The sequence below is a fragment of the Dyella sp. C9 genome, assembly GCF_003332825.1.
In the GTDB taxonomy this organism is placed as follows: domain Bacteria; phylum Pseudomonadota; class Gammaproteobacteria; order Xanthomonadales; family Rhodanobacteraceae; genus Dyella.
Genome location: NZ_QIRF01000011.1, coordinates 57,488 through 115,158, shown reverse-complemented (window position 1 = coordinate 115,158; position 57,671 = coordinate 57,488). Strand labels below are relative to the sequence as shown.

Annotated in this window: 47 protein-coding genes and 1 riboswitch (2 of these 48 running past the window's edge); of the genes, 15 read left to right on the top strand and 32 right to left on the bottom strand. The window is 62.8% G+C overall.

What is annotated here, in order from left to right:
- The 5 genes from DVU99_RS13615 to DVU99_RS13595 form a co-directional block, all read right to left on the bottom strand.
- Positions 1 to 325 carry the start of a hypothetical protein gene (locus tag DVU99_RS13615; protein WP_114240768.1) on the bottom strand. Its footprint begins 656 nt before the window's first position, so 325 of the gene's 981 nt are visible here — the first part of the coding sequence; it begins with the start codon at positions 323 to 325; the stop codon falls past the left edge of the window.
- Positions 326 to 379: 54 nt separating this feature from the next.
- Positions 380 to 1,270: a DUF692 domain-containing protein gene (locus DVU99_RS13610; RefSeq protein WP_114240767.1), complete on the bottom strand. Its 891-nt coding sequence runs from the start codon at positions 1,268 to 1,270 to the stop codon at positions 380 to 382.
- A gap of 151 nt (positions 1,271 to 1,421) precedes the next feature.
- The gene (locus DVU99_RS13605; RefSeq protein ID WP_114240766.1) at positions 1,422 to 1,754 is read right to left on the bottom strand and encodes a DUF2282 domain-containing protein; all 333 of its coding nucleotides are present in this window, start codon (positions 1,752 to 1,754) and stop codon (positions 1,422 to 1,424) included.
- Between the two features lie 443 nt (positions 1,755 to 2,197).
- The gene (locus DVU99_RS13600) at positions 2,198 to 3,154 is read right to left on the bottom strand and encodes an AraC family transcriptional regulator (protein WP_114240765.1); all 957 of its coding nucleotides are present in this window, start codon (positions 3,152 to 3,154) and stop codon (positions 2,198 to 2,200) included.
- Between the two features lie 209 nt (positions 3,155 to 3,363).
- On the bottom strand, positions 3,364 to 4,332 hold the full coding sequence (locus DVU99_RS13595; protein ID WP_232823609.1) for an AraC family transcriptional regulator: 969 nt from the start codon (positions 4,330 to 4,332) through the stop codon (positions 3,364 to 3,366).
- A gap of 160 nt (positions 4,333 to 4,492) precedes the next feature.
- Between DVU99_RS13595 and DVU99_RS13590 the strand changes: the two genes are divergently transcribed.
- Complete coding sequence (locus DVU99_RS13590; RefSeq protein WP_114240763.1) at positions 4,493 to 5,464, top strand: alpha/beta hydrolase; 972 nt, start codon at positions 4,493 to 4,495, stop codon at positions 5,462 to 5,464.
- A gap of 120 nt (positions 5,465 to 5,584) precedes the next feature.
- Here DVU99_RS13590 and DVU99_RS13585 read toward each other — a convergent pair whose 3' ends face one another.
- A complete protein-coding gene (locus DVU99_RS13585; protein ID WP_114240762.1) occupies positions 5,585 to 6,040 on the bottom strand; it encodes a MerR family transcriptional regulator in 456 nt (151 codons plus the stop codon).
- Between the two features lie 80 nt (positions 6,041 to 6,120).
- Between DVU99_RS13585 and DVU99_RS13580 the strand changes: the two genes are divergently transcribed.
- Positions 6,121 to 7,398: an NADH:flavin oxidoreductase/NADH oxidase family protein gene (locus DVU99_RS13580; RefSeq protein WP_114240761.1), complete on the top strand. Its 1,278-nt coding sequence runs from the start codon at positions 6,121 to 6,123 to the stop codon at positions 7,396 to 7,398.
- Between the two features lie 112 nt (positions 7,399 to 7,510).
- On the opposite strand, the gene DVU99_RS13575 is transcribed toward DVU99_RS13580, so the two are convergent.
- The 7 genes from DVU99_RS13575 to DVU99_RS13545 all read right to left on the bottom strand — a co-directional run bounded on the left by DVU99_RS13575 (position 7,511) and on the right by DVU99_RS13545 (position 13,568).
- Complete coding sequence (locus tag DVU99_RS13575; RefSeq protein WP_157971444.1) at positions 7,511 to 7,861, bottom strand: DUF190 domain-containing protein; 351 nt, start codon at positions 7,859 to 7,861, stop codon at positions 7,511 to 7,513.
- Positions 7,862 to 7,881: 20 nt separating this feature from the next.
- Positions 7,882 to 9,189: a voltage-gated chloride channel family protein gene (locus tag DVU99_RS13570; protein WP_114240759.1), complete on the bottom strand. Its 1,308-nt coding sequence runs from the start codon at positions 9,187 to 9,189 to the stop codon at positions 7,882 to 7,884.
- An 81-nt stretch (positions 9,190 to 9,270) separates the two neighbouring features.
- A riboswitch (Fluoride riboswitch) is annotated at positions 9,271 to 9,337 on the bottom strand.
- 213 nt (positions 9,338 to 9,550) lie between these two features.
- Positions 9,551 to 10,189, bottom strand: coding sequence for an isochorismatase family cysteine hydrolase (locus DVU99_RS13565; protein WP_114240758.1), 639 nt, complete (start codon positions 10,187 to 10,189; stop codon positions 9,551 to 9,553).
- A gap of 43 nt (positions 10,190 to 10,232) precedes the next feature.
- Positions 10,233 to 10,928, bottom strand: a complete 696-nt coding sequence (locus DVU99_RS13560) for a dienelactone hydrolase family protein (protein ID WP_114240757.1) — start codon at positions 10,926 to 10,928, stop codon at positions 10,233 to 10,235.
- Positions 10,929 to 10,967: 39 nt separating this feature from the next.
- Entirely contained in the window at positions 10,968 to 11,450 is a 483-nt protein-coding gene (locus tag DVU99_RS13555) for an SgcJ/EcaC family oxidoreductase (RefSeq protein WP_157971443.1), read from the bottom strand.
- Positions 11,451 to 11,566: 116 nt separating this feature from the next.
- Entirely contained in the window at positions 11,567 to 12,220 is a 654-nt protein-coding gene (locus DVU99_RS13550; protein WP_114240755.1) for a DUF998 domain-containing protein, read from the bottom strand.
- A gap of 529 nt (positions 12,221 to 12,749) precedes the next feature.
- Positions 12,750 to 13,568 (bottom strand): SDR family oxidoreductase, encoded by an 819-nt coding sequence (locus DVU99_RS13545; RefSeq protein ID WP_198670320.1) that lies wholly within the window; start codon positions 13,566 to 13,568, stop codon positions 12,750 to 12,752.
- A gap of 763 nt (positions 13,569 to 14,331) precedes the next feature.
- Here DVU99_RS13545 and DVU99_RS13535 point away from each other — a divergent pair.
- Together DVU99_RS13535 and DVU99_RS13530 are read left to right on the top strand one after the other, a co-directional pair.
- On the top strand, positions 14,332 to 17,139 hold the full coding sequence (locus tag DVU99_RS13535) for an autotransporter outer membrane beta-barrel domain-containing protein (RefSeq protein ID WP_157971442.1): 2,808 nt from the start codon (positions 14,332 to 14,334) through the stop codon (positions 17,137 to 17,139).
- Between the two features lie 15 nt (positions 17,140 to 17,154).
- Entirely contained in the window at positions 17,155 to 17,364 is a 210-nt protein-coding gene (locus tag DVU99_RS13530) for a hypothetical protein (protein ID WP_114240752.1), read from the top strand.
- On the opposite strand, the gene DVU99_RS13525 is transcribed toward DVU99_RS13530, so the two are convergent.
- From DVU99_RS13525 to DVU99_RS13490, 8 genes are all read right to left on the bottom strand, one after another.
- Positions 17,361 to 18,677, bottom strand: a complete 1,317-nt coding sequence (locus tag DVU99_RS13525) for a cytochrome P450 (RefSeq protein WP_114240751.1) — start codon at positions 18,675 to 18,677, stop codon at positions 17,361 to 17,363. The two genes, DVU99_RS13530 and DVU99_RS13525, sit on opposite strands and share 4 nt — an antisense overlap.
- Positions 18,674 to 18,904 (bottom strand): acyl carrier protein, encoded by a 231-nt coding sequence (locus DVU99_RS13520; protein WP_114240750.1) that lies wholly within the window; start codon positions 18,902 to 18,904, stop codon positions 18,674 to 18,676. The genes DVU99_RS13525 and DVU99_RS13520 overlap by 4 nt, the downstream gene beginning before the upstream one ends.
- A 39-nt stretch (positions 18,905 to 18,943) precedes the next feature.
- Positions 18,944 to 20,638: an AMP-binding protein gene (locus tag DVU99_RS13515; RefSeq protein WP_114240749.1), complete on the bottom strand. Its 1,695-nt coding sequence runs from the start codon at positions 20,636 to 20,638 to the stop codon at positions 18,944 to 18,946.
- Positions 20,635 to 21,183, bottom strand: a complete 549-nt coding sequence (locus DVU99_RS13510; RefSeq protein WP_198670319.1) for a GNAT family N-acetyltransferase — start codon at positions 21,181 to 21,183, stop codon at positions 20,635 to 20,637. The genes DVU99_RS13515 and DVU99_RS13510 overlap by 4 nt, the downstream gene beginning before the upstream one ends.
- Before the next feature lie 96 nt (positions 21,184 to 21,279).
- Entirely contained in the window at positions 21,280 to 26,037 is a 4,758-nt protein-coding gene (locus DVU99_RS13505) for an autotransporter domain-containing protein (protein WP_198670318.1), read from the bottom strand.
- 568 nt (positions 26,038 to 26,605) lie between these two features.
- Positions 26,606 to 28,192, bottom strand: a complete 1,587-nt coding sequence (locus tag DVU99_RS13500) for a DHA2 family efflux MFS transporter permease subunit (RefSeq protein WP_114240746.1) — start codon at positions 28,190 to 28,192, stop codon at positions 26,606 to 26,608.
- 14 nt (positions 28,193 to 28,206) lie between these two features.
- A complete protein-coding gene (locus DVU99_RS13495; protein WP_114240745.1) occupies positions 28,207 to 29,469 on the bottom strand; it encodes an efflux RND transporter periplasmic adaptor subunit in 1,263 nt (420 codons plus the stop codon).
- A 35-nt stretch (positions 29,470 to 29,504) separates the two neighbouring features.
- A complete protein-coding gene (locus tag DVU99_RS13490; RefSeq protein ID WP_198670317.1) occupies positions 29,505 to 30,944 on the bottom strand; it encodes an efflux transporter outer membrane subunit in 1,440 nt (479 codons plus the stop codon).
- A 174-nt stretch (positions 30,945 to 31,118) separates the two neighbouring features.
- Here DVU99_RS13490 and DVU99_RS13485 point away from each other — a divergent pair, with 174 nt between their 5' ends.
- Positions 31,119 to 31,712: a TetR/AcrR family transcriptional regulator gene (locus DVU99_RS13485; RefSeq protein WP_114240743.1), complete on the top strand. Its 594-nt coding sequence runs from the start codon at positions 31,119 to 31,121 to the stop codon at positions 31,710 to 31,712.
- A gap of 75 nt (positions 31,713 to 31,787) precedes the next feature.
- Here the strand turns inward: DVU99_RS13485 and DVU99_RS13480 are convergent, their stop codons facing one another.
- On the bottom strand, positions 31,788 to 32,714 hold the full coding sequence (locus DVU99_RS13480) for a LysR family transcriptional regulator (RefSeq protein WP_114240742.1): 927 nt from the start codon (positions 32,712 to 32,714) through the stop codon (positions 31,788 to 31,790).
- An 86-nt stretch (positions 32,715 to 32,800) separates the two neighbouring features.
- On the opposite strand from DVU99_RS13480, the gene DVU99_RS13475 reads away from it, so the two are divergent.
- The 4 genes from DVU99_RS13475 (at position 32,801) to DVU99_RS13460 (ending at position 35,305) form a co-directional block, all read left to right on the top strand.
- A complete protein-coding gene (locus DVU99_RS13475) occupies positions 32,801 to 33,520 on the top strand; it encodes an SDR family oxidoreductase (RefSeq protein ID WP_114240741.1) in 720 nt (239 codons plus the stop codon).
- A 213-nt stretch (positions 33,521 to 33,733) separates the two neighbouring features.
- Positions 33,734 to 34,165, top strand: coding sequence for a phosphate-starvation-inducible protein PsiE (locus DVU99_RS13470; RefSeq protein ID WP_114240787.1), 432 nt, complete (start codon positions 33,734 to 33,736; stop codon positions 34,163 to 34,165).
- 44 nt (positions 34,166 to 34,209) lie between these two features.
- The gene (locus DVU99_RS13465; RefSeq protein WP_114240740.1) at positions 34,210 to 34,446 is read left to right on the top strand and encodes a hypothetical protein; all 237 of its coding nucleotides are present in this window, start codon (positions 34,210 to 34,212) and stop codon (positions 34,444 to 34,446) included.
- Positions 34,447 to 34,546: 100 nt separating this feature from the next.
- Positions 34,547 to 35,305 carry an EAL domain-containing protein gene (locus DVU99_RS13460; RefSeq protein WP_157971440.1) on the top strand — a complete coding sequence of 253 codons (759 nt, stop codon included), beginning with the start codon at positions 34,547 to 34,549 and terminating at the stop codon, positions 35,303 to 35,305.
- Between the two features lie 183 nt (positions 35,306 to 35,488).
- Here DVU99_RS13460 and DVU99_RS20305 read toward each other — a convergent pair whose 3' ends face one another.
- The 4 genes from DVU99_RS20305 to DVU99_RS13440 all read right to left on the bottom strand — a co-directional run bounded on the left by DVU99_RS20305 (position 35,489) and on the right by DVU99_RS13440 (position 40,894).
- Complete coding sequence (locus DVU99_RS20305; protein ID WP_343126329.1) at positions 35,489 to 35,674, bottom strand: methylamine utilization protein; 186 nt, start codon at positions 35,672 to 35,674, stop codon at positions 35,489 to 35,491.
- Positions 35,675 to 36,270: 596 nt separating this feature from the next.
- Complete coding sequence (locus DVU99_RS13450) at positions 36,271 to 36,984, bottom strand: AraC family transcriptional regulator (RefSeq protein WP_114240785.1); 714 nt, start codon at positions 36,982 to 36,984, stop codon at positions 36,271 to 36,273.
- A gap of 264 nt (positions 36,985 to 37,248) precedes the next feature.
- Positions 37,249 to 40,212, bottom strand: coding sequence for a TonB-dependent receptor (locus tag DVU99_RS13445; RefSeq protein WP_114240738.1), 2,964 nt, complete (start codon positions 40,210 to 40,212; stop codon positions 37,249 to 37,251).
- Between the two features lie 169 nt (positions 40,213 to 40,381).
- Positions 40,382 to 40,894, bottom strand: coding sequence for a helix-turn-helix domain-containing protein (locus DVU99_RS13440; protein WP_198670316.1), 513 nt, complete (start codon positions 40,892 to 40,894; stop codon positions 40,382 to 40,384).
- 141 nt (positions 40,895 to 41,035) lie between these two features.
- Here DVU99_RS13440 and DVU99_RS19960 point away from each other — a divergent pair, with 141 nt between their 5' ends.
- Both DVU99_RS19960 and DVU99_RS13430 read left to right on the top strand, forming a co-directional pair.
- Positions 41,036 to 41,206, top strand: a complete 171-nt coding sequence (locus DVU99_RS19960) for a hypothetical protein (RefSeq protein ID WP_198670315.1) — start codon at positions 41,036 to 41,038, stop codon at positions 41,204 to 41,206.
- 202 nt (positions 41,207 to 41,408) lie between these two features.
- Positions 41,409 to 41,879, top strand: coding sequence for a hypothetical protein (locus tag DVU99_RS13430; protein WP_157971439.1), 471 nt, complete (start codon positions 41,409 to 41,411; stop codon positions 41,877 to 41,879).
- A 410-nt stretch (positions 41,880 to 42,289) separates the two neighbouring features.
- Here the strand turns inward: DVU99_RS13430 and DVU99_RS20290 are convergent, their stop codons facing one another.
- Both DVU99_RS20290 and DVU99_RS13420 read right to left on the bottom strand, forming a co-directional pair.
- Entirely contained in the window at positions 42,290 to 48,718 is a 6,429-nt protein-coding gene (locus DVU99_RS20290; protein ID WP_198670314.1) for an autotransporter-associated beta strand repeat-containing protein, read from the bottom strand.
- Between the two features lie 879 nt (positions 48,719 to 49,597).
- A complete protein-coding gene (locus DVU99_RS13420; RefSeq protein WP_114240734.1) occupies positions 49,598 to 51,040 on the bottom strand; it encodes a PLP-dependent aminotransferase family protein in 1,443 nt (480 codons plus the stop codon).
- A gap of 90 nt (positions 51,041 to 51,130) precedes the next feature.
- Here DVU99_RS13420 and DVU99_RS13415 point away from each other — a divergent pair, with 90 nt between their 5' ends.
- From DVU99_RS13415 to DVU99_RS13395, 4 genes are all read left to right on the top strand, one after another.
- Complete coding sequence (locus tag DVU99_RS13415; RefSeq protein WP_114240733.1) at positions 51,131 to 51,790, top strand: GNAT family N-acetyltransferase; 660 nt, start codon at positions 51,131 to 51,133, stop codon at positions 51,788 to 51,790.
- Positions 51,791 to 52,243: 453 nt separating this feature from the next.
- The gene (locus DVU99_RS13405) at positions 52,244 to 52,549 is read left to right on the top strand and encodes an ArsR family transcriptional regulator (protein ID WP_114240731.1); all 306 of its coding nucleotides are present in this window, start codon (positions 52,244 to 52,246) and stop codon (positions 52,547 to 52,549) included.
- A gap of 12 nt (positions 52,550 to 52,561) precedes the next feature.
- Positions 52,562 to 52,801 (top strand): hypothetical protein, encoded by a 240-nt coding sequence (locus DVU99_RS13400; protein ID WP_114240730.1) that lies wholly within the window; start codon positions 52,562 to 52,564, stop codon positions 52,799 to 52,801.
- Between the two features lie 969 nt (positions 52,802 to 53,770).
- The gene (locus DVU99_RS13395) at positions 53,771 to 54,643 is read left to right on the top strand and encodes a fumarylacetoacetate hydrolase family protein (RefSeq protein ID WP_114240729.1); all 873 of its coding nucleotides are present in this window, start codon (positions 53,771 to 53,773) and stop codon (positions 54,641 to 54,643) included.
- A 42-nt stretch (positions 54,644 to 54,685) separates the two neighbouring features.
- On the opposite strand, the gene DVU99_RS13390 is transcribed toward DVU99_RS13395, so the two are convergent.
- The 4 genes in view from DVU99_RS13390 to DVU99_RS13375 are tightly spaced (each overlapping or abutting the next) and all read right to left on the bottom strand, a layout consistent with a single transcriptional unit that may run on beyond the window.
- Entirely contained in the window at positions 54,686 to 54,910 is a 225-nt protein-coding gene (locus tag DVU99_RS13390) for a hypothetical protein (protein ID WP_114240728.1), read from the bottom strand.
- The gene (locus DVU99_RS13385) at positions 54,907 to 55,611 is read right to left on the bottom strand and encodes an epoxyqueuosine reductase QueH (protein WP_114240727.1); all 705 of its coding nucleotides are present in this window, start codon (positions 55,609 to 55,611) and stop codon (positions 54,907 to 54,909) included. The genes DVU99_RS13390 and DVU99_RS13385 overlap by 4 nt, the downstream gene beginning before the upstream one ends.
- Entirely contained in the window at positions 55,608 to 56,498 is an 891-nt protein-coding gene (mmsB, locus tag DVU99_RS13380) for a 3-hydroxyisobutyrate dehydrogenase (RefSeq protein ID WP_114240726.1), read from the bottom strand. The genes DVU99_RS13385 and mmsB overlap by 4 nt, the downstream gene beginning before the upstream one ends.
- A protein-coding gene (locus tag DVU99_RS13375; RefSeq protein ID WP_114240725.1) for an enoyl-CoA hydratase/isomerase family protein crosses the window boundary here: on the bottom strand, positions 56,495 to 57,671 show its 3' portion. Its footprint extends 5 nt past the window's final position; 1,177 of the gene's 1,182 nt are visible here — the last part of the coding sequence; its start codon lies beyond the right edge, outside the window; its stop codon occupies positions 56,495 to 56,497. Before DVU99_RS13375 ends, mmsB begins: the two co-directional genes overlap by 4 nt.

The following is a 57,671-nucleotide window of genomic DNA, read 5'->3' as shown; positions in this document are numbered from 1 at the left end:
GCGTGTCGACGTCGCGCAGCAGCTCATCGTTGATCTCCTGCGCCAGCCCATCGTCGCCCATGCGCTCGATGACCGGTACCGGGTGCTGCGTGATGGCTTCGGCATGCTCGGCGAAGGCTGTGAAGTTGGGTTTCTGGATGTGGTCGAGAAACCCGCCGATGCCCTGGTCGTACAGGTCGATGTGCGAGAACGCCTCATACCTGGGATAAAGCATGCGACGGCTCTCGAACAGCGCCGGGAAGCGGTTGTTGATGTTGGTGAGCGGCGCATCGACCTCGTCGGGCCGGCTCCAGGAGAAGTACAGGACGACTTGCCGCTCGGACATGGACATACTCCGGCCTACCTCGGGGTGCGTGAATGTTGAAGGTCGCCATGCACATCAGCAGACCGCCGCCTGAGCAACGGCATCCGCCAGCTGGGCTTCCGCAAGTAGCGTGTCGAGCCCGGGAATTTCCGCATCCCACTCGATCAGGGTGGAGACCGCCCCCGTCCTTCGCACGGCATGCGCGTAAAGCGACCAGACGGCATCGTCGACCGGTTTGTCGTGCGTGTCTATCAGGAGCGGCGAACCATCGATGTCGCATTCGCGTGTGTGGCCGGCGAGATGGATTTCACCGACAGCCGCCAGGTTGATCTGTGCGATATACGCATACGGATCGAAACCGTGATTGGTAGCCGAGACAAACACATTGTTGACGTCCAGCAGCAGTCCGCAACCGGTACGCCGAACGACCTCGTTGATGAAGTCGGGCTCGCTGTAGCAGCTCTCGGCGAACTGGACGTAGGTGGAGGGGTTCTCCAGCAGTATCTGTCGGCCGAGAAAGGACTGGGTGGTATCGATGTGCTCGACCACGCGGCGCAAGGTGGCAGAGGTGTAAGGCAAGGGCAGCAGGTCGTTGAGGAATCCCGCCGAATGCGTGGACCACGCCAGGTGCTCGGAAAACAACGCCGGCTGATAGCGCTCGATGAGCCTCTTGAGCCGCTGCAGGTGGGCCTGGTCCAGCGCATGGCAGGCCCCGATGGACAGGCCCACGCCGTGCAGCGAGATGGCGTAGCACTCGCGGATGGCCGTGAGGTAACGATGAGGTGGCCCGCCGGCGCCCATGTAGTTCTCCGCGTGAATCTCGAAGAAGCCAAAGGGCGGCCGCTGCTCGAGAATGGCCCGGTAATGCATGGGCTTGAGTCCGGCGCCAGCCCGAAACGACGTCGATTTCGCTGGTCGCAGGGGGAGGGTGCCGCCATGGCTGCACACGTCGCTGATGATCTTCATGTCGAGACTCGGGATGCCATGTCGATACTCGTCGGTGCCAGGGCGGCGAGCCCGCGGGCAGTCATGGGTTGACCGCGGCAGCACATGGGAGGGCGCCCGGCGTCATGACGGTTGGCGGGTCGGGCATCGTGGCGCCCGACCCGCCTGATCGTCAGACCTTGGGCTTCAGGCTGCCATAGCCATTCGGCGTCTTGATCGACTCGCAGGTGCCCTTCGGCACGAGCTTGAACGAGTTGCCCTGGTAGTCCGCCGTGCTGGTGCCTGCGCAAGTGGTACCCGCGCCTGCATAGCAGTCGTTCTGGCCCTTGAGCGCGGTGCCGAAGCACGGCTCCACCTTGCCGGACTTCACCCGTGCGGTGTTCTCCGCCTGGATTTTCTTCTGTTGGGGCGTGAAGTCCTGGGCCATGGCGGCGGTGGTAATCATGCCGCCCATGACAGTGGCGATGGCGCCCGCGACAAGCGCGGGGATCTTGTAGTTTGACATTGGTGTTCTCCATTGTGCTTGGGTGTTGTTGCACTTGAACGTGGCTGCGTGAAAGCCAGTCGCCTACCAAAGACCCGCCACGCGGCATGGGTTCGACATCCGCCAGACATTCCTTTCCTGGGACGCTTCCCGATGGTTCGTGATGCGGGACGCGGCCCTGGCCTGGTCAGTCGAATCCATGGTGCCCATGGCATGCGGCCATCGACGCGGTGTCAGCAAAGATTCGCCACTGACGCGTTTTCCGCGTGAGGGAAGCCTAGCTCCGGGGTGCTTGGCGATGATTGAGCATTCTTGCGTGCGATGGATCGCGATTGCTCAGGAGGTGCGGGCGCGATCCGTGCGCGCATGTCGCGCGCCACGCGGATGCGGCGCGGTCAGCGGGCCTGGGGATTTCGCATGGAAAGTGACGATGCAGGAGCGATCGTGGATGCAGTCGGGTCGACTCAATCGCCAGGCGGTTGGCGCCTGCCCGGGCGACGACGACCTTGCTCCCGCGCGAACGCGGCAGGCGTGCAGCCCGCATGGAAATGGAAGCGTCGCGTGAAATGGCTTTGGTCGGCGAAGCCGGTCATCAGCGACACCTCGGCGAGGGACAGGTTCGTTTCCACGATGAGCACCTGGGCGCGCCGGATGCGGCATTGCTCCACGAAGCTGAAAGCCGTGCTGCCCGTGCTTTGCTTGAAGATGCGGCAGAAGTGAAAGCGGCTTACGTTCACCTGCGCGGCCAGCTCATCGAGGCTGATGCTTCGGTGCAGATTGTCCTCGACAAAGGCGGTGAGGCGCGCCATCTCCAGTCGACCGAGCGAGCGGCCGCGATCGGACTCGATGACGCCGAAGATGTTGTATCGGCGGATCAGGTGGGCGGCGATGGCGGTTGATAGTGCATCGACGATAAGCACCTGGCAGGGGTGAGAGTCCAGTTCCATCTCGGCCAGGAAGGTCTGTACCAGTCGCCCTATGACCGGATCGAACGTCTCGAAGACGTTGCGAAGCTCCACCTGGGGCACCGCGCGCTCACCCAGCTGCTCCGCCGCCGAAGCAACCAGCGAAATCGGCACGCGCAAACGGGCCGAAGGAGTGGCGTCACCCTCCCAGCACGATGGATAGCCGGCCGGCATGATCAGCGAGTGTCCCGCCTTGATCACGCTGCTGTGCGTGCTTCCACCGCGAACCTGGGTCAGCTTGGCGCTGCCGGACGAGCAGTAATGGATCATGTGGTGATCCAGGCCGGCGTAACCTTCGGCAACGCCGGGGTAGGCGCGATGCACATCGACCGTCACGCCGCCCCAGCCGCGTCCGCGCGTAGTCGCCAAGGGCATGTGCGGCCTGGCATACAGGATCTCGTCGATCGAGATCAGCTTTTGATCGAGGGACGAAAAGGTTGCGCTTTCAATGGCCATGAACCTTTCCCGTCAGCAAGAAGCCAGCCCGCTGGCATTCGCGAGTCGATCGGGTCGCGCTCGTGATGGCGCTGTTGTTGCCCATCCACGTCCCGCGCCGCTATCTTGAGCCCAGGCGCCGCCCCGTGTTCTTGCCGCATTTTGCTCCGGGTGGCATGGCGTTGCGTTAGGAAAAGGTGTGCGCCTGCTCGGGTTCCGGGCCTGGGTGATTACCCGGCCTTTTTCTGCGCCCGGCTGGGGGCTGTGCCGGTCCATCGTTTGTAAGCCTGCGAAAACGAGGACAAGTCGCTGAAGCCGAGCGCATGGGCGATCTCGCCCATGGAAAGGCAGCCCTCCGCAAGGAGCGCCTGTGCACGCCGTTGGCGAACGTCATTGGAAATGTCGCGGAACGAAACGCCTTCCTCGCTCAGGCGGCGCTTGAGCGTGCGCTCGCTGGTGTTGAGCAGCGCTGCGAGATCCTTCAGTTGCGGCGGGCGGTCGAACGCATGGGGCGAAAGGTATTCGGCCACGAACGACGCGATGTCGAGGCGCACCCGCCTGCGGGAAAGCAGCTCCGCACACAAGCGTTCGCACATCGCTGCAGTGGCGGCATTGGCCTGGGGCAATGGCCGTTCCAGCAAGGAATCGTTGAAAGCGATGGCGTTGGTGCGCTGCCCGTACAGGATGTGCGCCCCCAGCACCTGCCGCCGGGCCCCGGGGCTTGCATCGGCGGTGACCTCAAAACGTTCGAGTTCGAAATCGCTGCCAATGACATCGCGCAATACCCGGCAAGTAGCCCCCATGGCACGCCCGACAAAAAAGTGCCGCAACTCGATGGGAAGCTCCGGCGCGGGCTTGAAGGTCACCACCTGGCGGTGCCCGTCGCGGGAAAACGTGATGGCAACGTAGGCGTAGGTCAGCGCGAGATAGCGCTGCACCAGCGCAATGGCCTGGTGTCCCGTCGCGCTGCTCAACATGCCGTACCCCAGCAGCCCGTAAGTCGACAGACGGTAGGACAGGCCAAGCTTCAGGCCCAGACTGGCCTCCTGTCCGGTCCATGCCAGCAGGTTCGATGCAACGGCCAGTTCCTGCGCCGCGGTAACCGTGAAATCGGAGTCGGCAAGCTGGCCCGGGGTGAGGCGAGTGCCCTTGAGCAAGGCGGCTGGCGAGATGTTGCGTTCACGCCCATACTCGATCATCAGGAGCACGGAGGCCGGGCTGCGAGCGAAATTCCAGTGGCTCATGACGTGCCGCTGCGACTAGGTTGGCCCGAATTCTAAAGCGAATGGCCTGCCGCGACATGGCCGGCATGGGGGGGCGGTTGCACCATGACACCACCCTTCCTGGTACGAGCCTGTCATGACCACTTCATCACCCACTTATGCAGAGCAGTCCGCGTGGCGTGAGATGCAGCGATTCCTGCCCCAAACGTTCCAATGGGGGCAGGATCAATGCCCGCGCGAGGAATGGTGGGACTGGCAGGGCCACCGCATCCATCTCGACGCGTACCGCAACCCTCAGGCAAAGGTGAAGGTCGTGCTGTTTCACGGCGTCGGCACCAATGGCCGGCAGATGTCGATGATCCTGGGCGAGCCACTGGCGCGACGCGGTTACGAGACGATCTCCATCGACATGCCGGAATACGGCATGACCCGAGTGGCCAAGGGCGCGCTGGTTCGCTATGACGACTGGGTGCGCGCCGGCAGTGATTTTGTCGATGCCGAACTGGCCAGGGACCACCGCCCAGTGGTCCTGTACGGCCTGAGTGCAGGTGGCATGCTCACCTACCACGTGGCTGCCATGAACCGGAAGGTCAGTGGCATCGTCGGCATGACCTTTCTTGACCAGCGTCTGCAGCAGGTGCGCGACGAAACTGCCCGGAACCTGCTCATGAGCCGGATCGGCGTGCCCATGGCTGCGATCGCCGCAAAGACGCCACTGAAGACCCTGCGCATGCCCATGCGCCTGGCCAGCAAGATGCACACGCTGGTCAACAACAAGGCTGCATTGAAGGTCTGGCTGTCCGACAAGAGTTCGGCGGGCAACGCGATGACCATGGCATTCCTGGCGTCCTATGCCGCCTACCGGCCCGCGCTGGAGCCGGAGGCTTTCGACATCTGCCCGATCCTGCTGACCCAGCCTGCGGCCGATCGATGGACGCCACTGCATCTCAGCGAGCCGTTCCTTGGGCGTATCAGGCAGGTTCCGGCAAAAACCGTGATGCTCGAGAACGCGGGGCACTATCCGCTGGAGCTTCCGGGCTTGCCGCAGCTGGTGGATGCCGTGGACGCGTTCTGCCAGGCCGTGACGGGCGAGGCCGGGCGGCGCTGATGCCGACGACGAACGCAGCAGAGAGCGCGAGCGTGGAGGCAGGGGGCGTCCGTAAGCGCAGGCATCGCCCTGATGCGGCTCGGTTGAGCCAACTTTAGGGTCAAGCCTGGCGACGATGAATCAGCCAGTGGGGCCGCGCTTGGTCCTGGAGGGTCTGGCAGCCGTGCCCGGCTCCGAGTGAAGGCGCTCCAGCACCCACTGGGCGCGCTCCGCGCAGCTGACGTCCTGCGGGCGATTCCTGATGCTGTTCAGCACCGTGTTGAGCTGCCGCTTGGTGGTGGCGAGGCGGCGTTGCATGGCCTCGATCTCGGCGAGCTTGCGCTGTATGGCATCCACCAGTTCATCGTGCTGCCAGCCTCCCTTGGATGCGACGGGCAACAGGTGGCGGATCTCGTCCAGGGTGAAGCCCGCATCCTGCGCACTGGTGATGATGTTGAGAGTGGCCAGCGCCTCAGGCGGGTAGTCTCGGTAGCCGTTGGCCTGGCGGTCGACGGCCTGGATCAGGCCGCTGGCCTCGTAGAAGCGAATGCGGGAGGCGGTCAGGCCGCTTTGCCTGGCGAGCTCGCCAATCTTCATGTGTTCGGGCCCGGGAAACGGTTGACCTTAAAGTTAACTTTAAGCTTAAGGTGTGCCTGTCATCGCCGAAGGTACCCCTCATGAACCTGTTCGACAAGCTGGTGCTTCCCAATGGTTCGGTCATCCCCAATCGCATCGGCAAAGCCGCGATGGAGGAGAACATGGCCGACGCCGACCAGGCGCCATCCGAGCCGCTGATGCGCCTGTATCAGGCATGGGCCGATGGCGGGGCCGGGCTGTTGATTACCGGTAACGTGATGGTGGATGGCCGTGCCATGACCGGGCCGGCGGGCGTCGTGCTTGAAGATGCCAGCCGCCTGGAACAGTTCAGGCGCTGGGCGCTGGTCAGTCGCTCGAAGGGCGCGCAGGCGTGGCTGCAGATCAACCATCCGGGCCGCCAGATGCAGGCAAATCTCGGTCAGCCGACCTGGGCACCATCCGCCGTGCCGCTGGAGCTCGGCAACATGTCCAGGCTCTTCAATACGCCCCAGGCGATGACCGAGGCCATGATCGACGAAGTAATCCGGCGCTTTGCCCGCACCGCGAATCTGGCGGAAGCTGCGGGGTTCACGGGCGTGGAAATCCACGCGGCACACGGTTACCTGTTGAGCCAGTTTCTGTCGCCGCTCACCAACCGGCGAACCGATTCGTGGGGCGGTCCGTTGGCTAGCCGCGCGCGCCTGTTGATCGAGATTGTCCGGGCGGTGCGTGCCGTGGTTTCGCCGGCCTTTGCCGTGGCCGTCAAGCTCAATTCCGCGGACTTTCAGCGTGGCGGGTTCAGTGCTGACGACGCCAAGGAGGTGGTGAAGCTGCTCAATGGGCTGGCCGTGGACCTGGTCGAAATCTCCGGCGGCAGCTACGAGGCGCCGGCCATGCAAGGGCAGGCACGTGACGGCCGCACCCTGGCGCGGGAAGCGTACTTCCTGGAGTTTGCCCGTGACATTCGAGCAGTGGCGCGGATGCCGGTGATGGTGACCGGCGGCATTCGCCGACGCCAGGTGGCTGAGCAGGTGATCGACAGCGGCGTGGACATGGTTGGCATGGGCACCGCGCTGGCCATCGATCCGCAATTGCCGGAACACTGGCGGTCGGGTGTCGAGAGTGTGCCAAGCTTGTCGCCCATCACCTGGAAGAACAAGCCGCTGGCATCCCTGGCGAACATGGCTGCGGTACGGCATCAGATGCGCAAGGTCAGCAGTGGCAAGGCACCCAATCCGCGCGTGTCGCCATTGCGCGCCCTGATTGAGCAGCAGGTGTCCACCTCATGGCGCACGCGGCAGTACCGCAAGTGGATTGCCCGGCACTCCATGCAGGGCTCGCGTGGGACGGCGCCAGGCCTGGACACCAGGTCGGCATGACGCGCGCTTTGCCTGCCCATGCGCCACGTTCACGGCCCCCGGGGTCGGCGGCCACTGCGCGCCGCGCGAGTTTTCCGGCGGCCATCGGGACGCTCGTGCGGCGACCGGAGACTTAGCTGGGCGGAGCCAAGGCGCCTTCGCAGGGAAGAAACAACGCACGTACATTCTTGAGCTGATGTGCATGATCGTCCCAGAACGCCCGCAGCTTGCTTTCGACGTCGATGAGCTCGATGCAGTGTGGAAGATGAGGGTGGACGTGATCGACATGCCGAAGAATCGGCCGGCCGCCCGACAGGTAGCCCCCATGTACCCGATGGACCAGCACTTGTTCGATGCCCCTGCCATGGGCGGATTTCATGATGTGCGAGGCCAGGCTTGGCCGGGTGAGCCGATGCCAGAATTTGTCGTGCTCGACCTTGTCGGCGTGATGGAAGTAGAGGCGCAGCGCTGCCAGCTTGTTCATCGTTGCAGTCATGAATGGTTTCAGGGATTGGAAGTGGAGGCAGGGACCCGGCGTGCGCGGCGAAGCGCTGGGATGTCCGCAAGGCGGGTCCCCTCCGGCCAATGCAGGTGCTTGGCGTGACCCACGCGCTGGGCGCGGTAGATGCCGGTGTGACCCGAGAAAAGATAAGCCACCACGCACGCCATTCCGGCGTAGGCGCCGATTTCCGAGCCGAACAGCTCCATAGCCATGATGGTGGAGGCGATCGGCGTATTGGCCGCGCCAGCGAAGACCGCAACGAAACCCAGGCCGGCCAATAGCGGGAAGGGCAGCGGCAGGATGTAGCCCAGCGCGTTACCCAGGGTGGCCCCGATATAGAACAGCGGAGTGACCTCGCCCCCCTTGAATCCGGATGCCAGGGTCATGGTGGTAAAGGCGAATTTACCGCCGAACTCATAGGCGGGCAGCGGATGCAGGAACGCAGCCTGCATGGTGGGTATGCCCAGGCCAAGGTATTGCTGGCAGCCGATGGCATAGGCCGCTACTGCGACAACTGAGCCGCCCAGGAAAGGCCTCAGGGGCGGATATTTGATCGCGCGCTTGAAGAAGGCCGAGAGTGCGTGCGTGGCATTGGCGAATAGCATGCCGACAATGCCAAAGCAGATGCCGGCCACGATGGTCGAAAGCACGCCTTGCCAGCTCATGTGCGGGACGGCTGGCGTTGCGTAGACCGCATGGTGAACCCCAAGATGCAGGGTCACCTGGTCGGCGATCGCGGCGGACAGCATGCAAGGCAGCAGCGCGTCGTAGCGGAGCTTGCCAATGGCCAGTACCTCAAGGCCGAAGATGGCTCCGGCAACCGGCGTGCCGAACACGGAAGCAAAGCCCGCACTGATGCCGGCCATCATCAGGATGCGCCGATCCTCCGCGCCCAGGCCCAGGCGATGGCTAACCTGATCTGCGATGGTGCCGCCCATCTGCACGGCCGTGCCTTCGCGTCCTGCCGACCCGCCGAACAAATGCGTAATGACCGTGCCGCCGAAGACGAGGATGGCCATCCGCTTGGGAACCAGCTTCTTGGGGTCGTGTATTTCGTCGATCAGGAGGTTGTTGCCCCCTTCGACATCCTTGCCGACACGGTGATACACCCAGCCCACGACGAGGCCGGCGACGGGCAGGAGCGCCAGCATGAAGTCATGGGTGGTTTGCTGCTGCGTGGCCCATTCAAGGGACCACAGGAAGAGGGCGGAAGCGCAGCCAATGAGGCCGCCAGTGATGGCTGAGAGCACCAGCCAACGTCCGAGGAAGGGCATCATGGCCGCCTGCTCGGGCACCGTTACACGTTTCATCAGGTCTCCAGGTATGAATGGATCAGACCCGGACAGGTGCAGGCGGCAGGCATAAAAAAAGCCTACGACCTCCCTGCCAGGGAATTCGTAGGCATCATCAGCCGATGTTTTCGGCGGTTCGCGGAGGAATGCCATCTCCGTGGGCGAAGTATAACAAATCACTGTTGCGCCGCAACGCGATCATCGGCGCGCCCCTGGTTGGCCGGCATTCGGGAGCGAATCGGCACGCGCAGGGTGAATGGAGCTTGTGGCGATAGGCGCAGTGTTGACTCCGGCACCGGGACCTTGCTCCCGCCACGGCAACGGTGACTGACGGGCGTTACCGAGGCGCCGCTGGGCCGCTGCATGCGGCCCCTGGCGACTACTCCACTGGCCGGAGCGATAGCCTGCCGATGACCTCATCCGTCGAGAGCAGGGCGTTCGCATAGGCCGGCATGTTGAACTTGAGCGAGGCCTCCATTTCCGCGTGGCCAAAACTGCCTATGGCGTCCTTGATGACGGTCACCTCGTAGCCTAATTCCGCCGCGAACCGTAACGTGGACTCGATGCAGGTGTTTGCGCGCATGCCGATGACTATGAGCTTGCGCAGGCCGTGCTTCTTGAGCTGGAGATCGAGGTCGGTGTTGGCAAACCCGCTGGACATCCAGTGCTCCTGCGCCACCACGTCACCGTCCCTGGGCTCGAAGTCCGGATGAAAGCTGCCGCCCCAGGTGCCATCCGCGAACACGCGGCCCTTGTAGGCACCGGCTTGCACCGGAGGCATCGTCTTCCAGTGGAGATGCATATCGCTCTCGCGCCATCGGTGGTGCGGAGCAATAAACACCTGCATGCCTCGCGACCTCGCGGCGGCGAGCACCTGGCGCATATGCTCGACGACATGCAGCGACTCAAGCGTCTCCCGGCTCAGCTCGTAGAGCTTTCCGCCTTCGGACAGGAAATCGTTGTAAGGATCGACGATGAGCAAGCCGGTCAGTTCGGGCTCGTAAGTCGTCTCGGTCATGATCTGCCCTCGTTCGACGGCCGGGGCCCATGGTGATCAACCCTCAACCCAGGCTTTGGTGAAGGAATTGATAGGTCCTGGCGTGGGCAAGTGATGCCGCAGCCGCGTCGTAGTGTGCTCCGCCGTGCCGCGAGAACGCGTGACGCTGGCCCGGGTAGCTGTAGACGGTTGCATTGGGGTTGCTGGCAAGCACCTCCCTGATGGCGGCCTGTGCGGACTTCGGAATGAACTCGTCTTCCTCGCCCAGGTGCATCAGCAGCGGCGCGCGAAGCCTGCCTGACTCGCCGAGGTACTTGTCGGTGTCGCTGCCGTGGTAAGCAACCGCGGCGTCGACGTCGGAGCGAACCGCCGTCAGGAAGACCATCAGCGCACCAAGGCAGTAGCCAAGAACACCCACCTTGCCGTTGCATCCGGGCAGGCGCGAAACCGCCTTGATGGTGTCCTCCACATCGCGCACGCCCGCGTCGCGATCATAGGCCTGGTAGAGCCGAACCCCGTGTTGCCAGTCCTCCGCGGAGGTGACGCTCAGGCTCAAGCCGGGCTCCAGGCGCCAGAACAAGTCGGGCGCCACTGCAAGGAAACCTTGCTCGGCGAGCTCATCGCAAGTCGCGCGAATGTCGGCATTGACGCCGAACAGCTCCTGCAAGACGACGATGGCCGGGGCTGGCCGCCCTTCTGGCCGTGCAACGTAGGCTCGGAACTCACCGTCGCGCCCTTCTATGGTGACGTAGTCGTTCATCGAAATCTCCCGGCCAGATCGTCGCCAATGAGAACAGTATCATCGGACAATGTCAGTGTTCTGGGTCACCGAGATCAGCCAGCCGGCGCCAGACCGAACCAGAACATTGGTGAGGATGCCGGTGCGGTCCGGCACGGGATCTCCCTTCATTGTGGTTTGACCCACAAGATGCCACGTGGATCTCGTCACAATGACATCCCGACCAAGTTGCCTGACCGTCGTGTCATCAACAGTCAACCGGCTTTTCTTGAAGATCGTCGAGTGTACAAACGTGGTCGCCTCCTTGATGGCTGGGCGACCGCGCCATCGGGTACCCTCGACGTTGACGAAATCGGCATCTTCGGCAAACAGCTTCGCGAAGGCATCCATGTCGTGCTCGTTCCACGCGCGCTCCATGGCCGTAATGGTCGAGCGTGCCGCGTCGGCATCACGACTGTTGCTATCGGCGTGGATGACCGGCATGAAGAGAAGGGCGAGAGCCGCCAAGAAAATGATGCCCGCCTGTCGCAGCAACGTATTCATGCGAAAACCCTCCTGGTTAGGTTTGTCACATTGGTCGTGGCGCATTGAGCCCGGCGACATGCCTCGTGGTGAATCTTGATGCATGCAATTCCGCCCAGGCTTGTGCACCCCATGGGTCAAGTGTCATCGCCACGTAGTGGCCTGGATGGAAGAGTGATCTGACGCAGCCTTATCGTGATGAACAGCAGCCAGCAGATCATGATGACGACGAAAAGCCTGTTCGCCAGACCGAACGGCATGCCACGATGCAGGGTCTTGAGCTGTAAGACCAATGCCAGGGCGAGCAGCAACGCATAGACGGCGCATCCCCGTCGATATGCGCGCCAGCGGGAGTCATGGGATGCAATGACGGCAAGCGTGGCGGCGGCCAGCACAAGGCACGCGACATTGACGTAGAAGCTCATGGCATGGATATCACCAGATGTGGTCGACGGCGCACCCGGCAGGTCGGTCGGGAAAGTCGCGGTGACGACGGACCCCGCCGACGCGATGACGAACATGACTGCCGCCAGCCACGCCGCCACGGACTTCGTGTGGCTGGTCACGAGGGCCAGGCCAAGCATCAGGCATCCGAGGCCCATGCTGGCGAATGCGGTCGTCATGACGCTGCCCCAGGGGCCGACGGCATAGTCGCTGATCATGTGGGCCGACGGTGCATAGTCGGGTCTCAGCACGTGCATTACCGCGAGGCCAACGGCAAAGGCCGCAAAACACGCAACGGCGGCGTTCGCGAAGCGAGCGGCGAACGCATCGTATGTCACGGGCATCATGAACACTCCTTTGCGAGTCGGCCGAGTGGAGTGCGGCGTCAGGCCTGGGGCGTGGCACTGAATTCCACATGCACGCAGATTCGGGCAGGGCGCTCAAACCACACTCGGCGAAACCAGGTTCGATGGTGCGTGCAACACAAGCGGTTGGTGAGTTTACGCGTCCATCTGGCTCAGGCCATTGACCATGATTGCTATGCACATCGACATATCGAGCGTAGCGCCAGGGCCTAATCCATGCCAAATTGACCATCCTGCCCGGCCATTCGCAAGCCGCCGCCTGGAAAAAGTGCCTACAGCGATCCATTGCTGTCGTGGCCATTTCTTCAAGCGCGTCGGCAAAACACCCGGGAGTGAAAGTCTGCGCAGAACGACCGGCGCGACATCAGCGGGGATGTGTGCAACGAGGGTCACCATGACCAGCCGCAGCAACGCGGGCAACTCATTCGTCGAGGCGATCGCAGGCACACATGCCGCACGAATGTGTTCGCGCAATGCAATCCTTGTCCGGGTCAGGATTCGATCGCCCGCTTTATCCGAACTGTGAGCGCATGTAGCTTTCGTAGTCTTCGTCACTCAGCTTTCGGCGTGCGTCGACCAGGTGTTTCACGTCGTTTCCTGCGAAGTAACGCAATCTCTTCGTGCCATCAGTGACAGCGCCGTAAATCACTGCAGCGATGCTTTCTGCACTAGCCATGCCCTTGGCCAGCTTGCCCAGGGCGGCATTGGCCCTTTCCAGGAAGGGGGCATAGCTATCGAGGCCATGGTCGCCAGTATTCAGTTCGGACGAGCGCGCGTGAAAAGCGGTGTCGCCTCCGCCGGGCTCGACGATCTTCACGACGATGTTCTGGGATGCGAGCTCGTAGGACAGGCACTCAGTGAATCCCTCCAGGGCGAACTTGGTCGAAAGGTATATCGAGATGGAGGGCAGTCCGACCAGGCCGCCGACCGAGCTGACGTTGAGGATGAGCCCCTCTTTTTGCTTGCGGAAGATCGGTACGATCGCCCGTATGACGTTCATGACGCCGAATACATTGACGTCGAAGTTGGCCTGGATGCGTTCCGGCGGGATCGTTTCGAATATCCCGTACTGCCCGTACCCTGCGTTGTTGATGACGGCATCGATCTTGCCGAAGTGTTCGATGGTGGCCTTGATGGCCTGATCGATGCTCGAGGGATCGGTCACGTCCAGCTTGGCCACCAACACATTGTCGCGATCGGCGAGGTCTCCAGCGGCCGCAATGTTCCTCATGGTGGCGGCGACATTCCAGTCGTTGTCGGCGAAGAGCTTGGCCGCCGCATGGCCAAACCCCGTGGATGATCCGGTAATGAGTACGGTCTTCTTGTTCACGCTATCCCTCCTCGAATAAGGGAGCTCTTGGCCAGAACGAGGAGACTCGCCTCCTGCTCTGGCATGAGCAATTTCCTGCATTCAACAGTGAGCTGATTCAAAGTCATCGTCCACGCGGCGGAAGCGCTTCCTGTGATTCCGAGCATCGCTCATCCTGAGCGCCACTCCAGGCAGGAATATACGTCGGCCTAATCACGTCCTCGCAGATCAATTCGCTGGACACGAGGCGGAGCGGCGACCCCGGCTCCGCGAAGCAAGGCCAGCCCCGGCCGAGTGCTATGGGATGGAGGATAGAGTCGATATTCGTCAATCAGGCCAAGATCGGTAAGGCGTCCCGCCAAACCCGGCCCACCAAACTCGATGGCAAGTTAACGAGGGTAGAGCAAGGGCGCTGACGACATTCCGCGCCGCCACAGGCGCGGCTTTGCGTCTGTTCACACAGCCTGACCCATCTGCGGTGTCGCATCCGAGAAATGGCCGCCGGAATTATCCGCCTCTCTCGGGCTGGATGCATGCGGTCACGCGCTGTGCCGTTCGGTGCTTCGACTTCAACATCGAGGCAGGGGCGCTTTGCCCGCCTTTGGTGATGGACTCTTGGCGTGGGCCATGCCCCCGCACACCGGCGCACCGCTTGATGAGATCAGATGGATTGTCCGCCGATACCAGGTGTGAGACTCGGGTGTCGACGTCATCTTGACCGGTCCAATGGGACAGTAACGCTGAATGCTACCCGGAGTAGAGTATGCGACGGCGAAGGCTCCTCTTGCTGGCTCCCGCGCTGGCTGCGGGTGTGCCCGCGATGGTTCTGGCCCAGCAGGTCTGCCCCCAGATCCTGTATCCGGACGGGTACGGAAATAGCGGCAATGGCGCGTGCACGATCCCGGCGGGCACCTCCACCAATCGCATTCTGGCCGACGCTGGCACGATCAACGGAAACGCAATTACGGATACGGTGCTCTACGGCAACGCCATCCAGGCCAACGCGGGGGCAGCCATCAACCTTGGCAAGGATGCCACGCTCGGCCCTTCGCGCATCAACGAAGCGTATGGTGGCGGCGGCATCATAGGACTGTATACGCTTGGCGCCGGGGCATCCATCACCACCGACGGCCTGATCGCTGACATGCCGGGAAGCAGTACGGCGATCAAGGCGGAGAACGGTGGCGTCATCCACTTGAACGATGGTACGGAGTTCAATATTCCGGGAGCGGGTGGCGGCGCACACGTCATATGGGCGACGGGCGCTGGAAGCCAGATCCTGTCTGACGGGTTTGTGTTGACAGCGGACATTGGCGGTGGTGGCAATGTAGGCGTGCACAGCGCCAATGGCGGCTATATCGAGATGGATGCAAGCACCATCAGCCTCACATCGAATGGCGGTGGCGAGACAGGCATGCTTGTCGAAGACAGTGCCGAGATCAAGGCGCTAAACACCATGATCACGCTGGACGCCAATAACGCGTACGGCGCCATCGTGAGGAACAACAGCTACCTGTATATGCAGGGCGGTTACTTCGATGCGTACCGCGAAGGCGGGCAGGGGACCATCGGGGTATTCATCAGCGGCAGTGGAACCAATCGCGTAGAGCTGGACGACACCACCATCGAGTCGACCTATGATGCTTTTCAGGTCGACAGCAACGCGACTGCGGATATTACGCTTGACGCTGCCAAAGCAGTGCTCAATGGTGGCGTTGTGTTGCGCACCGGGAGTGGATCGAACACGACGTTCGAAGCGAGCGCCAGTCAGTTCACGGGTGCGATTGTGTCGGCAACGGGTAGCCTGAGCGCAGTCACGATGCAGAATGGCTCGGACTGGGAAGTGACCGCCGACTCAAACATGTCGACGCTCACCAACAGCGCGAGCACGATCCACTTCACGTATCCCTCCGGTGATCCAACCCAGTGGGGAAGTTACAAAGCCATTACGACCGCTGACTACGTCGGTAGCGGGGCGAGTTACCTCGACCTCAATACCTACCTCGGCGAGGATGGCTCGCCGTCGGACCGGCTGGTACTGGTGGGTGGAGCGGCGACCGGCACCACCTACGTTCGCGTGCAAAACACTGCAGGTCCGGGAGCTGAGACTACGGGTAACGGCATCCTGGTGATTGAGGCCGTAAGCGGTGCCGCCACCGCAGTGGGCGCGTTCGTGCAAGAGGGTGAGATTCGTGCAGGCGCATTCGACTACACGCTTCAACGAGGCTCCGTGGATACAAGCTCGCCTCAAAGCTGGTATCTGCGGTCCGGCTTCTCGGTTGCCGTGACTACGCCACCACCGGAACCGCCACCACCGCCTCCGACAACTGGTGGCGGATCCGGTGGTAGTGGAGGCGGAAGCGGCGGCAGTGGTGGTGGATTCGGTGGCAGTGAGTCGGGTGGCGGCAGTAGTGGTGGCGGATCCGGCGGCAGCGAGTCGGGTGGTGGCGGTGGCGAGCCACCAGCACCGCCGCCGGTCGAGCCACCAACGACGGTGACGCCGACGCCCGGGCCGGGTGAGGGTGCCGGAGAGGAGGCTGAGGAGGAGCTCCCGGTGGATCCGCCGCCGGCGGTGCTGCCACCTGGTGAATACCCTACGGTGGGGCCCGAGATCGCGACGTACTCCGTTGTGCAACCCACGGCCAGACAGTTGGGGTTGCTCTCGATCGGCACTATGCACGAACGTATCGGCAACACGGTGCAGGGATCGCCAGATCCGCCGCCGGATGGCCCATTCCAATCGGCATGGGGGCGTATCTACGGCCAGGATGTCACCAATCACTATCTCGCCTTCGTTGATCCGCAGTCCAAGGGTGAGATATTTGGTGCCCAGGTGGGCATCGACGTATGGCACGGCGAGAGCGGCGAGGGGCAGGCCGACACGGCGGGCCTGTACTTCGCCTATGGGCGAGCCAACCTGAGCGTCACAGGGCTGGTGGCCGATCCCGCTGCGCTGGCCTACGACAGAGAACGTACCGGTGATGTTCAGCTCAACGGCTATGCCTTTGCCGGCTACTGGACGCACGTGGGCCCGGGAAACTGGTACATCGATGGCGTTCTGCAAGGCACGCATTACACGGGCGATGCATCGACCCAATACGCAGACCTTTCCACGCCAGGCAATGGTTTCGCGGCATCCATTGAGGGCGGCTATCCATTCCTGCTGGCCGAGCGATCGGGCTTTACGCTGGAACCCCAGTTGCAGTTCATCTGGCAGAGGATTGCCTTTGGCCAGCGCAATGACGGCGAGGGACCGGTGGATCCGGGAAATACGACCGGCACGTCCGGCCGCCTCGGCACACGGGCCCAGTGGACGATAGGACGGAGTCCGGATGTCGTCTGGCAGCCGTATGCCCGCCTGGATTTCTGGCACGACTGGGGCGGGCGAAGCACTACAGACTACGGCGTCGATCAGGTGCCGTTGCTGCAGGGCGCGTCACGCGTCGAGTTGGATGGCGGCCTTACCGCGTCGGTGAACTCCTCCTTCGCGGTCTACGGGCAGGTGGGTTACCAAAAGGCGGTGGGTGGGACCGATGGTGGCGGGCAGCGTCGGTCGGTGGCCGGAAGCCTGGGGCTTCGCTATCGCTGGTAAGAGCAAGAAGTACTCATGTCCACGCTTCGTCCCTGCCAAAACACTGATCCGACCCAGGTGGTCGTGGCGTTGCGCCATGTCGCAGCCACACTGTTGAAGCGTGACCGCGCCGCCATCCATTCGTTGGCACCGATCGAGACGACCTCACTAGCGGGCAAGGCCGTCCGCGACCTGACGCTTTCCATATCGTCACTGAAGTTGTTTGGCCAACCACCGCGAACCTAACCAGCGTCGCCGTCGCGGCGCATCTCATGGGGCATCCGTCGACCGGGGGCGGCACTTCCAAGCCGGCTGGCTATGACAGGCTGTCCGCCCTGGCGAAGCAATTGGGTCTTCCAGTGAAACCGTGGCGGTTCGTATGAGGAAAGCTCGAATTGCGCGTTTTGCAGCAAGGTGAAAAGGATCGCCATGAGCTCCACCCGGGCGAACTGCTTGCCGCCACAGATGCGCGGACCGAGACTGAAGGCGCTGCGTAGGCCGGCCGTGTTTCCACGACTTGCGTCGTCACTCATGTCAAGCGCCCACGGGTCCTCTCGATATCGACGATCGTGCTGAATACCGACGAACGAGATCAATACGCCTTGGTTCGGGGCGATGTCCCGCCCGTCGATGCGGTCGTGGTCAACAGTCCGGCGGGCGATGATGGGCGTGGGCGGATATAGCCGCAGCGCTTCGGAAAGCAGGGCAGAGAGACCGGTGAATTCCGCCAGGGCGCTCCATCCGTACTCTTCCAATCGAGAAGCCAGCGCCATGGCCTGCCCGCGTAATTCCTGCTGTATCTCAGGATGAGCGGCCAGTAGATAGATCGCCCAGCCGGCAGTGGCCGCAGAGGTCTCCGAGCCGGCAGCAAGGAACGAGAGAAGCTCTTGCTCAAGCACGACATCGACATGCGGATTACGATCCGCCGCGATCATGTCGTCCAGCAGAGGGGATGAGCAAAGTCCACCGTCCCGAAATGCCCGCAGATCATCCAGCACACTGCGGCGTAGCGACGGCAGTCGGCGAAGCAGGTCGCGCGGAGCTGACCCGGCGTAACCGGTGGGCACGAAGGAATAGGCGGCGCCATACTCGAGAAGTTCAGCGATATGGCCAAGATCGATGCCGCTCTCGTATAGCGGAATATCGAAGAAATTCTCAACCAGAACCGATGCGGTCATTTGCCTGAGAATCGCATCGTCCAGAATAGTGGCTCCGGCGGCGCTCGCCGAAATCATGCGCTGGGCTGCTTCCGTCGCGTAGCGGCTGGCCAATCGCATGGCTTTATCGCGATCGAAATGAGTCAGGTAGTGGTGGCTGAGCTTCCGCCGAAGCTCCCAGGCGTCTCCATCCTCCGAGAAGCGCGAACGTCCGAGGGTCTGGCGAAACCAGCTCATGTTCTTGCGAAAGTTGCTGGCACGCTGGCACAAAACGTAATTGGCATCCTCGTGGCGCTGAATCAGCAGCGTGGGAATGCCATTGAGTTCCATCTCAACGTTGCATCCGTTGTGCTCCCGGGCATAAACATACAGCGCGTTGCAGATGTCGGACGGGTGCATCATTGATAGCGGTCGATGAGTTCGGCAAGGTCGCGAACGGTATGCAGGCTGATCAGGTCGACGGGGTCAATGCTTTTGCCGAGAAGGTCCTCAAGCTCCGTCGCAATCGTCGCGAATGAAATGCTGTCAAGCTCCTTTATCGATTGCAGGGACGCGTCATCACCAATCATCTCGACGGGAATGAACAGGCTTCCCGACAGAATCTTCTTGGCTTTTTGAAGGGCAATCACGTCATTGGCTCCATGGCGAAGTGGTATCCGCGACTGCGATCAATCGAACTCGCCGGCGGCGTACATATCGCAAAGTTCCTTTCGTGCGATTTTTCCGGAGGTGGTGTGCGGAAGGCTGCGCGGTCTGACCAACAGCACATCGATGTGGATGCCCAGGGCCTGCATCACGGCACGCCCCAGTTTTTCCCGGAGTTCACGCTGCTTCTCTTCCCCCGGAGGCCGGTGTTCGACAAGCAGCAGCAAGGCTTCATGGCCCGCGTCACCCGTGGCGAGAGCTGCCGCGTCACCGACCTTGAGTGGCGCGACGCCCTCCGCGATCCATTCGAGGTCCCGCAGCCAGATATTCCGGCCATTCACCTTCAGCATGTCTTTGGCACGCCCGGTGACGAACAGTTCGCCACTGCGAAGATAGCCAACGTCTCCGGTATCAAGGAAGCCGCGCTCGTCATGACTGTTCCTGGCGAAATCATCCAGGTATTGCGTCATGACGCTCGGCCCTCGTGCCCAGATGTGGCCTATGACGCCCTCATCGACTGGCACACGCTCGGTGTCGCGCACTTCGAGTTCCATGCCTGGCAGTGGGCGGCCGGCACCGACGAAATCTTTCGTGGCATGGCCAGGTCCGGTGGCGATGGCCTTGATCGTGCATCCAGCCTGCTGGGCCAGCTTCACGTGATCGATGCTCGGCAACGCGTCCGCATCGGTCATGCATATGGCCAGGGTGGCCTCAGCCATGCCGTAGCTTGGCTGCATCGCCTCGGCACGAAGGCCAGTCGGAGCCAGCCGCCGCTGACATTCCCGCAGGATATCGCCCTGAATCATGTCTCCACCGAGTCCTGCGATGCGCAGCGACGACAAGTCAATGTCAGCCTGGCCATCATAGCGACGCGCTGCCAGTTGCCAGGCAAAGGCAGGGGCATAGACGATGGTGCTCCGGCAAGCCGACATCAAACGTAGCCACAGCAAAGGCCTGGCCGCAAAACCCATGGGTGACAGGTAGTCCACGCTGCGCTGGCCACACAATGCCACTACCGAAAAGCCGACCAGGCCCATGTCGTGATACAGCGGTAACCACGAGAAGGCGCGGTCTTCAGGGCGCATGCGCAAACCATGGGCGGCGATGGCCGTGGCGTTGGCCATGAGCGCCGACTGGGTGATCACGATGCCCTTGGGCTCCGCAGTGGACCCGGAGGTGAACTGGATATAGGCAATTGGCTGTTGCACGACGGGCGTGGCAGGCCAGGGGGCGGATGGCCCATCCAACAGGTGGTCGAAATCCAACGCGCGGACCGAAAGATTTCGCGTGGCGAGCTCAGTGTCCCGCAGAAAGTGCCTGGGAGCCAAGACCATCGAGGCACGGGCATGCTGGATCAATCGGTGAAGTTGCCTGGCATATTTCTCCGGACTTCCCGCGATGGGTCTCACAGGGAGTGGGCAGGGCACCAGGCCGGCATATTGGCAGGCGTAGAACAGGGTGAGAAAAGAGATGCTGGTTTCGGCGATGAGCGCAACGTGTTGGCCCGTCCGCAAGCCGTTAGACAACAGTTTTGCGGCGGCTGCCCTCGCGTGCTGGCGCAGACCGCCATAGCTGACCGTGTCGTCGATACGGCCATGGCCATCATAGATATTGATGCCCGTCTCGCCCTGGGCCGCATAGTCGAGAGCTTCGACCAGCGATGTGAAGTGGCCTGGGCGGAAGGCAAGTACTGAATTGCACGTCGGCGTCGGCGTCATGGTGCCGTGCCATCTTCGCGCCTGGCATCGCGATGCGCCGCGAACAGCAAAAGGTCCAGGCGACTGCCGTCTACGCCCAGGCACTCACGTTTCAACTTCGCCTCCCATACGAAGCGGGGGTTGTCGACAAAGTTGAACAGCATCGGGATGTTCCTGGAAAGAACGCGGGCGGTGATCTTGTCGATGTTCCGATAGGTGAAAAAGTGGTCAAGAAGCGCATCGATGGTGTGCCAAAGTACGCGCCGGCCACGATAGGAAGCCTCGCCGATGCCGCAGGTGATGTTGGCGCTTCGGTGCTCCAGCGACACGTCCATGGTGTAGAAGCCGATCATCAGCTTGCTTTTCGGATCGAATATGCCGATGAAATGCTGGCGAAGGCCATCAAAGCTCTCGACGAAAGCACGGGTGCGATCCAGGTTGAGCCCCAGAGGCGGGAGATTGAGACCCTCTCGCATCGTCTGGTCGTTGATCCAGTCGACAACACCTGTGGTTATGTCAGCAGGTACGACGCTGCGCAGGAGGTATCCGTTGGTTTCGATGTGCACAGGCGAAGCCTGCAAACCTCTTCGGGCTTGCATGGTACCGGGCGATGCCGTTCGGAACGTCCACTGTCGATCTGGCATGCATTGCGTCCTCGCGATCTAGAATTGCCAGCGCACGTACGCCTTTACTCCGTTGTCGCTGGTATGGCTACCGAGCACGCCGGAGTAGCTCAGCCCTCCATCAAGCCCGTCACCCAACCGGCCGCCCAACCCCACGTCGACCGCAAGCGCATCGCGATCGAGTGCGGCACCCACGACGCCGAAAGGTTCGCCTCCGGCGAACGCCAGCAACTGGGATGGTGAAAGCTGCCCATAGACATGCCGCCACCCCGCGCTGACACGCAATTCGATCGACGAAGAGCCCCAATTCAATGGAGCGACAAGACGTGCGCCCAATGTGCTGAAGGTGTTGGCGCTGTGGTCGCCTTGGCCGGAAAGGGCCGTGGCAGCATCGCCCGTCTCCTGGAAGCCGTTTACGCGCAGGCGCACGTAGGCCGCGTTGAAGAATGGTTGCAGGTCGACATCGCGCCCTGGCATGTCGTAGGCAATCTCACCCCAGGCCTGTGCGGTGCCTGCGTGGAAGTCCGATGACAGGGTGGCCGCGTAACCGGCGAATGCCGGATGGCGCGTCATCGATACGTCGTGCCAGGTATAGGCTAGGCCGCCATTGAAGCGGAACGGACCGCTGTCGTTGCCGGTATAGAGGCCCAGGTGGTAATCGTCACTGGAGCCCGATGAGTTGAGCGAGCCGGCATCGAAGGTGGTATGGCTGTAGCCGCCAACCACACCCACTCGCCACAGGCTGCCGAACTCACGGTCGCCACCGACGAACACGCCACCGATATCGCGGTCGAGTGTGGCGGTATCGTCATGCGCGTCGTAGTCGCCCCAGGATCCGAACGCGTGCGCCCACAAGCCGTTGGCTGTGCTGCTGTCGTTGCCCCCGCTGGCACCCGGGCCAGCCGCGCTGCCATCATCGCGCAGCCGGTAACTCACCGCCTCGCGCAGGAATCGGCTGTCGTCAAGGTAGATGCCACGCAGCGAAGCATAGGCCTCGCCCGATAGCTGGCCCAGTGCACTGCAGGCGCCGGCGTCGCTGGTGGAGTCCATCACGATGGCGCTCAGTGCGGCATTGCCGCCTTGGGTGGATTGCAGCCCAAGCGCGGCGGCATGTGGGTTGCGCGTGCAGGCTGCATCACCCAGTGAGCGGGTCTGGTTGACCTGCAGATAGGCGTGATCGGCGTCGTAGATGTCCTGCAAGGTCGCGAACGGCGACACCGCAAGGTCGCCACCCAAGGTAAAGGTGCCGCTGAGGCCGCCGCTGGCGTCGAGCACGGTGTAGCGCGTACCCAGCGTGTACGGATTGTTGCTGATGCGCGATACCTGCAGCGCCGCCCCGGGCTGCAGGGTTGCCGCACCCTTCACCTGGATCAGGTCCGCGTTCGCAGACGTCGGATCGAGCTGTACCTGGTAGACGGCGCCCGCCGCCTGCTGATAGCTACCCTGTACGGTGAGGGTGCCGATCGAGTGCCCCGGCGCAATGGTCGCGCCCGTCTGCAACGTGGTGGCGCCCACCGTGCCGTTGCCGATCAGCGCCGTACCGTTGGCCAGGCTGACAGCCGCGCCGGGGATGCTGCCGTCTACCGACAGCACGCCAGCCGTCACCTGGGCCGGCCCGGTGAAGCCGCCGTTGCCGGTAATGTCCAGCGTGCCGCCGCCGCTCTTCACCAGGGTGCCGCTGCCGCCCAGCGGGCCACTGAGCGTAAGAGTGGTGCCATTGTCGGTGGTGATTTCGCCCGATGTATCCACGTTCACCGTGCGAGCCGAGCTGAAGCTGGCCGAGTTTTCCAGCGTACCTCCCGCCAGCACTACCGCGCCGGTGGATGCGCCCAGGTTGTCATCGGCTGACACCTCCAGTATGCCGTCCTGGATGCGCGTGCCTCCGGTGTAGGTGTTGACACCACTCAGTACCAGGGTGCCAACGTCGTCCTTGATCAGTTCCGCGCCGCCGGCGATCGACGCATTGATGGTGGCCATGGGAGTGCTGGGCAGCAATTGGCGCGACAGGCCCTCACCGACACGAACATAGGCCTCGCTGCCGACGAGAGTCAGCGTGCCCCCCTGAAGCACATAGCCGCTGGTGGCGAATTGCAACCCGGCAGCGGCAACTGCGCCCAGGCTGTTGTCGATGGTGACTGTGCCAGCATTGCCGGCGAACACCGCGAAGGCACCGTCGGCGTAGGGGGCATTGGGAGTGCCCTGTGCGTTGGTCCAGTTGTTGTTGCCGGCCGAGGCCTGCCAGCTGCCATTCCCGCCATCGATCACGCCGTTGTTCTTGGGGCCGGCGTCGCCGTCCCAGAAGGTCAAGGGCACGCCAGGCTGCGAGTAGACCAGGTTCACCTGCTGCGGGATCGCCGTTTGCACTTCCAGCCCACTCACCGGTGTGACGCCAATGGCCAGGCCCAGATCAGTGAGGCTGCCGTTGTAGTTGATGACACGGTAGATGCCCGGCTCGAACGTACCGCCGGCGGCCTCGGTGATGTTGATCGTCCCGGCCAGCGTCAGGTTGCCGCCCACGTTGAGCAGATCATTGAAGGTGCCGCCAGGCGTATTGGCTTGGCCGAAGTCGTAGGCCAGCATCGAGCCGCCGCTCAACGCAAGGCTGCCGCCTGCTGTCAATGCCCCCGGTTGCTGCTGGCCGGCGCCAGGCGCGACGGTACCGCCGCTGGCGACATTGACGTTGCCGCCCACGGTGCCGCTGCCGCCGAGGGTGCCCCCGTTGTCCACACTGACGGTGGTACTGCCGGCCCCCAGCGTGCCGTTCACCCACAGCGCGCCACCCGCGACGGTGGTGTTGCCGGTATAAGCGCCGCTGTTGCCGGTGAGTACCTCGGTTCCCGCTGCAAGGGTGAGCGGACCGCTGCCGATGAAACTACCGGCAAAGGTATCGTTGGCGTTGGTGAGGGTGAGTTGCGAGCCCCCCATGTGTACCGTGCCATTGCCAGCCAGGCTGATGATGTAAGGGTCGGCATTCGCGGCGCTGATATCGAAGATGCTGTTGTCCAGCACACGGCTTGATTGCGCAATGCTGCCATCGCCGACCAGCGCGAGCGTGCCACCCTCGATGTCGGTTTCGCCCGTGTAGGTGTTGACCCCGGTGAGTGCGAGCATTCCTGGGCCGGATTTGAGCAGCACGCCGCCCCCCGAGATCACGCCACCTTGCGTGGCCGCGGAGCCGTTGTCATTGCTGGCCGTAAGCGTGGCTCCGCCGGCGATGTCGATGCGGTTGCCGATGAGGGTGCCGCTACCGTAGATCAGCCCGCCGCCACTACCGAGTACATCGACCGTACTGCTGCCCAGCGCACCGTCGTACATCAAGCCCAAGGCACCGCCATACAGCTGAGTGGTGCCGCTGAAGCCGCTATTGCCGGTGGCTGCGCCGGTAGGCTGTCCGGTCGGCTGCTCCAGATACGTGGTACCGCTGTAGCTGACCAGGGTGCCAGTGCCCACCAGCGGCACGGAGAACACATAGTTGCTGGCGGTATGGTTGAACACCACGGACGCGCTGCCTGGACCCAGATCGATCTGCGCGGCATCTAGCGTGCCAGGAGCTTGCGCCGCCTGGCCGGCCGGCGCGCCGATATTGAGTGTGCCGCTGCCTGTGCTGGTGGTCCCGAGATAGAGCGTGCCAAGACCGCCGGTGAATGAGTCAAGCTGGTACCAGTAGTTGGTGTCGTTGTAGGCCGTCGCGATGTTGGCGGTGCCGAGCGACAGCAAGCCCCCATTGGACAAAGTGACATTGCCGGTTCCGTCAATGCCGACCTGCAGGTTGCCGATCTGGGAACCATCCGTGGCGGGAGTGCCGAAGTAATTGGTGCCGCCGGCGACGTACCAGATGGCGGAGGCACCGTCGACGAGCACGGATCCGGAACCACCTTGCAGCCCCACTTGGGCAGGCACCACCACTCCCGTGGGTGAGCTTGCCAGGTTTCCATAGGCAGTCAGCATCTTTCCGCCCGAAAGGACGTTGATCGATCCATTGCTGCCCAGGCCGGATCCGATGCTAAGCCCGTTCATGAAATTGGCATTGCTGGCATAGCCGATGGCGTTGACGCCCGAGACATTCAGTATTCCCGTGCCGCCACCGGAGCCAATGTAATTGGGCGTTCCGGTGTCGCCGGTCATCGCACCAATGTTCAATTTTCCGCCGGACAACACGTTGATCGTGCCGTGACTGCCTGCGCCGGCCCCGATGCTCAGGATCGGGCCGGATGCCGGGGCATAGAGCGAGCCAATGGCTCCATCCGAAATATTGACCACGCCCACACCACCCTGGCTGCCCACCAGTAATGGTACGCCCGTCATGTTCACCGAACCGGCGGCTGCCGCTCCACTGGAAGACATGTTCTGCGACTGCACGCTTTTGCCGTAGCCCAATACATTGAACGTACCGGAGCTGCCCAGGCCTTGCCCGATCGACAATCCCACTGCACTAAAAAAATAGAGCGCAGTACCTGGCTTGGATTGGTCTGGCCGCAAGTTGAGCGTCAGCACGCCGGTTCCGCCATTCGTGCCGACATTGACGGTGTCGCTGGAACTGAGATTGCCGTAGCCATAGGCGTCGCTGCTGACGTTCCGGTCGCCATTGATCGTCAGTAAGCCAGCCCCGCCAGAAAGCGAACCATCACCGATGCTCAGGGACTGAACGGACCAGCTGCTCGTGGGTGCGGAGGCCAGAGGGTCATTCAGGGTCCAAACCGCGGTATTGGGCTGGCCGCCGTTCACTACCACGTCACTTCCGCCAGCTAGCGGACTTCCACCGGTCCAATTGTTGGCGTTGGTGACATCGGTACTCACGCTTCCCGTCCATTGGTTGGTCGGGCTTTGCGCGTGGACGCGCTGCGCGGACAGGAGGGAGGCGAGGGCGGCGGTTAGGCTCAGCGAAAGCTGTAGCGGCCGGTGCTGGTACGACACGACACGAAATACTCGTGAATCCGCCGTGGTGCAAGGACGCATGATGCTTGCTCCCGTTCTACGGCAAATGACGGCTCGCCGATCACAATCACACCCGTAATAAACCCCCGGCTGGAACCAATAGCATGCAAAGGCGTGGAGAAAGCATGAAAGACATGCATCGGACGGCTACACCTCGATGCTTGCCCTTGGAATGCCGCATCCGTCGTCCCACGACGCATCGTTGTGGCAGTCATTCGAACAGGCCTGCTTTCTCAGGCAGAGGAGCCCGCGCACCTCGTGCACCAGCCATGCAGGCATGAGTGGCGGCGGGCCGGGATACCTCCGGAATGATCCGTCAGGAGACAACCGGAATTTCACAAACCTTGCCCGCACCCGCCGGACCGAATCGTGGCCCGGCTATCACCTTGTCTTGAAGTGAGAATTGTTTCATCCCTGATGCCGCAAGAGCCTAGTGAGCCATCGTTGGCTGGCCCTCCATGCGGATGCGCCTGAGGAAAAAGGCCAGCGGCACCAGCGTGAGGAAGATCAGGCCCAGCACCTTGAAGTTGTCCAGGTAGGCAAGCAGGCTGGCTTGCTGCTGCAGCGTGCCGCCGACCGTCTGCAAGGCGGCCTGGTTGGCTTGCACGGCATCCATGCCATGTTGAGCAAATAGCTGGCTCGACTGGTTCACGGTGTCCTGGTAGGTGGTCGATCCCGGGGAGAGATACGACACCAGGGTCGACTGGTGTTGTTGCGAACGACGGGCGAGCAGGGTCGTCACCAGGGAAGTGCCGAAGCTGCCACCCAGGTTTCGTGCCAGGCTGACTAGTGCCGTGGCATTGCCGATGCGCGGGCCGCGCGGCACGGATCCCATGGCGATGGTGTTGATGGGTACGAACAGGAACGCCAGGCCAAGGGACTGGTAAATGCGGTAGATGGCGATGGTCTTGGCGTCGACATCGGTGTAGAGGTTGGTCATGTGCAGCATGGCGGCACCGCCCACCGCAAAGCCGATGGCGATCATCAGGCGTGGATCCATCATCGTCACCAGTCGCCCGATGATCGGCATGCAAAGCAGCAGCACGATGCCGCCGGGGGAGATCACCAGGCCGGCCGCCGTCGCGGTGTAGCCCATCAGTGTCTGGGTCAGCTGCGGGATGAGCAGGGTGGTAGCCAGTAGCACGAAGCCCAGCGCAAACATCAGCACGAACGCAATCGCGAAGTTGCGGATGCCCAGCAGCCGGATATCGACGATGGGATCCTTCTCGCCCAGCTCCCACACCACAAAGCACAGCAGCGCGACGACAGATGTCAGCGTCATGGAAAGGATCAGCGGCGAAGCCATCCAGTCGTTCTGCTGGCCACGATCGAGCACGACCTGCATGGCGCCCAGGCCCAGCGCGAGCAGGGCGAAACCGATGCCGTCCACGCGGAAGCCGTTCTTGCGGCGCTTCTCGCGCTCTTCGGTCAGATAGGCAGGGTCGCGCACGATGGTGCCGGCCAGCAGCATGAGCAGGACGGAGATCGGCACGTTGATGAGAAACACCCAGCGCCAGCTGAAATGGTCGGTGATCCATCCACCCAGGGTCGGGCCAATGGCTGGCGCGAAGACCACGGCGATACCGTAAAGAGCGAAGGCCATGCCACGCTGCGCTGGCGGCGCGGCGTCCTGCAGGATCGATTGCGCAATGGGCTGCAGGCCGCCACCGGCCAAGCCCTGCAGCGCGCGAAACAGCACCAGTGCGCCCAGCGTGGGCGCGGCGCCACAGATCAGCGATGCAATGCCGAACATGCCGATGCAGGTGAGGAACAGTCGCTTGCGGCCGATTACGGTCGACAGCCAGCCGGTGATTGGAAGCACCACGGCATTGGCCACCAGGTAGGAGGTGAGTACCCAGGTGGCTTCGTCCTGGCTGGCCGAGAGGCTGCCGGCAATGTGCTGGAGCGCAACGTTGGCGATGGAGATGTCGAGCACCTCCATGAAGGCGGCCATCGCGACCGTGGGGGCGACCAGCCAGAAGCTGGGGCCGCCCCCGGAATGGGTTGCGGATTGCATGGTGGGGTCACCCGTCAGTGCGAGGAGGCTGCAGTGACCGCCGCGGCATCGTCGACGCCCATGCTGGTGTCAGTGCCGAGGTTGGCCGCAAGGATTCGCTTGATGAGCGCCTCGGCACCGCGCTCCGCATGGTCGTATACGCGGGTGTCGTACATGGAAGACGTGGCCGGCTGCTGCGCGAGCATGGCTCCCGAGCCGTCGCGCAGGGAAATCGACACGTCCATGGACAGGCCGATGCGCAAGGGGTGCTGCTTCAGCGCATCCAGGTCAGGCTGGACGCGTACCGGCACGCGCTGCACGACCTTGATCCAGTTGCCGGTCGCATTCTGTGCGGGCAGCAGGGAAAACGCGTTGCCCGTGCCCAGCCCGATGCCCACCACCTTGCCAGGAAAGTCGACGCTTCCGCCATACAGGTCCGCGTGCATCATCACCGCCTGTCCGATGCGCACGTCGTGCAGCTGGGTTTCCTTGAAGTTGGCATCCACCCACATCTGTTCCACGGGAACGATGGACAGCAGCTGCGTGCCGTCATGCACGCGCTGTCCGATCTGCACGCTGCGCTGGGCGACGTAGCCCGTGACCGGCGCGACGATGGTGGTGCGCTGACGTGCGACATAGGCGTTGCGCAAGGCGGCCTCCGCCTGCAGCACCTGCGGATGGGTTTCGGGTGTGGCATTGTCTACCGCCGCAAGCGATGCACTCAGCTGGCTCTCGGCCTGGCGCAATTCGGCCTGGGCTTTCACCGCATCAGTATGCCCGTGCTGCACCTGCTCGATGGATGCGCCCTGATGGGCCATCAATTCCTTGTTGCGCTGGTCATCCAGCCGCGCCTGATCCAGTGCCTGGCGCTTCTCGGCGACCAGCTGGCGATTCTCGGTCACCTGATGAAACAACTGCCGGACCTGCCGGACCGATTGCGCCAGATTGGCCTCGGACTGACGAAGCGCGAGATCCGCGTCGGTGGTATCCAGTTGCACCACGGGCTGGCCCTGGCGCACCAGCTGGGTGGTGTCGGCGGCGATGGAAACCACCGTGCCGTCTACCTGGGGCGTAATGGCCACCGCATTGCCCTGGACATAGGCATCGTCGGTCTCTTCCGACCAGCGGGCGTTGGTCCACCACCAGGCGCCATAGGCGAGGGTGCCGGCCAGGACGATGGTGCCGATAAGCAGCAGCCTGCGGTTTCGGGTGCGCTTGCGCTGCGTGTCTTCAGTCTGCGGGTCGCGGGCCGGCGCGGCGGCCTTGTCGGCGCCGCTCGATGGGTGGGTGTTCGTCATAGGTTGTTGCTCGAAAGAGGGGTCAAGGTGTGCGGTCAGCGCGTCTGCGCCGGTGCCGGTGCCGTGGGTGGTGCTGCGGCCAGGTCGCCAGGCGCGCCGCTCCACCAGCCGCCGCCAAGGCTGCGGTACAGGCCGACGACATCCAGGAATTGCTGGCTGTGCGCATCGATGTTGGCGATGCGGGTGAGCTGTAGTTGCGACTGGGAGGTAAGCAGGTCGAAGTGGGCGGCGCTGCCATGCCGCACCTGTGCATCGACCACGCCCATGGCACCCTGGGCCGCGGCAAGCGCCTCGTCCTGGTCGTGGATGGCCGTCGCATCGTTCTGCAACGCCTGCAAGGTGTTGGACACATCGGCAAAGGCACTGAGTACCGTGTTGCGATAGTCGGCGGCCGAGGCGTCCAGCGCTGCCTTGGCGGCATCGCGCTGGGCGCGCAGGCGGCCGCCTTCAAAGATCGGCTGCGTGAGGCCGGCGCCCAGCGACCAGATCACCGAGCCGGGCTTGAAGATGTCGCTGGCCGTATTGGTGGACGTGCCATACGACGCGCTGAGCGTGACCCGTGGGTACAGGTTGGCGGTGGCCATGCCGAGCTGCGCGGTGGCATCGTGCAGGTTGGCCTCGGCCAGGAGAACGTCGGGGCGCTGGCGTGCGAGCTCCGATGGCACACTGACCGGCACCTCGGGTGGCAGGCGAAAATCCTTCAGGCTCAGCGGTGGTAGCTGGAACTCGCCTACCGGCTCGCCAAGCAGGGTGGCCAGCGTGCTCCTTGTCATGGCCAGTTGCTGTTGTAGCGGCGCCAGCGTCGCGCGGGTGCTCGCCATTTGCGAACGCAGCTGGAGCACCGCCTGGCCGGCAATGCTTCCGGCCTGCACCTGGGCCTCGTAAATCGCCAGGCGGCGGTTGTCTGCGTCGACCATGGCCTGCGTGGCAGCGATCTTGTCGTTGAGTGCGGCGGCGGTGATGGCCGACGACACGACATTGGCCTCCAATGTGATGTACGCGGACTGGTATTGCGCGTTGGCGGCGTCCAGCTTGGCGGCGGCGCTCTCCACCGTGCGGCGGTTCGCGCCTGCCAGGTCAAGATCGTAACTGGCGCTCAGTTCCGTGCTGTAAAGGCCGAATGTCGAGCGGTAGGCCGGGCTGCTGATGCCCAGCACGGCGCCGTTGCCCTGGCTGCGCGAGGCACCCAGGGAGGCATCCACGCTGGGCAGCAGTGCGCCGTGCTGCGCACGCAACTGTTCCCGGGCCTGCGTTACGCGTGCCTGTGCTTCCTCCAGAGTGGGACTGGCGGCGAGGGCGCGGCGGATCAGCTCGTCAGTGACGCTCGAGCCAAAGATGCGAAACCAGTCGTGCTCGATGTCTGCCCCGACGGCGAGCCGGGGCGAGCCTGCCACCGAGGCAGGCGTGACGTAGCTGTCCGCAGCGGGCGCTGGAGGCTTCTGGAAATCGGGGCCGGCAGCGCAGCCTGCCAGCATCAGCAGGGAGGCGACAGGCAGGCCAAGAGCCGCGCCGCGCGCCGGAAGGTATCGAAAGCCTGGTGCCCGGGCGGGCCGGCCTATCCACTGTCTCACCACATTCACCATGTATGTATGTACATACATACATAATAAGCGCGATAATGACGGCTATTCAAGCCACCCGGGAATTCCATGCGCCGTCGGGATCGATCCTCCACCGAGGCAGCCCTTATCGAGGCCGCCAAATCCGAGTTCGTCAACAGAGGCTACGACGCCGCCACCACTCGTGGCATCGCGGATGCCGCGGGTTGCTCGGAGGTGCTGATCCAGCGCTATTTCAACGGCAAGGAGGGCCTGCTGCTCGCAGTCATGCGCGAAGCGCAGGCGGAACCCGGGTTGGCGGATTTCATGGCACGCCCGCTGTGTGCGTCGCTGCACGACGAGGCGCGCGAACTCATGCACAAGGCGATGGACAGCTTTGTCCGGAAGTCCGGCCCCATTCGCATTGCGCTTGCCCGGGCCATGCACGACGAGGCCTTCAGCGAGGAGCTTGCCCGCATCTCGGTCCGTCGCGAACTTCAGCGTGGCTTGCGCCAGCGCCTTGTCCGTTACCAGCAGGCCGGCATGATCGGCGAGGACCGCGATATCGCTGGGCTCGTCGAACTGCTGCTCTCGCTGAACTTCCAGGTCGGCTTCATCTATCCGGTACTGCTGCAGGCAACCGCTGCCAAGCAGCGTCGACTCATCGAGCAGTTCGCGGTGGCTTTTGAAAAAGCGGCATCGTGACGAGCGACTGGCGCGTTACGGGAACAGGGCAGGGTGCGTTCTTTCCGGCGCTCGAAGCAATACGCTGCCATAACCTCAGCGCTTGCGCGCGACGTCCCCGACCAGCTCGATGAGCCAACACAAGCCGGCATCGCCCTGGTGCGCGGTCTTCCATAGCGCGCTGACCTGGTGCGTCGGCGTATCGAACGGCAACGGGCTGACCCGAAGGCCAAGGCTTCGAGCCCAGGTGTCCGCTATATAGTCCGCCACCGTGACCACCACGGCATTGTCGCGCGCGATGAAGGGTTGCGTTGCGAAGTGGGGACTGGAAAACACCACGCGCCGCTGCTTGCCCTGCGCGGCCAGCTGGTCGTCGATGAATCCGTGCAGATCCCCTTTGAACGAAGTAAGCACGTGCGGATAGGCGAGAAAGTCCCGCATGGCTAAATGCTTGCCCCGCGCGCGAACCAGCGCCGGGTTGTAGATGCACACGAAATGCCAGTCGAATAGGGCTCGTTGCTGCAACCACGGCGCATCGGTATCGAACACTCCAAGCGCAAGCTCGATTTCGTTGCGTTCAAGCATGCCAGCCGCACGGTGGCGATCGGTATCCACCGTTATGAGCTTGACCCCGGGCGCCAGCGTGGCCAGCGCCTGCAGCAGGGAAGGGAATAGCGTCACGGCCACCGGCTCGGACGCGCCCAACCGGAAGGTTCGCGTGACCTTGCCCGGTTCGAATGAGGTGCCGGACCGCATCGCCTGGTGAAGGCCGATAAGCAGCGCATCAACCTGTTGGGAAAGCTCCAGCGCGCGGGGCGTGGGCTCCATGCCGCCACGGCCACGCACGAACAACGGGTCGCCAAAAGCATCACGAAGCCGCTTCAGTGCACCACTTACCGCGGGCTGACCCAGGAACAGCCGTTCCGCCGCGCGGGTCACATTTCGCTCCTGCATGATGGCGCGAAAGACCAACAGCAGATTCAAGTCAAAGCGCCGAAGATCATTGTCAATGATGGATGTCATGACCGTAAACGATTTGAGTGATGATGTGCCTAGCATGCACGATGTCGCCATCGGCCGCAGCAGCGGCGTAAGAGGAGGAGATGGCCATGAATGGTGATGGCGGCAAGGTGGTCGTGCTGGGTGGCTCGTCCGGCATCGGGCTGGCTACGGTCAAACGCCTGGCCCGAACGGGCTTCCAGGTGATAGCAACAGGGCGAGACAGCGAAAAACTCCGTGCAGCAGTCGCGGACCTGGACGGCGCAATCCACACCGAAGCCTTCGACGGCGCCGACCGCGGCGCCCTGGACCGTTTCTTCAACACCACGGGAACCATTGACCATCTTGTCATCGCACTCAGCGGAGGCGAGGGTGCCGGCCTGTTCAACGAACTCGACCTGGCTGCGTTGCGACGCGGCTTCGAGGCGAAGTTCTGGCCACATGTGCAGGCCGCCCAGGCGGCGTTGCCCGTGCTGCGCCAGGGCGGCAGCATCACCTTCGTCACCGCGATTTCCGCGCAGATCGCCAACCCGGGCACCAGTGGCCTGGCTGCCATCAACGCAGCGATCGAAGCCATGGTGCCCATCCTTGCGCGCGAACTGGCCCCGTCGCGAGTCAATGCCGTTTCCCCTGGTGTCGTCGAGACACCCTGGTGGAGCGCCATGCCGGAAGCAGCCCGGCGAGCCTTCTTTGAGCAACATGGCAGCGAACTGCCGGTGGGGCGCATCGGCCAACCCGACGAGGTGGCACAAGCCATCGCCTTCCTGATCGGAAATGGCTACACCACCGGCAGCATCATGCAATGCGATGGAGGTTTGCACCTGCTTTAGACATGCGTTGTACCTGCCAGGCGCACAGCCGGCCTGGCGAACGGCGAGTGCACTGGCATCCCCGTTGTTCGTGGAAGTTCAGGCCCTTCACCCACCCATGGAATGCGCCGAAGACGGAAGCGCCCGCCGCCTCGTTCGATGGGCGCACCTTCGTCGCGCGGCACCCAGCCGTGCGATAGCATGTGCCTACACTTACTCCGTAGCGAGGGCGTCATGACCGGCCCACGATCGCTGGACGTCAAGCAGTTGGGCAGCAAGGCCATTGCCGTTATCGAGCGTGTCGGCCTGTTGATCGTCCTTGGGGCGGCGTTGCTTGCGGGGACGCAGGAAATTGCCGATATGTGGCATTCCGGGCGCGTTGGGGTAAGCGACCTGCTGTTGCTCTTCATTTACCTCGAAGTGGTCACCATGAGCTCGGTGTATTGGCGAGTGGGCCGGCTACCGGTCCGTATACCGCTTTACATTGCCATGGTCGCCATATCCCGGCATCTGATACTCAACACCAGCGAGGTATCGCCCTGGATCATCCTGGCGCAGTCGGGCGCCATCCTCCTGTTGGCCGTGGCCGTACTTCTGGTGCGTTACGGCCATACCCGCATGCCTTATACCGATGAGGGTGGCGAAGAGCGGGCGGGTCCAGGCTGACAAACGATGGGTTTGTCCGTGCCGGTCGGCAACGGGAGGTCTACATGCTCGTGGACATCTACCAAAGCAGCACCCATGCCCGGCGGTTTGCCGCTGTCCAGACGGGAAACCCGGTGGCATTTTCCAAGGTTTCCAATGAATCTGATTTCATCGATGCCCAGCTCGTTCTCCAGGGCATTGATCTCGCCTCAGGCACTTACTTTGTCGGACTCGATGCTGCGCCGATCGTCCAGCAGGTGGCCGATAAAGGATTTGCGTTGTTCACGGCGAGCATGCGTTGACCCCTTGGCGGGCGGCCCGGAGGCACATGGCAGGCGTGCTCGCCGGTGATCTCTGGAGCACATGTTAGAGTCCCGCCAGAGGACAGGTACCGGGGGAGCCATGGTGGGACGCGACGACATCACGCCCGACGCGGTGCACGAGGGGATTGCCCGCAACGAGCTCTTCCTTGAGTACCTGCCGACCATCGCGCTGCAAGAGCGTGCGCGCTGCGTCGGTTGCGAAGCGTTGGTGCGATGGAGGCGAGGTGCGGAAGTCATCTATCCCGCAGACTTCATACCCGTCGTCGAAGACACCCCCATTTCCGGCCTGCTGACTTATTGGGTGATCGACACCGTATCCAGGGAACTGGGCGACTGGTTGCGCATACATCGAAGCGCGCATGTCGGCATCAACGTTCCCCCGGAAGTCCTTGGCAGGGGAGGGCTGGAGTACGCCTCCCGCAAAGCGGCCCTGATAGATGTCCAGCGGCAAATCATCCTGGAGATCACCGAAAGAGGTGTGCCGGATCGGCTCGGACTGGCGGAATTGAAAGACCTCGTGCGCGAGCATCGCTTGATAGCGATGGATGATGTCAACCTGGACGAGAGCAACTTCATCGTGCTGTCCCGGCAGCCGGTTCCCGTCATCAAGCTCGACAAGGCGTTCGTGGACAGTCTCACGCGTTCGGGCGGGAAGCGCCTGGCGGAAATTTCCACGTTTATCCGTGTGCGCGGACATTTCGTTGTAGCGGAAGGCGTAGAAACCCAAGAGCAAGAGCACTTGCTGAGGGATGCCGGGGTCCAATACGCGCAAGGCTGGCTCTATTCCAAATCCGTCCCGGCGGAGGACTTCAAGGCGTTCTATGCCTCCCGAACATGAGGCGCGGTCTTGTCCGGCGCCGTCCGGATCTCAAGCGCATCGTACGGAGAGAATTGCTGAACGATCCGTGCACTTTCTCGCGAATACGGTGTGTGGTCCAGCTTCGCCCCCCTGCGCTAGCGATTAGAACTCGTTATCACAGGTATACAAAAGCCTTCAAAGGTGCCTGTCGGAAGCTAGATTCTAGAGTGTCTCAGGAAACGCTTTGAGGTTTTGTCGATCTTCGACACTGAGATTAAGCGGGTGTCCCGATTGCAGGCTTCGGTAGTAGATTTCCCTGTCTATGGCTTCTTCGAGAGTGCTCACGCTTCCGTCATGCATGTAAGGCGCTGTGGCAGCCCCCCCCCGAAGCGAAGGGGTGCGGAACATGCAATGTCCGTGGGGTCGCGCGTCACATTGAAGCGCCCTAGCTTAGCGTCATCAGCGTGTGCGGCGACGCGGTCTCCAATGGCAGCGCCTGCAAGCGAGCGCCGAACGATTTCCAGCGAGAGCGCAGGCAGGCGTTGCGCAACACTGTCCAGTCCAACACCTGTGCGGTGGTACTTTTGATCCGTAAGCGCCGCGGGACTTCCCTCCAATACATGGCATTCAGAACAAAGCGCTTTGCCCTTGAATAGGGTCAGACCTTGACGGGCACGCGCATCGAGTGCGGATGGGTCGCCGTTGAGAGAAAAGCGATCGTAGGCACTTTGACCGGCTCCAAGTGTTCGCACGTAGGCAGCCAACGCCGCTCCCGCCATATCTATGCCGATGGGAATAGGGGACGGAGGTAGTTAAACAGTGCCGCAAAGCGGCGCGATAAGAGCTCACACGACGTTGAGGTGGCGCCGGCCGCGAAGCGATTCATGGCATCGCCATAGTGCAACAAGCTGAGTCACCTCCCAGACGCCATTCCGTCCAGTTTAACTGCCTCCGCCTCTTATTCCGGGCAAGCGTGCACTGTACGCCGGTGTGACCGGGTACTACTAGGTGGACGCTTCCTTGCGCAGCAGCGTGCGGTAGTCGCTAGGCGTCATCCCGACCATGGCCTTGAACTGGCGGGTGAATGCACTTTGGTCGCTGAACCCGCAAGCCTGACCAATGCTGGCGACACTTTCATCGCCGCGCACGCGATGCATGGCCATCTGAATGCGCAGCCGCGTCAGCATCTGCTGCGGGGTAAGCTGAAATACCTGGCGGAAGTAACGTTGCAATTTCGACTCGGAAAACCCGGTGATATCCATCAATGTCTGCATGCGCACGTTTTCAGAGAAATGCTCACTCAGGTAGGTCAGCGCCAGACGCAACTGCTCGTAGATAGGTCCGCGACTGTCGGGTAGCCCAAGATCGCGCGAGATGCCGACGACACCCATGATCTTGCTGTCGATGAATAGTGGTCGCTTGCAGGTCAGGCACCAACCCGGTGCGCGATTGGGAAAGATTTGCAGCTCAAGCAGGTTCTCGATGATTTCACCAGCAAGCACCTGAGCGTCCTGGCGTGCGTAGGCCGCACTGAGGCCGCTGGGATACACATCACTCACACGCTTGCCGATCACCTCGCTGCGCGACTTCAGGCCAAGGCGGCGCACCATAGTGATATTGACGTGGGTGTAGCGGCCCTGTTCGTCTTTGACGAAGAACAGCACATCGGGAATCGCATCGAAAAGTACTTCGATATCCCCGGGACTTATATTCGACAGCGCATTGGCCTGTCCCGGATGAGGCAATGCATCCGATGGCGTCGACTTTGTGCGTTGCTTCACAGCCACAGTGGCGCTACTCCATAGCGAAGACGATGCGGGCAAGGTGGCCGGTAATGAGTAGGCTATCTCCAACCTTGGTTTGCCAGCCACCACTGGCGACAGGGGGCGGCGTCCGCCCGGATCGATTGCTCCCCTGGCGCCGCATGGGGCGGCGCCAGTATTCGGAAGTGTCTTTTTAACGGCCGCCTCCACCTGTTAGCCTCAGAACGTATAGCGCAAATAGAGGTAGGTTGCGCGTGGCGGTTGATACGCGTTGATCGCCAGGTAATTGGTGTTGGGAATCGGCACGTTATTGCTATTGAACCCGCCTGCATCGGCGAGCATGTAGCGGCTCGTTACTGTCTGCCTGTTGGTGATGTTGGTGACTCGCAGATCGAGACTCAGCGTGCCGCCACGCTGGAAGTTCAAGTCGTAGCCGAGGTCCATGTCCAGTCGCATGTAGAACGGCGGGCGCCATGTGCTTCCCTGGGTCTCCAGGTTGCCGCCGCAGTAGTGGGTTACTGCGCCATAACCGGACAGCGTGCTGTTGTTGGGATCGGGATAGATGCCCAGGCAACTGAAGGCCGCGCCGGTATGGGCGTTGAACACGGCGCCCAGACGAAGGCCGGTCTTCCAGTAGTACACGCCATTCAGTACGAAGTTGTTGCGGATGTCGGCGGCGAGATTGCCGTTGAAGCCGTTGGTGAACTGTTGGAAGGTGTAGTTGCCGCTCTGCCCGGGCATCGCCGTGATACCGGCATCGGTTTGCTGCTGTGTCAGGTTGGTGTAACCGTCGTTGTTGCCGTAGAGATGACCCCAGGTGTAACTGGCGCTGAGGAAATACGGCTCGTCATCCGAGCGCGCATGGCTGAGCGTGAAGGTGAGGTCGTAGTAGTTGCGGCGCGCCTTAGGCATTTGCAGGTAGCTGTTGGGTATGGTGATGTCGGATAGCGTGCCGTTACCGTTCAGGTCGTCGCGTAGCACGATCGAGCGACCCGGATTGAATTCGATGCAGCTGCCCGTCAGTCCGCCATAGTTGGGATAGCCATGCGTCTGCACGTAATTGGTTATCGTGCCGACGTTATCGCAGGTCTGGTCCACTATGTTCTGCAGGATATGCGCATCGAACTGGCCCAGAAGCGACCAGGTGGGCGTGAGTTGCTGCTGCGCATAGATCTGGAACTCGTTCTGCTTGGTGTTTTCGAGGTTGCGGCTGGTGACGGTGACAAGCGAAGGCAGCGGGTGGCTGTAGTCGAACGGCTCACCGAGCTGGCTGAGGCCGGTCGGCACCTGGGTGATGGGGTCGCGTCCGGAGTACGAGTAGTAGGTGTACTTATAGGTATAAGCCGAGGCAATCAGGTAATTCAGGTTTGACGGCATCGGCAGGGTGTACCTGCCTGCATTGGCGCCGATCTTGAGTGAACTATCGCCATGCACGTCCCACGATCCACCGATGCGCGGAGACAGCACGTTCATGCGCAGAAAGGTGGTGCCGTCCGAAGCATTGTTGCGCATTTGATCCAGCCGCAAGCCGCCTTCCAGCACCAGGTTGGGCGAGGCTTGCCAGGTATCGTAGGCGTAGTAGCCGTTCTGCACCGAGCGGTAGGTGCCGCCCGTTGCATAGTCGACGGCATAAACAAGCTGGCCGTTTTCCGGAACATAAACGCCATTGCCGAGGTAAGAGCCGGCGTAGGCGCTGTAGTTGAGATACGACCAGTTTCCATTGGCGTTGGAAGTAGGCGCGTAGTGGTAGATATTCGTGTACTTCTCGCCACCGAAGGTGATCTTATGATCGCCGAGGGTATAGACAAGGTCGCCCTTGAAGCCGCGCTTGGCGTAGTAGTAGTCGTAAGGTGAGTACTGGTCGTTGACGCCGCCGTACAGCTGTTGGGTGATGCCAGTGGTCGCATCGTATTCGCTTACATAGGGCACGCCAGCCAACTCATCCGTGCCGACGTAGTCGAATCGCATGCTGCCGGCCATCACTCGTACACTCAGGTCATCGTTGACCTGCCAGTGATAATTGCCGATCAGCATCTTTTGCCGGGAGTCGATGCCGGACCACGCGGGCGGGCCGTAGACCGATGATGGCGTATACGAATCAGCCATCGCATAGGCATTGTAGGAAGAAAGCGTCTTGGTCTTGTACCCGGCCACGTTGAGCGCCTGGCTATCCGTGATGTTCCAGGTCACGTTAAGCAGAGCATTCGAATTGCGCGTTGAGTTGTTGCTGCGCTGTGTGGCGGTATAGGTGGTGGTGGTGGCCGGCGGCTGATTGCCCAGCAATGCGAAGAAGAACAGCTTGTCCTTGACCAGGGCGCCCGATGCCCAAAGGTACTGCGTGGCCAGCCCTCCGGCGCTGTCCGGCGACTGGTAAAGGTAGCGGTAGCCGGCGCTGTTGTAAGAGTCCTTTCCGTTCGGCCTCAGCAGGTTAGAGTTCGGCAGCGAATAGTAAAGGTCGTAACCGGCATGAAAGTCGTTGGTGCCCTGACGCAAGGTGGCGGAGGTGATCGCGCCGGTGGTGCTCGTCCAGCTCAGTGCACCGCTGCCGCTGATGAACTGTGTGCTGTCCACCGCCTCTTGCGGGAACACAATCGCACCTTGGCCGGTGATATCGTAAGTGGTGTCGAATTCGTTGAAGTAGTAACGGTTTTCGGACGGGCTGGCACCGCCCACCTGCGGGTAGGTGGAGCCGCGCACGCCGCCATTGGCGGTGGAGTTCAGATTAGCAATGGCGTAGATGTTGCCCGGATCAATCGGCAGTTGCCGCAGCAAACTGGCGCTGTACACCGTGGACAGCTCCGGTGTGCTCACGTCGATGGGATTGAGCACCGTGGCCAAATGGTTGGCCGTCACCGTCACCGTTGCGAGGGATGTCGCTTTTGCTTCAGTCGCAGTCGCAACGGAGGGCACGATGGCGGAGGTGTTGGGCGACACGCGGATGACGCGGGTATCCAACGTCTTCCCATCCTGGATCACCTTCACCTGGTAATCGCCAGGCACCAGATAATCGAGGTTATAGCGACCGTCACGATCTGGATTGATGTTCTTGGCGTAACCCGTGTTCGGTCGAGTGACCTCGACAACCACGCCAGCGCCGGTTGGCGCAGTACCGTGCAGGCCGCCAGTGATCGACTGCGCATGCAGGCCGCAACAACAGCCGATGGCCAGAGCCAGTGCGGCCATCCGTAAGCCCGTCACGCGTCCTCGATTACTGCCATGCGTGGCGCCAAGCTCACGCTCATGTCTAGTCGCTCCGCGATCATGCTGCGCCATGCTCATCCTCCCCAGGATTCCATTGTGCGTGCCGTGCAACCGCTGATGGCGGCGCGCTAGTTTGTCGACAAATCCGCGGTCATAGCCCGCACCTCTGCCCGCACTGATAACGGCAGTCGGGGTGCAGTCGCTGAAATGAACGATCACGCGGAACGTGCAAACTATGATTCGGCAGTATCGATGCGGTGTATTGAACGAATGGGGCAATTGGCGTGCCGGAATCGGCATAAACATTGCGTGAGCCGGCAAAGACATTGCGGTGTTGCTGGGGGGCATGGGTTCGCTTGCGATCCCGCTGGCCGACAAGTGCTTCATTGGCCCGTGGCTGCGTGCACTGGTGATCGGTTTTGCGCTGTCTTCGGCCGCGGTGATCGCCGCCAGCGGGAGAGGCTGACAATGCCCGTTTTGATTGCATGGCTTGGCGAGATGCTGCTGAGCGTCGCTGAGCGCTACGCCCATAGCGTGCCGGCGACAGATCTACTTGGCGAGTGAAGGCCACCGTAAAAGTACTGGAAGAACTGTAGTCAACGCGCTCGGCAATCTGAGTGATTTCCAAGTCGTCATCGCGCAATAAACGCTTGGCGATCGCCATGCGCCAAGCCTGTACGTGTTCCATGGGGCGAGACTCACAGCTCGGCTGAAGTGGGCAAAAGATGCGGGCCGTGAAAGCGCAGCCTCCCGGGCGAGTGCGACCACTGTCCAGGCGTGTTCGGGGCGTGAGCGGAGTGCAGCTGTGCTGGCCGTGGGTGCGCTCATTGCCGTGCCTATCGTGTTGAAGCATCTGCGCGAGCAGAACATCGCCGCCGTTAGTGGCAGCACGCCGACTGCATCGGGCGCCAAAGGCCCGCAGGCGGACCTCAAGGCGGTCGATTTGGCGTTGCGTCAAAAGGATTACGCCACGTAGCTTCGGCCTCGTGTGGACGGCCTGCCGTGGACAGCGCCGGCTTTTGATGATTTCCGGGTCAAGACGGTGCCTCGCCTGTTCTGCGTGGCCGTGGATGATGGCCGCTGCAGGTGCCATACGGAGCAGGGCACGCGTTACGCCGTCGAGGCGAACCGGTGCCGCCAGATCGCGGCGGACGGGCTCTATAATCCGTTCGTGGACGGTGGCTGATTCGCGCAACGAGAGGCGTCAGCCTGAAGCGGCGAAGCCGCAGGCTGGCAGCAAGTTGAATTACATTCTCGCGTTGCCTCGGCTTCTGTGGTTGCCCCTGAGCCAGCCCTTGCCGCTGACCCGGCACAGGGGCGTCAAAGTGCTCCGGCATATCGGCACGGTCCGCACCCAACGGTGGTGGGCAAGGTGGAGTGCAAGAACGGCCTGCTTTACTGGCCTGCTGATGCAGGGGTGCGACCTGCCGAGGCGCAGCACAACTTTCCCGACGCGGCTCGGTGCGAAATTCAAGTTGAGCCTGTTCGCCCTCAAGACTCCGAAGCCAGCGAGCGAACGCCCTGAGGGTGGTGGGCGTGATCTGGCTTTGGCGGAAGGCTTCGCCGGGCGGAATCAGGCGGTTCTGGCGGATACGCCAGCCAAGCCATGCGCCGGCAAGATCGTGCCGGCCTTCGACCTGATCCTGTAGAAGCTGGGCGATTTCTCGCAATGTCACCATGCGGCCGGCGGGCGTGGTGAACTGTTGCAACTCTTTAGCGTCCACGCGCGCTCGCACACCAAAGAAGTCGCCGGCAGGATCAGGCCGTAAATAGCACGGCGTCAAAAGATGACCGAATAAGCGGACATGACACGATTAGCGGACAAACGACAGAATTAGCGGGATGACGACAAAAGCCGTGCCAGCGGCCAGCCTCATCAAGAATTTCGCATAATGTATATTATGTAAAATTGCGAAATGGGCTCAATCAGCTGTCGTTCTGTCGTCACCCAACTAACCATGTCACTCACCCGAACTTGGCTGAGGAACGCTGATCGTGTTGAAGGTCGCACGTCAAGGAAGACAAGCGACGGCCAATTGGCCGCCGCTTGTCACTTCGTTTAGAACGCCCAGTTCACGCTCAAACGACCGGACTGATCCGTCGCGTGATCGCCAAACTGGCCGCTGTACGTTGCGTCCACCGTCACGTCCTTCGCCACCTTGAAGCTGATGCCACCGTTGACGGCTGCCGCGTTGCGAGCCGCCGGCACGCCGGCAACGTCGAACGACTGACTGCCCGATGCAAAGCGCAGGATGGTCGTCGGCGTCACGTCGCCCCACGCGTGCTGCCAGCCGAGGCTGACCACCGCACGCAGAGCACCGGTGTCGTCCAGCGCGAAGCTACCACGCACGCCGAGAGTGCCTGTCGTGATCGAGCTGCCCTCAGCATCGGACGCCAGCGCTGCGGCCGAGCCGGCCTCGCGCATGGCGTTGGTGTGGAGGTAGTCGTACGCGATGTTGGCAAACGGAGACACGGTGGAGTGGCCGACCTCGAAGGCATAGCTGCCATCGACGTAACCCTGCGCGGTGTTGCCGTGGTAACGCGCGTTGGCGGAGCCGGCGAACGAGCCAAACGACAGCGTGCGGTTCGTGTCGATCTTCTGCCAGCCGTACACAGCGCCAGCCTGCACGTTCACCTGGCCGAACGCGGCCGCACCGTACAAGCCGGCATAGGTGTTCACCTGATGCGAGGACTCGCTCGGCGAATCCGTGCGCGCCGTGCCTTCACCGGAGCCAATCAACGCGCCGACGCGATAGTCGGAGCCAACCGGAAGGTCCGCGCCTACCACCAAGCCGCTACCGTTGTTGCTCAGGTCGAACGCGTTGCCGTCCCCGTCGTGGCTGCCCCAGTGACCCCATGCCGAGGTCCACGCCGTCACGCCGCCATCGCTGGTTGCGCTCTTGCCGGTGGCGCTGCTGTCCACGCCCGACAGGTGCGCGGTCACTGCGTCACGGACATAACGATCGTTGTCCATGATCGCGGTACGCACGCTCACCTGGATCTGGCCCTGCAGCTGATTGAATGCGGACACCGCCGTCGGCTTGTCCAGCATCAGCACCGCGTCATACACGGCGTTGCCGGCGCCCAGGCTTTCGACAACGGCCGATGCGCCCTTGGCGTTCGGCGTCGTGGCTACGTCAGGGAAGCTCACCTGGTTGCGGACCAGCGAGAAGCCGACGTTCTCCGTGCCGTACACGAGGCTCGGGGTCACGAAGGCGAAGTTCGACTGCACCGTGGCGAACTGTCCGCTCACGCCGCCGGTCGCGTTCAACACCTGATAGTTGGTGTTGGGCTTCCAGTCGGACGACGGCAACAGCAGCATGGCTGCGCCGTCGATGGCGGCCTTGCCGTTGACCTTCAGGGCACTGCCCATGCCATCGGCCGTGGTGTCGATCAGCAGCGTACCCGCAGCGGTCTGCGTGTAGTTGCCGTTGATCGTCAGCGTGCCAACCGAACCACCCGGGCGCACGGTGCCACCGTTGACGACATCGCCGTCGATGGTGCCGTGACCGCGCAGCGTGCCGTCGGTCTGCACCGTGACGCCGCCACCCAGTTCTGCAGTGGCGTGATCAGCGTCGCCCACTTCAAGCGTGCCGCCAGCGATCGACGTCGTGCCTGCGAAGGCCGCGCTGTTGCCGTTGAGGATCAGCGTGCCCGCGCCCGTCTTGGCCAGACGCCCGTCACCCGACAGCGCGCCAGCGTAGATGCCATCGGCCGCCTGGTTGAACGTCACCAGTGCGTGGTCAACGATGTCGCCCTGCAGGCTGGTGGTGTCGCCGGTGAGCGAGCCACCGTAGACGACGGTGCCACCGGTGTAGGCGTTGGCGCCGGTCAGCGCGAGATCACCCGTGCCGTCCTTCACCACCGCGCCCGTGCCAGTGATCACACCGGCAAACGCCACGTCGTCCGCGCGCTTGAATTCCAGCGTGCCCTCGTTGTCCACGTCGCCGACGATCGAGCCCGACGTGTTGCCATCGCCGATCTGCAGCGTGCCGCCCTTGATGAGCGTGCCACCGGTGTAATCGCTCTCGCCCGTCAGCACCAGCGTGCCGGCGCCGCGCTGCGCAACAGCACCTGCGCCCGTGATGGTGCCCGCGTAAGCCACGTCATCGCTGCGGTTGAACGACAGGTTGGTCTCGACATCGATGTCGCCAGTCACCGAACCGGTGGTGCCACCATTGCCGACCTGCACCGTGCCGCCGACCACGAACAAGCCAGCATCGTTGCTGCTATTGCCGGTCAACGTCAGCATGCCAGCACCCTTCTTCGTCACCGCACCGGAGCCTGCGATGTTGCCGGCGTAGGTCACGTCATCGCTCCGGTTGAACAGGACCAGCGTGTTCACGAGGATGTCGCCCGCAACCGAGCCGCTCGTGCCGCCATTGCCGATCTGCAGGCTGCCATTGGCGACGGTCGTTCCGCCGTCCATGGCAATGTTGCCGGTGACGGTCAGACGGCCGCTGCCGTACTGGTTGAACGAACCCGTTCCGGTGACGTTGCCGCTGAACTCCAGGTCATCGGTACGCGCGAAGCCGAGCACACCGTTATCGACGACATCACCGGTGATCGAACCGGTGGTGCCACCCGCGCCGACTTGCAGGACGCCCGCCGAGATCGTCGTGCCACCCGTGTACGTGCTGTTTCCGGTCAGGACGAGCGTACCGGTGCCCTTCTGCTCCACCGAGCCCACGCCACTGATCGCGCCAGCGTAGCTGGTGACATCGCTGCGGTTGAACGCCAGTGCGGATTCGTCCGTGATGTCGCCCAGGATCGAACCGTGCGTTGCGCCATCACCCACGACGAGCGTGCCCGCCTTGATGTCGGTGCCGCCGGTGTAGAGCGCGCTGTTGGCCAGCGTCAGCGTACCGGTGCCGGTCTTGATCAGCTCGCCGGGGCCGCCAACGACGCCCTTGAGGGTGAGATCGCTGTCCGTCTGCACTGTGCTCGCACCGCGCACATCGAGTTCACCTGCGTAGCTGATCGCGGCGGTGCTCTCGAACGTCGTGCCGTCGTTGAGGACGATGGACGAGTTCACGCCGCCCACACTGTTCGATGCCGAAACGGCAAGCGTGCCCTGCAGGACCTGCCAGTGCGTGTCGGTACCGGCCACGCCGGTCAGCGTCCAGGTCGAGGCGCCATCCTTCTCAAAGTTCGCGAAGCCCTGGATCTCGTAGTCGTTGATGTCTTCGGCAGAGGGATCGATCGTCCCCACGACGTGGGTCATGTCGAAGGTGCCATTGGCGTCGCCGCCCAGCGCGAACGTATCGGCGCCAGGGCCGGAGTTGCTCACCACGTTGCCATGGAAAGTACCACCGGCGAGGAGCTCGACGACGTTGCCGCCACCACTGACGTCAATCGCGTCGGCGCGGCTGCTGCCATCGAACGACACACCGCCGGAGATCGTGCCCGCAATCTTGATCAGACTGCTGCCCGTCGAGACCCCGCCCACGCCGCCCGCGCCGACCGCGCCGTTGGCGCCAGCAGCGCCAGCATTGCCATCCGCGCCGTTCTCGCCGCTCCCGACGTCACCGGCGCCGCCAAGGCCGCCGCTGCCGCCGTTGCCTGCCGCGGCGAAGCCAGGGCCGCCGCCTTCGCCACCCTCGATGATCGCGCCTGCTGCGTTGTTGACGGTCAGGTCGAAGCCCTCAATACCCGAACCACCTTGGCCACCTGCACCACCCACGCCGCCGTTGCCGCCGTCACCGCCTTGGCTGCCAGGACCGCCGGGGATGCCGAGGCCCACGAAGTTAAGGCCCGCGCCGCCAGCGCCGCCGCTACCGCCGTTCGCCGAGCCGCCCGCGCCGCCCATACCGCCGTAGATGTAGCCGGTGTTAGTGATGGTGGCGTTGGTGGCGGCGATGCCGGCACCGCCCTTACCACCCACGCCTCCGATGCCGCCGTTGGAACCCTGGCTACCCGGGGCGTAAGGCATGTTGCCCAGACCGCCCATGCCGTTGGCCGAGCCGCCGACGCCACCGATGCCACCAACGATCATGCCGCCGTTGTTCACGACGACGTTATCGCCCATGACAGCACTCACGCCGGCACTACCTGCACCGCCGGTGTCGGTTGGGAGCGAAGCGGGGAAGTTCGTACCAGGGTCGCCCTGCGCCGCCAGTACCGAATTGCTCGTGCCGACGTTGAGCGTCGTGCCAGAGACCATGAACGCGGATGCGATCGATGCGGCGCCGGAGCTATTCGTGCCCAGCGTCAGCGTGCCGCCGTTGACGGCCCACGTGGCCAGTACATTGTTGTTGCCCTGCAGGATGACCGTGCCCGCGCCGACCTTGCTGAAGGTGTCGAAGCCCTCGAAATACGAGACAGTCGGATCGGTGACGTTCGACGTGACGCGCGAGAGATCGAACGCAAAGTTCTCGCCGGCATCAGCCTCCAGCTGCAGCGTGTCGCCGCCGTTGGAGATGACGTTGCCCACGAAGGTGCCGTCGATGCCGACCGTGAGGACGTTCGCGCCGCCGGTCAGGTAGACGGAGTCAGCGTGACTGCCGTCCGCATTGCGGCCGCCGGCAATTTGGCCGTCGTTGTAGATGCTCGCCGCGCCGGTCGACGTGACGCCGTAGCCCGCGGTCGACTGCATGCCGCCCTGACCGTCCGCCGCACCCCACATGCCGGCGTCGCCGCCGGCGATCGTGCCGCCTTGGCGGTTGAGCACGGCGAAGTTCGCGCCGGAGACACCGTTGCCGCCCGCGCCCGCGTAGCCCGGCGTGCCGGCGGGGCCGCCCACGTCGCTGTTGGCATCGCCGCCGGTACCGCCCGTGCCGCCGCGAACCGTGCCCACGTTGGTCAGCGTGAAGCCGTCGCCGTTGATACCGTCGCCGCCGTTGCCACCGTTGCCGCCCACGCCGCCGTTCGGGGACGAGGCTCCCGCGTTGCCGTTGGCGTCGCCACCGAGGCCGCCGGCGCCGCCGATGCTCTGGCCGTAGTTTTCGATGGAGCTACCGGTACCGGCCGAGACGCCAAGCGCGCCCGCGCCGCCGTTTCCGGCCGTGCCACCGATCGTGGAGGTGCCCCGGGTGCCGTCAGCGCCCTGCACCACCGAGCTGCTGTCCTGGATGTAGAGATCAGCGCCCGGATCAACCGTGATGGTTCCCGTGGTCGCGCCGAGCGCCAGGCCCAGCGTGCCCGACTGCACTTCCCACTTCGTCGCCACCGACGCGGGGCCGGTCAGCGTCCACGTCTCGCTGCCGGACTTCTTGTAGCTATCAAAGCCATAGAACGCCGTCGGCTGCCCGTACGCGTTATGCGAACCCGGATTGCTGCCGACGATCTGGCCGAGATTGAACGTGCCGTCGTCGGTGCCGCCCAGCACCAACGTATCGCCGCCGTTGCTGATGACACTGCCCTGGAAGCGGAAGCCCGCGCCGAGCGTGAGCGTATTGCCACCGTTGTAGAGGTCGATGGCGTCGGCCTGCGTGAAGTCACCGTTCTCGCCGCCGGCCACGAGGCCAGCCGTGAAGATGTTGGCGTTACCCAGCGAGACGATGCCCGCACCACCCTCGCCATCCATAGCGATACCGCCGCCATTGGAGGCTGCACCCCCCCAGATGGCGTAGCCGGACGTGTTGATCAGTGTGTCGCCGGTGTTGTCCAGCGCGACGCCTGCACCACCCGAGGCATTGCCGTGACCCATAATCTGACCAACGTTGGAGGCACCGCCTTTACCACCGGTGATCACGCCGTCATTGGTGAGCGTGGAGCCGGACATGCCGTCCGCGCCATCGCCGCCGCCGCCCGCGGTCGAGTTGCCGCCGCCACCCTGGCCGCCCGTCACCGTGTCGCCGACCGTGAGGTTCGCGCCGTTCTTGACCAACACACCGGCACCACCGCCGCCCGCGCCACCCACCGCCATACCGGATCCGGACGAAGCGCCATCGCCGCCCTGCCCGCCAACCGTGACACCCACGTTGCTGAGGGTCACGCCGTCGTAGACATAGCCAACGCCACCACCCTGGCCACCGCCGTTTCCGACGCCGGCCAGAATCGGGTCGACAGCGCTACCGCCGCCACCCGCACCTTCACCGTCGGTCGCGAGGCCACCACCCATGCCACCGCCGCCGGAATTGACCTGGCCAGTTCCACCTACAGCACCTTGGCCGATGCCCGCGTGGCCACCAGCGGCGTTCGCGCTGGTGGCGCTGCCGCCCTGGCCGCCCGCCCCAGCAGCGGGGCTCTGACCCGGGCTGCCATTACCACCCAAGGTATTGGCATCACCGCCTCCGTTGTCGGCACCAGGGGTCGTCGCGCCGGCGGCACCGGTGGCGCTCGCGCCGTTCGTCCCGGTGATGTCGGCCCACGCACCGGTGGCAGCGAGACTGAGCGCCAACGTGGTCGCGACGAGGAATGCTGCGCGGGCGCGTGGCTTCGTGGAATGGTCAGCGCCGTTGCCGGCGCCGCGCGAAGTGGAGAGTTCAGATGCGACCTGCAGCTTGCCGAGGCTGCGGTTGAAGACGAGGCGGTAGGTCTTGTTCAAGGATGTGAGTCCATTCGTGGATGCGAAACGCCCCTGCTCGCCCAGCGGCAAACGCGCTGTCGTCCAGGTATGAAAAATGTTGGATAGTTCCCCCTGATGCGCGATCAGGACGATGCTAGGTAGCATCGCGCGTCAGTTAGTGCTGGTCGCCTGGCGGCCATCGGAGGATGTCGGCCGAAACGACTCAAGCTTTAATGTCACCCCGTTGCGGGTGCTCGTGCGCGAGTTGATGCCCGGGTCGCGGACGGACATTCCAACAAAATGGAACTAGCCACCTCTATCCGCGATAACTATCCCTAATCGTCAGCACCAAGATTGGAAGCTCGCTGAGCACTGGGCACGGCATGTCTTTGTTTCACCGACGAGGTAAGACACAGGCATGTCCTACCCCGTGGCTTAGATCATCGCGATCTGGCATTGGAGCAAGTTTTCCAGTTCCAGTCTTCGGCGTTAACTCCCCATTCGATCGACTGGAAATGGTGCACAAAGACGGCGAAGTGAGGCATGCACGTGGCGCAGTTTTTGTGTGTGCGGCGATGGAGGAAAGTCATCCCACCATCGATCTGTAGCCGCCAAATATGCCACCGGAATAGTCTCAGGCCGGCACCTAGCGGGAAGCCCTGGAATCACCTGATCTGCGACCAGCCAAAGGGCCGCGCGCCGCCACGCAGGCTTCCCTATTCGCCGTACAGCGTCCCAAGGAATCCCGTGGAGCGGAGCCAGGGTGTCGCGCTTTCCGCCATCGAAAGCATCTGCACGCGAGCTTGGCCTAGACTGAACGGGTCGTCAGGACCCACGTCTTCCTATTCGACACCCCTCGGCAAGAATAAAGCTCAGCAACGTTGACTCTGTCGCTGCTCGTGATTGGAAGTACCGGTCCTATCGTGGTTTTCCAGCCACTCGTTGGCCTATTGCCTGCGCAACGACCTGAGCTTGCCTATCGATGCTGCCGACGTCGACCGAGGAAATGCCAAAAAGAAGGCCTGGACGCGCGCTCCCCAGGAAGAATGGTGACAGTGGCCGTACTCCGTATCCTTCATCCTGCAATGCCCTGGCAATCGAGACGTCATCGGCCTGCGGGTCGATGAACCAGGTCGTTAGCTGAAGGCCATCCCGACCATCACCAACACGAAGATACCCGCCGCAATGGGCCGTCAAAGCGCGAACAGTCGCCGCCATGCGCTCTGCGTAGAGCGGCCTCACTCGGCGTAAATGCGCGCGAGTTCTTCCATCTTTCATCATCGTCGAGAGGGCCGCTTGAACGTAAAGCGACACTGCCAATCCTTTCCGACGATGGCCGCTCGATACCAATTCGAGAATCGCCCTGGGGACGATCATGTATCCGACGCGAATGGCTGGCGCGAGGAGTTTGGAAAATGTCCCCAGATATACGACTGATCCACTCCGATCAATTCCCTGCAGCGAGGGCATGGCCTGCGGGCCTTGATGGAACTCACTGTCGTAATCGTCTTCGATAATGATGGCGCCCGTCCTCTCGGCCAGGGCAAGCAGGGAAAGTCGCCGCTCAAGGCTCATCGAAACACCGGTGGGATACTGGTGTGAGGGCGTTGTGTAGATCAGCTTGGGATGCCCCGCCGGTGCGGCCAAAGGATCTAACCCATCGGCGTCGCAAGGGACGGGAACCAATTTTGAAACGATCGACTTCAAGATGCCTTGCGCCGCCCAGTACCCTGGCTCCTCGATCCACGCTTCCTGCTGGTCAACGGGAATCGATTTGAAGATCTCTCCCGCAACCAGATCGATCGCGGCTCGTGCCGTAGGGACGATGACCACTTGATCGGGTTCTGCGTTGACACCGCGCGTTGCGGTGACGTGCTCAATGATGGCCTCCTTTAGCTCGGGCAGCCCTGTCTCATCGCGATAGTCCAGGTCGCCGTCCCGCAAGGATCTGGCTCTAGATGCCAGCGCCGAAGCCCACTCCGCGCGAGGAAAGGCCTCAAGATCCGGGGCACCAGGTTTGAGCAGCCGTGGGTCCGACAAAGTTCTTGTCGCGGGCACCTGCCGCTGGGCCTGCACTTTGACGGCCCCATTAATCGCGGGAGGAAGCATGCTGACCCGTGTTGCCGAGCCCTTGCGTGTTTCCAGGTACCCCTCGGCTTTCAGCCGATCAAATGCGCTCACGACCGTCGCGCGAGATATGCCAAGTGTAACTGCGAGTTCGCGCGTCGATGGCAGCTTGTGACCACCCGCTATCGTGCCAGCAAGTATTTGGTCACGAAGCCCTGCATACAGCTGACTCTCCAAACCGCCTTGGCTGCGTTCAAGGGCGATCCAAAAAGGCCGCGGCGCGTTCCTGGCCATAAAGGTGGTATGTCGAAATTCATGAAAGTGGATAGATACAGGCTACCACTTTCTTGGCATTTATCAGGGGCCAACCAATGGATACCCGCCATGACCCTGAACTGGAAGGGCGCTCCGCAGCCCGACAAACTCCCCCTGGAAGGCGCCTATGTGCACCTCGTACCCCTGGACATTGAGCAGCACGCTCAGGCCCTATTCGAGGCTTCCACCGCAGAAGGCCGCGAGGAGCGCTTTCGCTATCTTGCTGAGGAAGCGCCTCGCAGCATCGAAGAGCAGCATCAATGGATGGAGCGGGCGATCGCGAGGGCCGATCCGCTGTTCTTTGCGGTAGTGGACAAGACGACTGGCCGCGCGGAGGGCCGACAGGCATTCATGCGCATCGATACGGCCAATGGCGTCATCGAGATCGGGCACATCATGTGGGGGCCGGCCTTGGCTCGCACCCGCAAAGCCACCGAGGCCTTTTTCCTTTTCGCCGACTACGCCTTTCAGCTCGGGTATCGGCGCTTGGAATGGAAGTGCAATGACGAAAATGCCCCCTCTAAGCGCGCTGCCATCCGCTTCGGCTTCAGTCATGAGGGCCTGTTCCGTCAACACATGGTCGTGAAGGGGCTCAATCGAGACACCGCCTGGTACTCAATCATCGATCGCGATTGGCCGCGGCTGCGGCAGTCATTCCAGGCGTGGCTGGAGCCAGGCAACTTTGATGACGCCGGAAACCAGCTCCACAAGTTGACACTATCGCCATGAGCGCGGTACCGGCAGGCAGCTAACCCGTAATAATGCTTACCGTTTTTCCCAAGTGTCTGGTTTTATGTGGTTGAACGCCTCTGCCAGCTGCCGATTCGGACGCCCTCTCCTTATGTCACGCCTCCATTGAAGCACCTGCCCTTCCCCTCCCGCGGCATCCCATCTAGCCGCATGGCTTCTGTTTGATTCGCGTGCTCGGAAATGCGGACGTGGAGCGATCGGGATCCACCGGTGACTCCCTGGCCGACGAGGCCATTATCGACCTGCATAGCGGCATGGGTGTACCCGCATCCAGGCATGGCCATCGCCTCGTTCTCATGAGGGAAGCGCTGGCATGAGTGCGTCACGGCCATGCGGGATTCTCGCAGCGCCTGCCGGCGCCCCAGGGCGGCGCTCGCGGGTGCCGGCCGGCATCGCTTGCCATGAGCAACATGTGTCAATTATTGTTGACACATGACCAAGAGCTGTGTCTCCATAGATGCACTGGCCGGGCAACTGGCGGCGCTCGCAAGCCCCCAGCGACTGCGGATCGTGGGCGCCCTTACGGCGGACGAGCTACATGTCAGCGAGCTTGCGCGTCGGCTCGGCATGTCAAGGCCACTGCTCTACGCACATCTGGCCCGGCTGGAGGAAGCAGGAATCCTGGTTGGAAGACTGGAACTGTCGAAGGATGGAAAGGCGCTGAAGTACTTCAAGGTGGTGCCGTTCCAGCTGAAACTCGATGCGAAGACCATTCGCGAACTTGCACTCAAGGACTGATGGGGAGCGGGCATGAAAGCAGAAGCGCTTGGCGTGTTGATTCCGGTTGCGGCCATCGCAGGCTGGTACATCCACGGCATTTTTTCCGAGAAGTACCAGGCTCAGCGAGACATCGCGCAGGCCAAAGGCGGCCAGGTCGACCAAATGCTCGCCGCGCAGGCGACCAGCCAGCAAACGATCCAGGCCAGCCTCGACAGCATGGACAAGCGACTGGCCAGGATAGAAAAGCTGCTGGAGGAAATCCCCTCCTGATGACCTTACCGATGCACTGCCCGCCATTCCGGATTATCGCGTGCATCGCTTCATCGGCGCGGTCGCCATGGCCAGTGTATTCGAGGCCGTGCGCCTGTTGCCCGGCGGCCACGCAAGACCGTAGTACTGAAGCTGCTGCGCATCGACGTGCATGACGCCGCAGCACCCTGACGCCTCCTCGATCCATGCCTCCTGCGGGGCAACGGGAATCGATTTAAAGCCCCCCCCGCAAGCAGATCGATCTCGGCTCGTGCCGTAGGCACGATGAGCACCTGATCGGGTTCTGCGTTCACACCGCGCGTCGCGGTGACGTGCTCAATGATGGCCTCCTTTAGCTCAGGCAGCCCTGTCTCATCGCGATAGTCTAGGCCACCGCGCCGCAAGGACCTGGCTCTGGATGCCAGTGCCGAAGCCCACTGCGCGCGAGGAAACGCCTGAAGATCCGGCGCGCCTGGCTTGAGTAGCCTCGGGTCCGGCAAGGCCCGTGTCGCGGGCGGCTGCTGCCTGGCCTGCACTTTGGCGGTAGCCATAAATGGTTCCGAACCGGCAATGCCACGCATTGCTTGCAGGCATAGGCACCCACGACCACCGCAATCGCACACTTATCCCTGCGGACATAGGTCAGCAGTCCTCGGTGGCACGAACGCTAGCTCTTGTCGGCGCAAAGCTGTGCGTGCTTCGGAATCGAAGCAGTAAGTCTGGCGCGCACCGGAACGGAATCCCACTTTGGGTTTGCAGCCTGCGTGCCTCGCGCCGCCCCGCTCTTTGGCGCGCGCAATTTTTCACATACCCAATCAACATCGTACAAGCGATAAAAGTGGCGGTGCGCTAGCTTTAGCGTCGTCGTCACCACCGCGAAGCTTTTTGACTGCCGGGTTGCCGCGCGCGTCTTTGATTTCAGAAGCGCCCCAACCATAACGACGTCTTTGGCTTTTAGCGGGAGCCTGCGGGACACTGGAGAAAGAATCCATGCGCATCGTCCATTTTGAGAGGGCCGGGGTCCCTGGAATCGCCGCTGATGAAGGCTCGGGCTGGTACGGACTCATGGAAGGCGAGAGAGGCTTTCCGGGTACCCTGCCCGACCTGATCGCACAAGGCGCGGATCTCGGGCGCGCTGGTAGGGAGCTGCTGAGCATGCTCGCCATCGATCTGAGTAAGGCTCGAATACTGCCGCCGGTACCCAGACCCGGAAAAATCCTCTGCGTCGGCCTCAACTACGATGACCACCTCGAGGAAAGCGGACTCGAAAAACCCGTCTACCCCAAAATTTTCGGGAGGTTCGCAACAAGTCTGATCGCCCACGGTGATCCGATCCGGCTCCCGCCCGAGTCGGCAGCGCTCGACTATGAGGCCGAACTCGCCGTAGTGATCGGGCGCAGGGGGCGCCGCATCAGCCGCGAGCACGCCCTTGACCACGTTGCGGGTTACTCGCTGTTCAATGACGCCACGATCCGTGATTTTCAAATGCGTACGCCGCAATGGACGATCGGCAAGAATTTCGATGGCACGGGATCCTTCGGACCGTGGTTGGTGACCCCTGACACGTTGCCACCAGGAGCTTACGGGTTGCGCGTCCAGGGGCGGTTGAATGGCAAGGTCATGCAGGATTCGTCCACCGACAAGCTCATTTTCAGCGTCCCATCGCTGATCGAAATGATCAGCGTGGCGATGAGTCTTGAGCCGGGCGACGTGATCATCACCGGGACGCCCGGCGGCGTCGGGGCGGCCCGAAAGCCGCCTGTTTTTAAGAAGCCTGGCGACGTCTTTGAGGTGGAAATCGATGGAATCGGCGTCCTGAGCAACACCGTGCGAAGCGAGTCACAACAGGAGGCTTCACCCTGAGTAGAGGCACGCTTGCCGCACTGGCGGTAACAGGCTCGCCGATCAGCCAGTCTTGACCACCTTGTCGAGTACGAGATGCTCCGGATACTTGCGCCTTACCAACACCATCGCCTCGCGGCGATTGCTGGCACGGATCGCCTCGACAAAGCCCGGCGAGTCCTCGTCGGCGGGATCACCCGCTAGCGGACGCCCAGCGTGGCGCAGCTGCTTGTACTCACCCTCCCGCCCTTTGCGCACGACATCGACCAGGTAAACGGCCTTGCTCATGTGCCGGCCTTGTCCTGCGGAAGCGATACGGTGGCCGCTTCAGGTGCGGCATCTTCGTCACCGTAAAACTTCACGCCGAGGCGGATACGCTCACGGCCCTGGTCGCGGCGGTGGCGATTCGTGTCGCGCAACGAATATACGCAACCACAGTATTCCTGTTGGTAGAAATGCTCACGCTTGCTGATTTCGATCATCCGCTGGCTGCCGCCGCCTTTGCGCCAGTTGTAATCCCAGTACACCAGCCCCTCGTAGGGCTTCGCTGCGCGGTGGCCGCAGTCGTTGATCTGCGCCATGTTCTTCCAGCGCGAGATGCCGAGCGAACTGGTGATGACCGGGAAATCGTGCTCGTGCGCGTACAGCGCCGTGCGCTCGAAGCGCATGTCGAAACACATGGTGCAACGGATGCCGCGTTCCGGTTCGTTCTCCATGCCCTTGGCACGGGCGAACCAGTTGTCGGTGTCGTAATCCGCATCGATGAAAGGCACGCCATGCTTTTCGGCAAAACGGATGTTCTCGTCCTTGCGCAGCAGGTATTCCTTCAGCGGATGGATGTTGGGGTTGTAGAAGAAGATGGTGTATTCGATGCCCGACTCCAGGAACGCCTCCATCAGCTCACCGGAGCACGGAGCGCAACAGGAGTGCATCAGGAGCTTGTGGGCCCCATTCGGGAGTACCAGCTTTTCACGTACAGGGTCATTCATGGATCAGGTGCTACCAGCTTGATGACGCTCGAGAAGTCCAGGCCGCCGCGGCCGGCCTTGCTGTTGAGCGCGTAAAGATTGCGGGCCAGTTCACCCAGGGGAATGGAGGCGCCGACGCCCATCGCTGCCTCGGCGGCCAAGCCAAGATCCTTCAGCATCAGGTCGGTACCGAAGCCGCCGGCATAGCCACGCGATGCCGGTGCGTTTTCCAGCACGCCCGGCCAGGGGTTGCAGACCTCGGTGGCCCAGCTGCGCCCGGTGCTTACGGCCATCATCTGCGACAGCACCTTGGCGTCGAGTCCATGGGCCGCACCCAGCGCGAGCGCTTCGCCGGTCACCGCCATGATCACGCCCAGCGCCATGTTGTTGCACAGCTTGGCCACCTGGCCCGCGCCGCTGGCGCCCACGTGGAAGATGTTCTTGCCCATCGCCGCCAGTATCGGCCTGGCACGCTCGAGCACATGCTCATCGCCACCCACAATGAAGGTCAGCGTGCCTGCAGCGGCGCCCGCCGTGCCGCCGGAGACCGGTGCGTCGAGCATGGCCAGCCCGCGCTGCGTGGCGGCCTTGGCCACCTTCTGCGCCGCGGCCGGCGCAATGGTGCTGCAATCGATGACCAGTGCGCCGGCCGGGATATGCGGCAACAGGCCTGCCTCGCCGAGATACAGCCCTTCCACATGGCGGCTGGCGGGCAGCATGGAGATGACGATCTCGGCATGGGCAACCGCCTCGGTCGCATTGGCGGCCGCCTTGGCACCCTGCCCGACCGCCTGCTCCACCGCAGACGCCACCAGGTCGAACACGAGAAGCTCATGCCCCGCCTTGAGCAGGTTGGCCGCCATTGGGCCGCCCATGTGTCCCAGGCCAATGAACGCGATTCGACTCATGACTTGCTGACTCCGTAAGCTGTGTCGCCGAGATTGACCAGGGGGTGCTCCCCTTCGGGCCAGGGCGCGCGGAAGAAGGTGTCTGCCCAGGCCGGCGTGGCCTCGGCCAGGGTGGCGGGATGCCAGCGGGGCTGGCGATCCTTGTCGATCAGCAACGCGCGGATGCCCTCGGCAAAATCGCCGTGGGCCGCGCAGTGCAGCGAAACGATGTATTCCAGGCAAAACACCTCGGCCAGCGACAAGGATGCCGCGCGCTGCTGCAGCTCGTAGGCCAGTCGCGCCGAACCCAGCGAGCCGGCAGCCAGCGTGTCGCGCGCGGTGATCAGCCACGGGTCGTCCTGCGTGATGCCCGCGATAGCCTGCACGATCGCCGCGAGTCCATCCTGGCTGCACAGCTTGCCGATGAGTTCCCGGTGCGCCTGCAGCGGACCAGGCTTGGCCGGCGAAGCATGACCCTGCAGTAGCTCGGTCAGCAGGGTGCCATTGGCGTCGCCATGATCGGACCAGTTCGCTTGTGCCAGTGCGGCGAATACGTCCTGGCGATGACGTTCTTCGATGTGCACGTCCGCCATGCCGGCATACATGGCGTCGCCCGCATTCAAGGGTGCGCCGGTGAGGGCCAGGAACAGGCCACCCAGTGCAGGCACGCGATGCAGCAACCAGCTGCCGCCCACGTCCGGATACAAGCCAATGGTGATTTCCGGAAAGGCGAGTCGCGATCGTTCGGTGACCACGCGATGGCTGGCGCCGGCCATCAGGCCGATACCGCCCCCCATGACGATGCCATGCCCCCAGCACAGCACCGGCTTGGGATAGGTGTGGATGCGGTAATCGAGCCGGTATTCCACCGCGAAGAAATTGCTGGCGTAGGCGTTGTCGCGAATGTCGTGACGGCCGCCCGCACGGTACTCCAGCATCGAGCGATAAAGCCCGTGCAGGTCACCACCGGCGCAGAACGCCTTCTCGCCTGCACCCTGCAACACAACAACCGCGATGGCCTTGTCCTCGGCCCACGCATGCAGCTGGTTGTCCAGCAGACGCGCCATTTCTAGCGACAGGCCGTTGAGCGTCCTGGCCGCATTGAGCGTCGCTACGCCGATGCGCTTGCCGTTGGCGGCCGCCCGCTCCTCGAACAGTACCGGCGCCTCGCCCTGCACCTCGGCATTCACCGTG

What these genes read in the sequence shown, in the direction of transcription:
- DVU99_RS13610 (WP_114240767.1), bottom strand. Translation starts at nt 1,270, where the DNA reads ATGAAGATCATCAGCGACGTGTGCAGCCATGGCGGCACCCTCCCCCTG.
- DVU99_RS13605 (WP_114240766.1), bottom strand. Translation starts at nt 1,754, where the DNA reads ATGTCAAACTACAAGATCCCCGCGCTTGTCGCGGGCGCCATCGCCACT.
- DVU99_RS13600 (WP_114240765.1), bottom strand. Translation starts at nt 3,154, where the DNA reads ATGGCCATTGAAAGCGCAACCTTTTCGTCCCTCGATCAAAAGCTGATC.
- DVU99_RS13595 (WP_232823609.1), bottom strand. Translation starts at nt 4,332, where the DNA reads ATGATCGAGTATGGGCGTGAACGCAACATCTCGCCAGCCGCCTTGCTC.
- DVU99_RS13590 (WP_114240763.1), top strand. Translation starts at nt 4,493, where the DNA reads ATGACCACTTCATCACCCACTTATGCAGAGCAGTCCGCGTGGCGTGAG.
- DVU99_RS13585 (WP_114240762.1), bottom strand. Translation starts at nt 6,040, where the DNA reads ATGAAGATTGGCGAGCTCGCCAGGCAAAGCGGCCTGACCGCCTCCCGC.
- DVU99_RS13580 (WP_114240761.1), top strand. Translation starts at nt 6,121, where the DNA reads ATGAACCTGTTCGACAAGCTGGTGCTTCCCAATGGTTCGGTCATCCCC.
- DVU99_RS13575 (WP_157971444.1), bottom strand. Translation starts at nt 7,861, where the DNA reads ATGAACAAGCTGGCAGCGCTGCGCCTCTACTTCCATCACGCCGACAAG.
- DVU99_RS13570 (WP_114240759.1), bottom strand. Translation starts at nt 9,189, where the DNA reads ATGAAACGTGTAACGGTGCCCGAGCAGGCGGCCATGATGCCCTTCCTC.
- DVU99_RS13565 (WP_114240758.1), bottom strand. Translation starts at nt 10,189, where the DNA reads ATGACCGAGACGACTTACGAGCCCGAACTGACCGGCTTGCTCATCGTC.
- DVU99_RS13560 (WP_114240757.1), bottom strand. Translation starts at nt 10,928, where the DNA reads ATGAACGACTACGTCACCATAGAAGGGCGCGACGGTGAGTTCCGAGCC.
- DVU99_RS13555 (WP_157971443.1), bottom strand. Translation starts at nt 11,450, where the DNA reads ATGAATACGTTGCTGCGACAGGCGGGCATCATTTTCTTGGCGGCTCTC.
- DVU99_RS13550 (WP_114240755.1), bottom strand. Translation starts at nt 12,220, where the DNA reads ATGATGCCCGTGACATACGATGCGTTCGCCGCTCGCTTCGCGAACGCC.
- DVU99_RS13530 (WP_114240752.1), top strand. Translation starts at nt 17,155, where the DNA reads ATGTCCACGCTTCGTCCCTGCCAAAACACTGATCCGACCCAGGTGGTC.
- DVU99_RS13525 (WP_114240751.1), bottom strand. Translation starts at nt 18,677, where the DNA reads ATGATGCACCCGTCCGACATCTGCAACGCGCTGTATGTTTATGCCCGG.
- DVU99_RS13515 (WP_114240749.1), bottom strand. Translation starts at nt 20,638, where the DNA reads ATGACGCCGACGCCGACGTGCAATTCAGTACTTGCCTTCCGCCCAGGC.
- DVU99_RS13500 (WP_114240746.1), bottom strand. Translation starts at nt 28,192, where the DNA reads ATGCAATCCGCAACCCATTCCGGGGGCGGCCCCAGCTTCTGGCTGGTC.
- DVU99_RS13495 (WP_114240745.1), bottom strand. Translation starts at nt 29,469, where the DNA reads ATGACGAACACCCACCCATCGAGCGGCGCCGACAAGGCCGCCGCGCCG.
- DVU99_RS13490 (WP_198670317.1), bottom strand. Translation starts at nt 30,944, where the DNA reads ATGCTGGCAGGCTGCGCTGCCGGCCCCGATTTCCAGAAGCCTCCAGCG.
- DVU99_RS13485 (WP_114240743.1), top strand. Translation starts at nt 31,119, where the DNA reads ATGCGCCGTCGGGATCGATCCTCCACCGAGGCAGCCCTTATCGAGGCC.
- DVU99_RS13480 (WP_114240742.1), bottom strand. Translation starts at nt 32,714, where the DNA reads ATGACATCCATCATTGACAATGATCTTCGGCGCTTTGACTTGAATCTG.
- DVU99_RS13475 (WP_114240741.1), top strand. Translation starts at nt 32,801, where the DNA reads ATGAATGGTGATGGCGGCAAGGTGGTCGTGCTGGGTGGCTCGTCCGGC.
- DVU99_RS13470 (WP_114240787.1), top strand. Translation starts at nt 33,734, where the DNA reads ATGACCGGCCCACGATCGCTGGACGTCAAGCAGTTGGGCAGCAAGGCC.
- DVU99_RS13465 (WP_114240740.1), top strand. Translation starts at nt 34,210, where the DNA reads ATGCTCGTGGACATCTACCAAAGCAGCACCCATGCCCGGCGGTTTGCC.
- DVU99_RS13460 (WP_157971440.1), top strand. Translation starts at nt 34,547, where the DNA reads ATGGTGGGACGCGACGACATCACGCCCGACGCGGTGCACGAGGGGATT.
- DVU99_RS20305 (WP_343126329.1), bottom strand. Translation starts at nt 35,674, where the DNA reads ATGTTCCGCACCCCTTCGCTTCGGGGGGGGGCTGCCACAGCGCCTTAC.
- DVU99_RS13445 (WP_114240738.1), bottom strand. Translation starts at nt 40,212, where the DNA reads ATGGCCGCACTGGCTCTGGCCATCGGCTGTTGTTGCGGCCTGCATGCG.
- DVU99_RS13440 (WP_198670316.1), bottom strand. Translation starts at nt 40,894, where the DNA reads ATGGCGATCGCCAAGCGTTTATTGCGCGATGACGACTTGGAAATCACT.
- DVU99_RS13420 (WP_114240734.1), bottom strand. Translation starts at nt 51,040, where the DNA reads ATGGCCAGGAACGCGCCGCGGCCTTTTTGGATCGCCCTTGAACGCAGC.
- DVU99_RS13415 (WP_114240733.1), top strand. Translation starts at nt 51,131, where the DNA reads ATGACCCTGAACTGGAAGGGCGCTCCGCAGCCCGACAAACTCCCCCTG.
- DVU99_RS13405 (WP_114240731.1), top strand. Translation starts at nt 52,244, where the DNA reads ATGACCAAGAGCTGTGTCTCCATAGATGCACTGGCCGGGCAACTGGCG.
- DVU99_RS13400 (WP_114240730.1), top strand. Translation starts at nt 52,562, where the DNA reads ATGAAAGCAGAAGCGCTTGGCGTGTTGATTCCGGTTGCGGCCATCGCA.
- DVU99_RS13395 (WP_114240729.1), top strand. Translation starts at nt 53,771, where the DNA reads ATGCGCATCGTCCATTTTGAGAGGGCCGGGGTCCCTGGAATCGCCGCT.
- DVU99_RS13390 (WP_114240728.1), bottom strand. Translation starts at nt 54,910, where the DNA reads ATGAGCAAGGCCGTTTACCTGGTCGATGTCGTGCGCAAAGGGCGGGAG.
- DVU99_RS13385 (WP_114240727.1), bottom strand. Translation starts at nt 55,611, where the DNA reads ATGAATGACCCTGTACGTGAAAAGCTGGTACTCCCGAATGGGGCCCAC.
- mmsB (WP_114240726.1), bottom strand. Translation starts at nt 56,498, where the DNA reads ATGAGTCGAATCGCGTTCATTGGCCTGGGACACATGGGCGGCCCAATG.